General features: G+C 38.9%; 52 protein-coding genes, 1 tRNA gene and 1 pseudogene (1 of these 54 running past the window's edge). 27 read left to right on the top strand and 27 right to left on the bottom strand.

What is annotated here, in order from left to right:
• Window positions 1–7, bottom strand: partial view of a sensor histidine kinase gene (locus tag AC00Y6_RS07810; RefSeq protein WP_474490058.1) — the start only. The gene continues 1,508 nt to the left of window position 1, outside the view; 7 of the gene's 1,515 nt are visible here — the first part of the coding sequence; it begins with the start codon at window positions 5–7; its stop codon lies beyond the left edge, outside the window.
• Window positions 8–431: 424 nt separating this feature from the next.
• Between AC00Y6_RS07810 and AC00Y6_RS07805 the strand changes: the two genes are divergently transcribed.
• Window positions 432–1,268 carry a hypothetical protein gene (locus tag AC00Y6_RS07805; protein ID WP_474490057.1) on the top strand — a complete coding sequence of 279 codons (837 nt, stop codon included), beginning with the start codon at window positions 432–434 and terminating at the stop codon, window positions 1,266–1,268.
• Between the two features lie 107 nt (window positions 1,269–1,375).
• On the opposite strand, the gene AC00Y6_RS07800 is transcribed toward AC00Y6_RS07805, so the two are convergent.
• On the bottom strand, window positions 1,376–2,572 hold the full coding sequence (locus AC00Y6_RS07800; protein ID WP_474490056.1) for a lycopene cyclase family protein: 1,197 nt from the start codon (window positions 2,570–2,572) through the stop codon (window positions 1,376–1,378).
• A gap of 613 nt (window positions 2,573–3,185) precedes the next feature.
• Here AC00Y6_RS07800 and AC00Y6_RS07795 point away from each other — a divergent pair.
• Window positions 3,186–3,419: pseudogene (locus tag AC00Y6_RS07795) on the top strand (IS3 family transposase); the annotation flags it as partial.
• Window positions 3,420–3,736: 317 nt separating this feature from the next.
• Entirely contained in the window at window positions 3,737–3,871 is a 135-nt protein-coding gene (locus AC00Y6_RS07790; RefSeq protein ID WP_474490118.1) for an integrase core domain-containing protein, read from the top strand.
• Between the two features lie 300 nt (window positions 3,872–4,171).
• Here AC00Y6_RS07790 and AC00Y6_RS07785 read toward each other — a convergent pair.
• From AC00Y6_RS07785 to AC00Y6_RS07755, 7 genes are all read right to left on the bottom strand, one after another.
• Window positions 4,172–4,245 (bottom strand) — tRNA-Ile (locus tag AC00Y6_RS07785).
• Window positions 4,246–4,308: 63 nt separating this feature from the next.
• Window positions 4,309–4,707, bottom strand: a complete 399-nt coding sequence (mce, locus tag AC00Y6_RS07780; protein WP_474490055.1) for a methylmalonyl-CoA epimerase — start codon at window positions 4,705–4,707, stop codon at window positions 4,309–4,311.
• A 254-nt stretch (window positions 4,708–4,961) separates the two neighbouring features.
• Entirely contained in the window at window positions 4,962–5,723 is a 762-nt protein-coding gene (gene tpiA / locus AC00Y6_RS07775) for a triose-phosphate isomerase (protein WP_474490054.1), read from the bottom strand.
• Between the two features lie 7 nt (window positions 5,724–5,730).
• Window positions 5,731–6,081 (bottom strand): tellurite resistance TerB family protein, encoded by a 351-nt coding sequence (locus AC00Y6_RS07770; RefSeq protein ID WP_474490053.1) that lies wholly within the window; start codon window positions 6,079–6,081, stop codon window positions 5,731–5,733.
• A gap of 8 nt (window positions 6,082–6,089) precedes the next feature.
• A complete protein-coding gene (locus AC00Y6_RS07765) occupies window positions 6,090–7,166 on the bottom strand; it encodes a BT_3928 family protein (RefSeq protein ID WP_474490052.1) in 1,077 nt (358 codons plus the stop codon).
• A 57-nt stretch (window positions 7,167–7,223) separates the two neighbouring features.
• Complete coding sequence (locus AC00Y6_RS07760; RefSeq protein ID WP_474490051.1) at window positions 7,224–7,580, bottom strand: four helix bundle protein; 357 nt, start codon at window positions 7,578–7,580, stop codon at window positions 7,224–7,226.
• A 28-nt stretch (window positions 7,581–7,608) separates the two neighbouring features.
• The gene (locus AC00Y6_RS07755) at window positions 7,609–8,166 is read right to left on the bottom strand and encodes a DUF1599 domain-containing protein (protein WP_474490050.1); all 558 of its coding nucleotides are present in this window, start codon (window positions 8,164–8,166) and stop codon (window positions 7,609–7,611) included.
• Window positions 8,167–8,266: 100 nt separating this feature from the next.
• Here AC00Y6_RS07755 and AC00Y6_RS07750 point away from each other — a divergent pair, with 100 nt between their 5' ends.
• From AC00Y6_RS07750 to rplI, 5 genes are all read left to right on the top strand, one after another.
• Complete coding sequence (locus AC00Y6_RS07750) at window positions 8,267–9,331, top strand: DUF2891 domain-containing protein (protein WP_474490049.1); 1,065 nt, start codon at window positions 8,267–8,269, stop codon at window positions 9,329–9,331.
• 20 nt (window positions 9,332–9,351) lie between these two features.
• On the top strand, window positions 9,352–10,182 hold the full coding sequence (gene folP, locus AC00Y6_RS07745; protein WP_474490048.1) for a dihydropteroate synthase: 831 nt from the start codon (window positions 9,352–9,354) through the stop codon (window positions 10,180–10,182).
• Between the two features lie 102 nt (window positions 10,183–10,284).
• Window positions 10,285–10,626, top strand: a complete 342-nt coding sequence (rpsF, locus tag AC00Y6_RS07740; protein ID WP_027382073.1) for a 30S ribosomal protein S6 — start codon at window positions 10,285–10,287, stop codon at window positions 10,624–10,626.
• 25 nt (window positions 10,627–10,651) lie between these two features.
• Entirely contained in the window at window positions 10,652–10,954 is a 303-nt protein-coding gene (rpsR, locus tag AC00Y6_RS07735) for a 30S ribosomal protein S18 (RefSeq protein WP_027382072.1), read from the top strand.
• A 162-nt stretch (window positions 10,955–11,116) separates the two neighbouring features.
• The gene (gene rplI, locus AC00Y6_RS07730; RefSeq protein WP_474490047.1) at window positions 11,117–11,617 is read left to right on the top strand and encodes a 50S ribosomal protein L9; all 501 of its coding nucleotides are present in this window, start codon (window positions 11,117–11,119) and stop codon (window positions 11,615–11,617) included.
• A gap of 203 nt (window positions 11,618–11,820) precedes the next feature.
• Here the strand turns inward: rplI and AC00Y6_RS07725 are convergent, their stop codons facing one another.
• From AC00Y6_RS07725 to AC00Y6_RS07705, 5 genes are all read right to left on the bottom strand, one after another.
• Window positions 11,821–12,828 carry a vWA domain-containing protein gene (locus tag AC00Y6_RS07725; RefSeq protein WP_474490046.1) on the bottom strand — a complete coding sequence of 336 codons (1,008 nt, stop codon included), beginning with the start codon at window positions 12,826–12,828 and terminating at the stop codon, window positions 11,821–11,823.
• Window positions 12,829–12,832: 4 nt separating this feature from the next.
• The gene (locus tag AC00Y6_RS07720) at window positions 12,833–13,822 is read right to left on the bottom strand and encodes a VWA domain-containing protein (RefSeq protein ID WP_474490045.1); all 990 of its coding nucleotides are present in this window, start codon (window positions 13,820–13,822) and stop codon (window positions 12,833–12,835) included.
• A 37-nt stretch (window positions 13,823–13,859) separates the two neighbouring features.
• Window positions 13,860–14,798, bottom strand: coding sequence for a BatD family protein (locus AC00Y6_RS07715; protein WP_474490044.1), 939 nt, complete (start codon window positions 14,796–14,798; stop codon window positions 13,860–13,862).
• Between the two features lie 58 nt (window positions 14,799–14,856).
• Entirely contained in the window at window positions 14,857–15,717 is an 861-nt protein-coding gene (locus AC00Y6_RS07710; protein ID WP_474490043.1) for a DUF58 domain-containing protein, read from the bottom strand.
• 148 nt (window positions 15,718–15,865) lie between these two features.
• Window positions 15,866–16,870: an AAA family ATPase gene (locus AC00Y6_RS07705; RefSeq protein WP_474490042.1), complete on the bottom strand. Its 1,005-nt coding sequence runs from the start codon at window positions 16,868–16,870 to the stop codon at window positions 15,866–15,868.
• 214 nt (window positions 16,871–17,084) lie between these two features.
• On the opposite strand from AC00Y6_RS07705, the gene AC00Y6_RS07700 reads away from it, so the two are divergent.
• The 5 genes from AC00Y6_RS07700 (at window position 17,085) to AC00Y6_RS07680 (ending at window position 22,990) form a co-directional block, all read left to right on the top strand.
• Window positions 17,085–17,561 carry a DinB family protein gene (locus AC00Y6_RS07700; protein ID WP_474490041.1) on the top strand — a complete coding sequence of 159 codons (477 nt, stop codon included), beginning with the start codon at window positions 17,085–17,087 and terminating at the stop codon, window positions 17,559–17,561.
• Window positions 17,562–17,966: 405 nt separating this feature from the next.
• Window positions 17,967–18,713, top strand: a complete 747-nt coding sequence (gene rlmB, locus AC00Y6_RS07695; RefSeq protein ID WP_474490040.1) for a 23S rRNA (guanosine(2251)-2'-O)-methyltransferase RlmB — start codon at window positions 17,967–17,969, stop codon at window positions 18,711–18,713.
• A 315-nt stretch (window positions 18,714–19,028) separates the two neighbouring features.
• Entirely contained in the window at window positions 19,029–20,069 is a 1,041-nt protein-coding gene (locus AC00Y6_RS07690) for a DUF6263 family protein (RefSeq protein ID WP_474490039.1), read from the top strand.
• 8 nt (window positions 20,070–20,077) lie between these two features.
• Entirely contained in the window at window positions 20,078–20,302 is a 225-nt protein-coding gene (locus AC00Y6_RS07685) for a hypothetical protein (protein WP_474490038.1), read from the top strand.
• Between the two features lie 150 nt (window positions 20,303–20,452).
• Window positions 20,453–22,990: a YfhO family protein gene (locus tag AC00Y6_RS07680; protein ID WP_474490037.1), complete on the top strand. Its 2,538-nt coding sequence runs from the start codon at window positions 20,453–20,455 to the stop codon at window positions 22,988–22,990.
• 127 nt (window positions 22,991–23,117) lie between these two features.
• Here AC00Y6_RS07680 and AC00Y6_RS07675 read toward each other — a convergent pair whose 3' ends face one another.
• Together AC00Y6_RS07675 and AC00Y6_RS07670 are read right to left on the bottom strand one after the other, a co-directional pair.
• Window positions 23,118–23,729, bottom strand: a complete 612-nt coding sequence (locus tag AC00Y6_RS07675) for an alpha-ketoglutarate-dependent dioxygenase AlkB family protein (RefSeq protein ID WP_474490036.1) — start codon at window positions 23,727–23,729, stop codon at window positions 23,118–23,120.
• A gap of 41 nt (window positions 23,730–23,770) precedes the next feature.
• Window positions 23,771–24,553, bottom strand: coding sequence for an XRE family transcriptional regulator (locus AC00Y6_RS07670; RefSeq protein ID WP_474490035.1), 783 nt, complete (start codon window positions 24,551–24,553; stop codon window positions 23,771–23,773).
• Between the two features lie 61 nt (window positions 24,554–24,614).
• Here AC00Y6_RS07670 and dinB point away from each other — a divergent pair, with 61 nt between their 5' ends.
• The gene (gene dinB, locus AC00Y6_RS07665; protein WP_474490034.1) at window positions 24,615–25,766 is read left to right on the top strand and encodes a DNA polymerase IV; all 1,152 of its coding nucleotides are present in this window, start codon (window positions 24,615–24,617) and stop codon (window positions 25,764–25,766) included.
• 22 nt (window positions 25,767–25,788) lie between these two features.
• Window positions 25,789–28,854, top strand: coding sequence for a DNA polymerase III subunit alpha (locus AC00Y6_RS07660; protein ID WP_474490117.1), 3,066 nt, complete (start codon window positions 25,789–25,791; stop codon window positions 28,852–28,854).
• 19 nt (window positions 28,855–28,873) lie between these two features.
• Here AC00Y6_RS07660 and AC00Y6_RS07655 read toward each other — a convergent pair whose 3' ends face one another.
• Together AC00Y6_RS07655 and AC00Y6_RS07650 are read right to left on the bottom strand one after the other, a co-directional pair.
• The gene (locus AC00Y6_RS07655; RefSeq protein WP_474490033.1) at window positions 28,874–29,749 is read right to left on the bottom strand and encodes a DMT family transporter; all 876 of its coding nucleotides are present in this window, start codon (window positions 29,747–29,749) and stop codon (window positions 28,874–28,876) included.
• 168 nt (window positions 29,750–29,917) lie between these two features.
• The gene (locus AC00Y6_RS07650; RefSeq protein ID WP_474490032.1) at window positions 29,918–30,466 is read right to left on the bottom strand and encodes a type 1 glutamine amidotransferase domain-containing protein; all 549 of its coding nucleotides are present in this window, start codon (window positions 30,464–30,466) and stop codon (window positions 29,918–29,920) included.
• 226 nt (window positions 30,467–30,692) lie between these two features.
• On the opposite strand from AC00Y6_RS07650, the gene AC00Y6_RS07645 reads away from it, so the two are divergent.
• The 3 genes from AC00Y6_RS07645 to AC00Y6_RS07635 are packed head-to-tail and all read left to right on the top strand — an operon-like array spanning window position 30,693 to window position 33,586.
• Entirely contained in the window at window positions 30,693–31,046 is a 354-nt protein-coding gene (locus AC00Y6_RS07645) for a hypothetical protein (protein ID WP_474490031.1), read from the top strand.
• Window positions 31,047–31,069: 23 nt separating this feature from the next.
• Window positions 31,070–32,665, top strand: coding sequence for an oleate hydratase (locus AC00Y6_RS07640; RefSeq protein WP_474490030.1), 1,596 nt, complete (start codon window positions 31,070–31,072; stop codon window positions 32,663–32,665).
• A 24-nt stretch (window positions 32,666–32,689) separates the two neighbouring features.
• Window positions 32,690–33,586, top strand: coding sequence for a 3-hydroxyacyl-CoA dehydrogenase (locus tag AC00Y6_RS07635; protein ID WP_474490029.1), 897 nt, complete (start codon window positions 32,690–32,692; stop codon window positions 33,584–33,586).
• Between the two features lie 81 nt (window positions 33,587–33,667).
• On the opposite strand, the gene AC00Y6_RS07630 is transcribed toward AC00Y6_RS07635, so the two are convergent.
• Together AC00Y6_RS07630 and AC00Y6_RS07625 are read right to left on the bottom strand one after the other, a co-directional pair.
• Window positions 33,668–36,580 (bottom strand): M16 family metallopeptidase, encoded by a 2,913-nt coding sequence (locus AC00Y6_RS07630; RefSeq protein WP_474490028.1) that lies wholly within the window; start codon window positions 36,578–36,580, stop codon window positions 33,668–33,670.
• 67 nt (window positions 36,581–36,647) lie between these two features.
• Window positions 36,648–37,682, bottom strand: a complete 1,035-nt coding sequence (locus AC00Y6_RS07625) for an acyl-CoA reductase (RefSeq protein ID WP_474490027.1) — start codon at window positions 37,680–37,682, stop codon at window positions 36,648–36,650.
• Between the two features lie 50 nt (window positions 37,683–37,732).
• Between AC00Y6_RS07625 and AC00Y6_RS07620 the strand changes: the two genes are divergently transcribed.
• The 7 genes from AC00Y6_RS07620 to AC00Y6_RS07590 all read left to right on the top strand — a co-directional run bounded on the left by AC00Y6_RS07620 (window position 37,733) and on the right by AC00Y6_RS07590 (window position 45,871).
• Complete coding sequence (locus AC00Y6_RS07620; protein WP_474490026.1) at window positions 37,733–38,083, top strand: 4Fe-4S dicluster domain-containing protein; 351 nt, start codon at window positions 37,733–37,735, stop codon at window positions 38,081–38,083.
• Between the two features lie 47 nt (window positions 38,084–38,130).
• Window positions 38,131–39,186, top strand: coding sequence for a 3-phosphoserine/phosphohydroxythreonine transaminase (gene serC / locus AC00Y6_RS07615; protein ID WP_474490025.1), 1,056 nt, complete (start codon window positions 38,131–38,133; stop codon window positions 39,184–39,186).
• Window positions 39,187–39,342: 156 nt separating this feature from the next.
• Window positions 39,343–40,299 carry a D-2-hydroxyacid dehydrogenase gene (locus AC00Y6_RS07610; RefSeq protein WP_474490024.1) on the top strand — a complete coding sequence of 319 codons (957 nt, stop codon included), beginning with the start codon at window positions 39,343–39,345 and terminating at the stop codon, window positions 40,297–40,299.
• Between the two features lie 6 nt (window positions 40,300–40,305).
• Entirely contained in the window at window positions 40,306–41,547 is a 1,242-nt protein-coding gene (locus tag AC00Y6_RS07605; RefSeq protein ID WP_474490023.1) for a DUF1015 domain-containing protein, read from the top strand.
• A 129-nt stretch (window positions 41,548–41,676) separates the two neighbouring features.
• A complete protein-coding gene (locus AC00Y6_RS07600; RefSeq protein WP_474490022.1) occupies window positions 41,677–43,875 on the top strand; it encodes an ATP-binding protein in 2,199 nt (732 codons plus the stop codon).
• Window positions 43,856–44,392 (top strand): biliverdin-producing heme oxygenase, encoded by a 537-nt coding sequence (locus AC00Y6_RS07595; RefSeq protein WP_474490021.1) that lies wholly within the window; start codon window positions 43,856–43,858, stop codon window positions 44,390–44,392. Before AC00Y6_RS07600 ends, AC00Y6_RS07595 begins: the two co-directional genes overlap by 20 nt.
• Before the next feature lie 135 nt (window positions 44,393–44,527).
• A complete protein-coding gene (locus tag AC00Y6_RS07590; protein ID WP_474490020.1) occupies window positions 44,528–45,871 on the top strand; it encodes an alpha-amylase family glycosyl hydrolase in 1,344 nt (447 codons plus the stop codon).
• Between the two features lie 222 nt (window positions 45,872–46,093).
• Here AC00Y6_RS07590 and AC00Y6_RS07585 read toward each other — a convergent pair whose 3' ends face one another.
• From AC00Y6_RS07585 to AC00Y6_RS07560, 6 genes are all read right to left on the bottom strand, one after another.
• A complete protein-coding gene (locus AC00Y6_RS07585; RefSeq protein ID WP_474490019.1) occupies window positions 46,094–46,744 on the bottom strand; it encodes an NAD(P)-dependent oxidoreductase in 651 nt (216 codons plus the stop codon).
• Window positions 46,745–46,795: 51 nt separating this feature from the next.
• A complete protein-coding gene (locus tag AC00Y6_RS07580; RefSeq protein WP_474490018.1) occupies window positions 46,796–47,206 on the bottom strand; it encodes an Rrf2 family transcriptional regulator in 411 nt (136 codons plus the stop codon).
• An 86-nt stretch (window positions 47,207–47,292) separates the two neighbouring features.
• Window positions 47,293–48,762, bottom strand: coding sequence for a serine hydrolase (locus AC00Y6_RS07575; RefSeq protein WP_474490017.1), 1,470 nt, complete (start codon window positions 48,760–48,762; stop codon window positions 47,293–47,295).
• Window positions 48,763–48,848: 86 nt separating this feature from the next.
• On the bottom strand, window positions 48,849–49,433 hold the full coding sequence (locus AC00Y6_RS07570; protein ID WP_474490016.1) for a helix-turn-helix domain-containing protein: 585 nt from the start codon (window positions 49,431–49,433) through the stop codon (window positions 48,849–48,851).
• A 131-nt stretch (window positions 49,434–49,564) separates the two neighbouring features.
• Window positions 49,565–49,930, bottom strand: a complete 366-nt coding sequence (locus tag AC00Y6_RS07565; protein ID WP_474490015.1) for a hypothetical protein — start codon at window positions 49,928–49,930, stop codon at window positions 49,565–49,567.
• A gap of 26 nt (window positions 49,931–49,956) precedes the next feature.
• Window positions 49,957–51,099 (bottom strand): acyl-CoA dehydrogenase family protein, encoded by a 1,143-nt coding sequence (locus tag AC00Y6_RS07560; RefSeq protein ID WP_474490014.1) that lies wholly within the window; start codon window positions 51,097–51,099, stop codon window positions 49,957–49,959.
• Window positions 51,100–51,248: 149 nt separating this feature from the next.
• On the opposite strand from AC00Y6_RS07560, the gene AC00Y6_RS07555 reads away from it, so the two are divergent.
• Together AC00Y6_RS07555 and AC00Y6_RS07550 are read left to right on the top strand one after the other, a co-directional pair.
• Window positions 51,249–53,018, top strand: a complete 1,770-nt coding sequence (locus AC00Y6_RS07555) for an AMP-dependent synthetase/ligase (RefSeq protein ID WP_474490013.1) — start codon at window positions 51,249–51,251, stop codon at window positions 53,016–53,018.
• Window positions 53,019–53,125: 107 nt separating this feature from the next.
• Window positions 53,126–54,886, top strand: a complete 1,761-nt coding sequence (locus AC00Y6_RS07550; protein ID WP_474490012.1) for an AMP-dependent synthetase/ligase — start codon at window positions 53,126–53,128, stop codon at window positions 54,884–54,886.
• A gap of 120 nt (window positions 54,887–55,006) precedes the next feature.
• Here the strand turns inward: AC00Y6_RS07550 and AC00Y6_RS07545 are convergent, their stop codons facing one another.
• Window positions 55,007–57,196 carry a TonB-dependent receptor plug domain-containing protein gene (locus AC00Y6_RS07545; RefSeq protein ID WP_474490116.1) on the bottom strand — a complete coding sequence of 730 codons (2,190 nt, stop codon included), beginning with the start codon at window positions 57,194–57,196 and terminating at the stop codon, window positions 55,007–55,009.
• Window positions 57,197–57,671: the final 475 nt, after the last annotated feature.

Genomic DNA, 57,671 nt, shown 5'->3' with positions numbered 1-57,671 from the left:
TGTTCATATAGGTCTCCTTCGTTTCTATTGGTATTTAAATTTCTTCTAACTAATATTATGCCCAAAATAAAGCAAATCAGGTTTTATTAATGATGTTAAATCATTTCTGACGTTTAGAAAAGCTAACGATTGCCAACCAAAATTGACTAGAAAAAGCCTATATTCAAATGGAAAGGATAAAAATCTGGTATGAAGGTTTTCTCCAATGAAAGACGGAAAGTATCAGGATCATCTACTCTATGCTGCGGTAAATTGAAAAAACAAATTATCTATCAATTGCGTTCCCTACTTATAATCATGTAACCTACTGTAAAACAGTATTATTAATGTAAAATTAATGTGATTATTTTTTTTAACATGTCGATTCTTTTATATTTGTTAAAAGTAACAATACAAAAAAATTTTCCGCAGTTATCTCTAAAACAAATTTTATGAAAAAAGTAATTTTTACAGTGGCTATGCTGCTTGGCTCCGCAGGATGTCTGATGGAAGCCCAGCTCCTTGAAAGGATTAAAAATAAAATTAACCAAAAAGCCAACGAGACAGTTGACAACAGTATCAATAAGGTACTGAATGGTAAACCGAAAAAAGATGTTGCAGCAAACGAGGATGCGGCTTCTTCGGGATACATTTTTGAGGAAGCTTCAAAGAATTACAAATTTGTACCGGGAAGCAAAACAATATTTGACGAAAACTTTGCTAAATACAGCGTGGGCAGTATGCCTGGAAGTTTTAAAACCTCGGGGTCTGGTGAGGTGATTCGTTTTACCAATAATACAGGAAACTGGCTGCTGCTAAAGGAGTTTACAACCTATAAGTTAAAATCAGACGTTTCTTTACCCGAAAATTTCACTATTGAATTTGATATCGCTACCAACGCCAGAGAAGCAAAAGATCTTACAAGCTTTAGTTTTGGTTTTGCGCATGATAATAGCATCAGCAATTACATTGGCGGCGCCTATGGAAATAATGCAATCACGGACACGCAAATCCATTACTGGAACAAAAATGTAACAAATAACAGCAGTGATACCAGTTTGAATAACACCATTAATTTTCCCTTGGCACAGTACGCTGTAGCTACAATGCATGTTGCCATAGCGGTGCAGGGTACCAATATGCAGGTTTATTTGGACAAAGTAAAAGTGTTAGATACGGAAATGTTTTTACCACAATCCAAAAAGAAATATTTTTACTGCAGCACTTCCACTCAGATCTCCCACAATGGGCAGATTGGCATTAGTAATTTCAAAATTAGAGGCTTATAAATAATCAATCTTAGGTGATAGATGGTTTTTTAATTGCCCAAAATCATTATAGCACATTCTAATAGGATGTGCTTTTCTATTTTTGACCGATAGTGTAAAACAATCAGTTATTTTTTTGAGGAAAAACGATATTGTTTCCGAAAGGATTGAATGCACACATTTACAAGTTGACGAATAAATGGCATGTAGCGCAAACTCAGCATGATGCTGATCTCATCTAAAAAGGTAGATTCAGAATTCAAAAATCTAAAAACGCGAAAGGCGGATGCTCTTGCAAAAAGATCAGAAAATAACTGATGGCCTTTGTAGGATTCTCGGGCGAGAACGTTTAGCAAAATGGCATCATAAAACTGATGTCTGGCAGAGATTGGAGGTTTAAAATTATTTATTAAAGATTTATAGCTTTTTGCAGCAACAATCTGGTCTATGACTTTTTGTGTATTTAGAAACATATATCCAGTAGAACTTCTGATATCACCTCCCGCGCCGCCCAAAGTAAAGATTCTATTCTTATAGCGCATTAGTTTAACATTAGACATAGGAATTTGCCCACTTTCTTCGCTGATTATTTTATAATTGGAAATTCCCAACACATTTTTCAGGTATGTATTGATGGCGGTATTATACGCTTCATCTGTCAAAAGAGTTTTGGAAAAAACAGTATATTCTACAAAAAGGTTTCTGCTGGAAAATGGCAGGCAATAGAAAAAGCATGTTCCGTATTCTTGTGAAGTCCGAAAATCCATAATGGTAGCTTTTTGTGCATCAATATCTTCTTCCTGCCGGATCATATAACCTTTGAAATGCTGGATAAAATTTTGGTCTGCTATATCGGCTTTTGCATCTGCTATGACAGTATTGAAAATAATACCTCCCGTAAATAAGCCCTTGTCGGTAAGAACTTCTGTCCTATTTTCATCAGATTTGAGTTGCTTGATATCAGCATTCAAGAACTTTACCTGATTGCAGGATTGGATATATGCCCGCATTTTTTTCACCATCAGATAAGCATCAATAGATTTATAAGCAAATGCTCTACGGTCCAGTTGTATAGTTTGATCTGCAGCCGAAACAACATTAAGGCTGGTCCACTCTTTTACTACAAATTCATCAAACCAAGCGCTCTTATCATTCCAGAAAGAGATCAGTTTATGTGGAACAGATGAAAAATCGCGGTCGATAAAAAGAATGCGCTGACTATCATAGGCGTTCGTCTTTAGAAGACGGTAAAGCAGGCTGCTTCCAGCAATACCTCCGCCAAGAACAATAATATCGTAATGGTGACTATGGGAGTTTTGTGGCATTGTGCAATGTTAATAAAAATCTCTTAGAATTATGAAGTTTTCAAAACTATAATTCAAAAAAGGAATTAATGATCAATCAAAAAAATAAGATTAGTATCATTGAAATATCTAATTGTTTGCTAAAAACAATTGTTAAACCAAACTTTTGGAAATAACTCGTTGTGGATATTAAAGTGATTACCGATGATTTTTTATTGGTCTTCTGAATTGTTTGTACATGTAATTTTGTAAGACTCCCTAAAAACTGAATAAATTATAGCCCTAAGATTAACGATAAAAACAATTAATTTTAGGATATGAGAATAAGCGAATTAACAGACAACCGAATATTGGCAATTTTAAAAGAGTTTGAGTCGAGAAAGACTGCAAAAGAATTGTCCCGAAAATATGGTTTTCACTACCAAAACTTACATGATTGAAAAAAGAAATTTGGAGGAATATCATCAACAGGAGAACTACAAAAAATCAAGGAGTTAGAATCTGGAAACAATCGTTTGAAGAAGTTGTTTGCCAATTTGATTCTGAAACATGAAGCATTGAGAAATGGTCTGTCAAAAAAGTGGTAAAGCCTGCTACAAAGCGATAAGTTGTAAATTACCCTGTATCAGAATATATGATAAACATCCGGCATGCGTGTAAATCTCTGAATTTGAAAAGGAGTAGTTATTATTATCAGCGCCAAAGAAAGGAAGATACAGAACTAATTGATTGTCTAAATGACCTTTATATAAAACATCCAAGCTATGGATTTAAGAAAATGTTTCACAGTCTGAGAAATCAAGATTTCTCGTGGAATCAAAAGAAGGTGTATTGTGTTTACAAGAAGCTTGGGTTAAATCTTTTAAGAAAACGTAGAAGGAGATTAGTTTCAAAAGAAAGGCTGAATCTGGAAGTTCCTAGTAAATACAACGAAGTTTGGAGCATGGATTTTATGAGTGGCTCCGTATTCCATTCGAGAGGATTCCGGACTTTGAATATCACTTATGATTACAACCTAGAAGCAATCTGGATAGAGATAAATCTTTCTATCGAAGCGAGGCATATGATCGATTTATTGGAATGGTTTATAAAAGGGAGTGGAAAACCCAGAGCCATTAGAACAGCTAAGGTCCTGAATTTACAAGTTCTGTATTTACCAAATGGTGACACAAACACAGACTTGAAATTCGATATATCCAACCTGAGAAACCAACACAAAATACTTTTATTGAAAGATTCAATCATAGATACCGAACCGAAGTTTTGGATGCAGTAATTTTCAATAACCTCATTGAAGTTCGAGAAATCACTGCAAAATAGATGGAATATTACAACACCAACAAACCTCACGAAAGTTTACAAAACATCTCTACAATGCAGTATTTGTGAAAAAAACTTGTCAGCGCAGGATCCCATAACCTAATTTTTTCCTTTTCAACAAATCTTTCCAACACCCAAAATACCTAAATCAAATATTTTATAGTCTTGCAAAACAAAATGACGGTTTAATTCTGTCAAACAAATAGTGTGACTTACACATAGAATATTGCAAAAAGCTCCATAGCGACTAGTTTACAAAAAATAAACCCTTGAATATCAGCGTATTCAAGGGTTGTATTGTGGTCCCACCTGGGCTCGAACCAGGGACAACCTGATTATGAGTCAGGGACTCTAACCAACTGAGCTATAGGACCTCATAAAATTGGTTAAATTTTGTGTGTGCAAAAATAACAAATTTTATCTATCCACAAAACATTTTATGCTTTTTCTTGGCATAATTCTACCAAAACACCATTGGTGGATTTGGGATGAACGAAGACAACTAATTTGTTATCAGCACCTTCTTTCGGTTCTTCGGAGATAAAAATAAAACCTTCTTTTTTCAATCTTTCTATTTCGGAAAAGATATTATCTACGCCAAAAGCGATGTGATGGATACCTGGTCCTTTTTTGTCCAGAAATTTAGCAATAGGACTATCCGGATTCTTAGCTTCCAAAAGCTCAATCTTACTCTCACCCAACTGGTAAAAAGAGGTGGTAACGCCTTCCCTTTCTACTGACTCGTGCTTGTAATTGGTTTTCCCCAGTAATCGGGCAAACAGGTTATCGGATTCTTCCAGAGACTGGATGGCAATGCCTAGATGTTCTATTTTCATTATGATCAATTCAGGATAGGGACAAAATTTTCTATGATTCCAAAGTATGATCTATGGCCACGCGTGAGGGCGAAGGGCATTGTTGGAGCTCTTTTTTTGAGTTTTATGCTTTGAGAATACCGTGATGGCAAAACTCAAAAAAAAGCGACTGCCCGAAGACCGGCCCGCTTGTTTGGGCGTTGGGTAAACCTCATAGGTTTTTATAACCTATGAGGTTTGAGACTTGGGAAACAAAGGGACACGCCTCAATCATTTTATGCGTTGAAACCTTCTATGATTTTTGCAAAATCTTCGATCTTAAGTGCCGCACCGCCAATCAAACCGCCGTCTACATCGGGTTGGGAGAAGATTTCTTTGGCATTATCCGGTTTTACGCTGCCTCCGTAAAGAATAGAAATTTCATCTGCCACTTCTTTGCCATATTTGTCCGCAATCAGGCTTCTGATGTAAGCGTGAACTTCCTGAGCCTGCTCTGCAGTTGCAGTTTCGCCGGTGCCGATAGCCCAAACCGGTTCGTAAGCAATGACTACTTTTTTGATTTCGTCGGCAGATAGGGTGAAAAGCGCTGTTTCGGTTTGGTTTTTCACCACTTCAAAATGTCTTCCGGATTTTCTTTCTTCCAATTTCTCACCATTGCAATAGATTGGCGTAAGCCCTTTATCCAAAAGTGCTTTCACTTTTCTGTTGGCGTGGCTGTCGGTTTCGCCGTGGTAAGTCCTTCTCTCGGAATGCGACACTAGGCTACCGTCTGCGCCTACCGAAGCCAGCATATCCACAGAGATCTCGCCCGTATAAGCGCCACTGGCATATTCGGAAACGTCTTGCGCAAAAACGCCTATTTCGCCATTTTTGAAAACCTCTTTTGCCGTTGTAAGGTACAAAGCCGGCGGTGCGATGTAAACCTCGCAATTGGTCTTATTATTCTTTTTGTACTCTAAAAGCTGAACCATCAGTTCCTGAGCTTCAGCATAAGTTTTGTTCATTTTCCAGTTGCCTGCAACAATGTTCTTTCTCATTATAATCTTAGTTTAATTTCCAAATATTTTTTAGTAGTTTGTAAAATTTGTGTTCATCATCGCTCACCTTGTTATCTGCTTTGATCAATGATTTGGCGAACTGGATAAAATCCTTTCTCTCCTGCTCTGTAGAGTCTTCCTCAAAACATTGGGCGTGGAACTCAAAATGGCTCTGCCAGTCATCTGCCTTAAGCTGTAGAATGGTTTCCAGCTCATTATCAAGGTTTAAACGGAAAGGAAATTCCTCTGCCATATATTCCTGAATTTTGAGTCCTTCCTCAGGCTTTATAATACCGTCTACAGCAGACAAAATCATTAATAAATGATAACCTGCGATGGGTTTATTTGATTTTCTCATTATTATAATTAATCTTTTTCTAAATAATCTTTTGCTCCTAATTTTTCAACAATTTTTCCTTTTTCCAAAACCAGGACAAACGGGTTGCTCCGGGCAATAGTTTTAATCGCCACTTCATCCATCAGGTAGTTCGGGATTTGCTTATAAAAACTAGGCTGTGTGCTTACGCCATAGACCTTAGCCTTTTCCGTTAGAGCCTTGGTTTCGGTTTTTGCAACAAGTTCCGGTTCTGCCTCTTTGGGTTTGTAGGTAAAAATCAACACAACTCTTGGCTCCTGAAGGATGGCATCCGTAAAATTATTACCGTTGACATCTTCAATTTTAAATTTGGAGATTTCGGATTCATAACCTTTTTTGACAATTTCGGAGGTTGTTTTCCCTTCCTCAATCTGCCAATTAGCATCTTTCCAGTATTCTTTATTAATATAATCGTCCTGATTGACTTTTTTCACCTCGCCGGTTTTCAAGTTTTTAAGCGAATAAAAGCTTTTGTACTGAGACGGGTTTTTATCAATTTTCTGTTTTTCGGAGGCCAGATCTGTACCAATAGCATATGCCCGGAAGTCGATCATCGGCTCATGCACCAGACCGCGGTACATTACAAAAATCATTATCAAAACAAAAACACCTAACAAAGGAAGTTTACCAAACCTCACCACACTGCTCTCTTCTCTTTTCCTATAAATTATTGCCAATATAATTAACAATACCAGAAGAGCAACGTCTTTCCAAAAAGATTGCCAAGGCGTTAGCTTAACTGCATCGCCAAAACAGCCGCAATCTGTCACCACATCATAATATGCGGAGTAAAATGTGAGAAAACCGAAGAAAATACAGAGTAAAATCAAAGCATAGATGGTCTGTTTCAGTTTGATTTTCATTAGCAGCATAAATCCCAGTACCAGTTCCAAAACCACAACAATAACCGAAAAAGCCAACGCATATTTTTCTAAAAATGGCAGATTGAAAACGACTGGCGAAAAATATTCTTCCAGCTTGAAAGAAAAGCCTTTCAAGTCAACCGCTTTTACAAATCCTGATGCGATAAATATGATGGAGACGATATAGCGTATAATTGTTTTCATAATTCAGAGATTGAAGTTGGAGGATGGAAGATGGATGTTGATAGCATTAGCCATATATTAATCTTTTAGTTGGTTTCTAAAACCTATTATTTGATTCATTAACTGATATGATTCGCTATACAATTCTTTGAATTTTTCTTCTAAAATATAATTTCTATTTTTTGCTTTATACAAGCACGTTACAACTTCTGCGAGAGAACGAATTGAAAAACCTAAAAATCTTTTAAATTCCCGTGTGGATTGTAAAATTGAGCCTTCAGAAATATTTAATGCAATAGAATCTACAGCTCTTTTTATTTGAGAAACTAAATTAAACATTTCATCTTTTGGAAAATCCTTGGAAATTTGGAATATCTTCTCTCCAAAATCCATAGATTTTTGCCAGATAATTAATTTTTCAAATTTAAAACTCATCTCAATAAATTACTTTTCCACAGAATCTTTAATCTTCCCTCTTCCGACTTCCATCTTCCATCTTTATAAGACAAAAAACAGCATAATTCAGCATATCAAAATAGTTGGCATCCAAGCCTTCGGAAACCAAAGTTTGTCCTTTGTTGTCTTCAATCTGTTTGGTCCGCAACACTTTTTGATAAATCAAATCTGTAATAGAGGAGATTCTCATATCTCGCCAAGCCTCGCCATAGTCGTGATTTTTGCGCAGCATCAGCTCTTTGGCTTCGTTGGCGTAGAAATCGTATAGCCTGATAATCTCCTGCGGATCGGCGCTTAGCTCATCAGAAAAACCTTTTTCCAGCTGTATTAATCCAATGATCGAATAATTGACAATGGCCACAAACTCTCCTTCTTCACTCTCGTCAACCATCTGTACATCAGTCATCTGCAAAGTGCGGATGCGGTTAACTTTAATATAAATCTGATCGGTAATAGAACTTGGCCGCAACACGCGCCATGCCGTACCGTAATCTTTCATTTTTTTCTCAAAAAGCGCTCTGCAGGCAGCTATAACGCTGTCAAACTGTGCGGATGTATCGTGCATAAATCTGTCTAATTGGTCAAAGATACAAATTTAGTTGTTTTCAAAATTTGATTGTCAACGGGAAAAATTCTCTATTTTTATGTTTCAAAATTAATCCTGAATGAAAATTGCCACTTCCATTCTTCTGGCTGCCTCCTGTTTTTGCCAAGCCCAACAATCCCAGCTAACAACAGATATGGCTAATAAATTGGCAACGATGCCGCTGAAATGTATCAACCAGCCTTACCCTAACAAAACGGCGCATGTTATCAATAATGAAAAAGATGCCGTCCTGACTCCGCAAGAGCTACATCCGAGTTTCTACGGTTGTTTTGACTGGCACAGCTCTGTTCACGGACACTGGATGCTGTTAAGGTTACTCAGGACAGTTCCGGACTTAGCCAATCGGGAGCTCATCATTACAATTCTTGACCAGTCTTTTTCTCCCGAAAAAATCAAAGCAGAAGCAGCTTATTTTACCAAGTACCAAGTGGCAAACAGCTTCGAAAGAACTTATGGCTGGGCATGGATCCTGAAACTGGATGAAGAATTGGCAAAATGGGATCATCCAAAGGCTAAAGTATGGCATCAGAATTTAAAACCTTTGACTGACGAAATCCTGAGACTTTGGAAGGCTTACCTGCCCAAACAAACCTACCCCAACAGAACCGGCGTGCATCCGAACACGGCATTCGCTTTGTGTTTTGCTATAGACTGGGCAAGACAAGTGGATGACACAACGTTTGAGAAAGAATTGTCTGACAAGGCCAAAGTTTTTTACCTGAACAATACCAAAACACCCGCTTACCTGGAACCGGACGGCAGCGACTTTTTCTCGCCAAGCCTAGAGATTGCCGAACTGATGAGCAGAGTGCTTCCAAAAGATGAATTCAAAAAATGGATTAACCACTTCTATGAAAAACGCAGCCTGGAAAATATTGAACAGATACCGGTCATCAGCGATATTAACGATTACCAGACTGTGCATTTGGTAGGTTTATCCTTTTCCAAAGCTTGGGCCATGCAGCGCATATCTGAAGCTCTACCAAATCATCATCCGTTGGGAAAGAAATTTAAATTAATCCAGGAAAAATTTATTACCAATGCTTTACCTATTATTTTCCAAGGGAATTATGGTGGCGATCATTGGCTGGCTAGTTTTGCCGTATATGCCATGACCAAATAATTTTTATTCAAAGCAAAACAATGGATTTCACTATAACCAACTCTAACTCTTCTAGATTTTTTTCTATCAATTGCAATGGCAAACTCGTGGATCTGTCCCAACCAAAACTGATGGGCATCTTGAATCTTACCCCGGATTCTTTCTCTGACGGTGGGCAATTTAACAATGAAAAACCTGCTCTCCAGCAGGCAGAACAATTGTTAAAAAACGGTGCCACTTTTATTGATATCGGTGCGCAATCTACCCGCCCCAATGCCACCTTTCTGAAAGCGGATGAAGAGATCCGAAGGATAGGCAAAGTCATTTCCCTCATCAAAAAAGAATTCCCGAAAAGTCTGATTTCTTTGGATACATTCTACTCAGATGTGGTGCAGTTTGGTTATAATGAAGGGATTGATTTGGTCAACGATATCTCTGCAGGACAATTTGATACACAGTTATTGGCCACGGTCGCCCAAACAGGTTTACCTTATATATTAATGCATATCAACCCGAATTATAGCAGCATGCATCATAAAATTAAATACGATGATATTATCTTGTCTCTCAACCGTTTTTTTTCGGAAAAAATTAATCTATTGAGAAAAAAAGGAATTAAGGATATTATCCTGGATCCAGGATTTGGCTTTGGAAAAACAGTAGAAGATCAATACAAGATGATAGAAGATTTCCAATATATCGGTTTTGGAAGATTGCCACTTCTAGCCGGGATTTCCAAAAAATCATTTATCTACAACCCTCTGGGAAAACAAGCGAATGAAGTTGGGAAAGAAACGAGGGAACTGCACCAGAAACTATTGGAAAAAGGTGCTAAAATTATTCGATTGCATGATCCTGAAACATTAATTTAAATATTTGAAATTAGACTAATAATGTTTTGAAAATAAATACTGTATTTCAGAAAAAAGTTGTACTTTTGCAACTCGAATTTTTAATTAAAATTAATTAACATTATGAACAATTACGAAACTGTTTTCATTTTAACTCCCGTTCTATCTGACGCTCAGGTGGAGGAAGCAGTGAAAAAATTTGAAGATCTATTAACTTCAAACAATTGCGAAATCGTTGCCAAAGAAAATTGGGGACTTAAGAAATTGGCTTATCCTATCCAATTGAAAAAGAATGGTTTTTATACCCTTATCGAATTCAAAGGAGAAGGTACTGTAGTGGCAGATCTTGAAACTGCTTTCAAACGTGATGAGAGAGTAATCCGTTACCTAACGACTAAACTTGACAAACACGCTGTAGATTATGCAGTAACAAGAAGAAGCAAACTAAAATCTGCTAAAGCTTAATTATTAACCTTTAAAATTTAAAACAATGGCAATAGACGATATGGCAAAACAAGCCTCTGCCGGAGGCGAATCGGAAGTAAAATTTCTTACTCCACTTGACATCAATACAAAATCTGAAAAGAAATATTGTAGATTCAAAAAATTCGGAATTAAGCATGTTGATTACAAAGATGCAGACTTCCTTTTACAATTCGTAAACGAACAAGGTAAAATCTTACCAAGAAGATACACAGGAACTTCTCTTAAATATCAGAGAAAAGTATCTGCAGCTATCAAAAGAGCAAGACACCTTGCTTTGATGCCTTACGTAGCGGATCTTTTGAAATAAAAAATTGCAAATAGCCATTAGCGCCTCGCTTTTGGCTTTTTGTTGCTGAATAAATCATTAATTCTAACTGTTTTAGATATTAGATATTAGATTTCAGATATTAGATTTTCTAACTTCTCATTTCTAACCTCTAACTTCTAGAATCTAAACAAGACAACAACAATGGAAATTATCCTTAAAAAAGACGTAGAAAACTTAGGACTTGAGTTTGATACAGTGAATGTAAAACCAGGTTACGCACGTAACTTTTTACTACCTCAGGGTTTTGCTCTTTTGGCAACACCTAAAAACAAAGCAGCGCTTGAAGCTACTTTGGAATCTAGAAAAGAAGAAGAAGCTAAATTGGTTGCTGCTGCTAACGCAATAGTAGAACAATTGAAAAAAACATCTATCTCTATCCCTGCAAAAGTAGGTTCTGGTGATAAATTGTTTGGTTCTATCAACAATGCTGACCTTGCTGCTGCTTTGGCAAAAGCTGGTGTTGTAGTTGATAAAAAATATATCAAAATCCCTGGTAATACGATCAAGAGAACTGGTAATGTAACAGCATTAATCAGACTTCACAGAAATGTTGAATACAACTTTGATTTTGCCATCGTATCTGATGCACCGGTAGAAGCGCCTGCTAAAAAAGAAGAAGCGCCTAAAACTGAAGAAGCTTAATACAACTTAGGTTTTTATAATATTAATAGACTGTCTCATGAGACGGTCTTTTTTTTTTTTGACAATGACAAGAATGGATCTATTAATCTGCTTGGATATATACTCCGCCAACTCCCAATTTCACTCAACCCAATAATCTTGATATTACAAATGCTGCAGATTATCAAAGATCCAAATACTTCCTAAAGAACCTTTTTTAGCGATTAAATATTAAAATCCTTCTTAGGGTTAAACAAATAGATCAACAAGAAAAAGAAAACCGAAGCGGCTAAAAAATATTGGTAATAATGAACCGCAGATTGCGAACTGATACTAGTGGTACTAGATCCCGATGATTTATGAAGTTCTTTTATAAGCTGCCCTATAACTTCTTCCAGATGATTACCATCCAAATAATCGCCGCCTGTAGATGAGGCGATGTTCTTAAGCGCTTTGGTCTGAAGCTTAGACACCACAGTTTCGCCATACATGTCGGTTTTATAACCCATCAACTGCCCAAAATAATATTCGGGGATTGGTGCGCCCTGCTCAGTTCCTACACCTATGGTCGTAATCCTGAACCCTTCTTTTTTGGCAAGGCTTATGGCTTCCTCTTCGTGACCTTCGTTATCTTCGCCATCACTTATCAATACGATGTTTCTTGCTCCTTTGGAAATATTCTTGAATTTCTGTGCTGCAATCTGTATAGGCTTAAGAAAATCAGTTCCTTGGTTGGGGACTACGCTGGTTTCAATACCAAACAGATAATTTTCCGCCGCAGAATAATCGCTGGACAGTGGCATGACAGATGTTGCATCTCCGGCAAAAACGATAATCCCAACGCGGTCGTTGGTCAGTTTTTGAAGTGAGTTGATGATGATATTTTTAGCTTCTTCCAACCTACTTGGCTGTATATCCTGCGCATTCATAGAGTTGGAGACATCCAAAACAAAGATCGTATTGCTCACGTTCTGCTGAACATTAATTTCCTCTTTCCCTCCCAGCAAATCAATGATAGAAAATATCAAAAACAAAAATCCCAGAAGATAAAGCAGCGGAAAAAACTTAGCAAACGTAGATGTTTTCTCAAACAATATATCCTGAAACCGACTCTCGGCAAATAGGTTTCTTTTCCTGCTTTTCCAGCGGATATAGTGGATGATAAAGTAACCTGTAACAGGCAACAGCAGTAACAGTAATAGATACCAGTAATTTCCTAAATACCAATTCATCAGCTTAATTCAAAATTTTAAAAATTACCCATCGCAACATTGCGTCTATAACCAGAATCGCTAAAGCTATCCAAAGAAAAATCCTGAAATATTCTTCATAATTATACAATTTGGAAGTTTTCACGTCTGATTTTTCCAACTGGTTGATCTCATCATAGACATTTTGTAGGCCACTGTTAGACGTTGCCCGGAAATATTTACCCCCCGTAAGTTGCGCAATATCGATAAGTGTATTTTCATCTATCTCAGTTTTTTGTTCGGTAAAAACAATATCACCAAATATATTGGTTCCGGTAGGAAATGCGGCAAACCCATTGCTTCCAATCCCCACTGTATAAACTTTGATGCCGTTATTTTTAGCCAATTCTGCGGCAATCTGTGGCGGCATGGCATTCAGCACCGTATTAACGCCGTCGGTCATCAGGATAATAATTTTGCTCTTGGCTTTACTTTTTTTGAGGTGGTTTACCGCTACCGACAAACCTTCACCTATAGCTGTCCCGGCCTGCAACTCCAAAGGGTTCAATTGGTTCAGTTCATCAATGACCACCTGATGGTCGGTTGTTAATGGGACTTTGGTATAAGCTTCGCCAGAATAGGCGACCAGCCCAATCCTATCGTTTTCCCTTTTCTTTACAAAATCGATGGCAATCTTTTTAAGTGCTTCTAGACGATCAGGATCCAGGTCTTTGGCCAACATGCTGAGCGAAACATCCACAGAAAGCATAATATCTATACCTTTGGTCTCATCCCGATCTTGTGAAATCGTATAAGTCCTAGGCCTTGCCAATCCGATAATAAGTGCGGAAAGAATGAGATACTTTGACAGTTTCAGGAAGGTCATCACCGCAGAAATGCTGCCGTTGCCCTGCATATGATTGACCGTTGGCACAGCAATCCCCCTACTCTTCTTCTTGCCGGCATCCCTAATTAACAAAGGAATGAAAACTATAAAAAGCAATAAAAACCACGGACTGTAAAACTCGAAATTCACGCGAATATTTTAAGTGATAAATAATTAATTTGATGATTTACATCTTGCGCAGATTACCTTCTTCTGCAGCATTCATGCTTCTGAGATTCTCTACTTCCACATCTTTTGTAGACCGCTTTACAAACGCTCTAATATCTTCGAAATCCTTGCCCATCAACTCTCTTGTAGGGATGGTTTTGGCAAATTTCACCAGGTCACCACGCAAAAATATATCTTCTACAATACGCTCGTTCTCTTGAGAGATCGCATTGGTATTTTTCATGTAATCAATTAGGTCGTCCGTCAACAGAACATCTGCCGGAATCCGATATTGTTGGGTTATAAATTTCCTGGTAATATCAATCAATTCTACATAAAAAGCACGGAAATTATCATTCTCAATATAATTTTTCTTCCGCAGTTTTTCCAGATCTTTAAGTGTTTGGTTAGTAGTGACCACAGGACTGGTTTTGCGCTTTCTTCCCCATTTGATAATACCAATGATGAGTACTATGATAGCAATAATAAGCAAAGCCAGCAAGACATAGAATTTGTAGAGATCCCAATAATCTTTAACATTCAGTTCTACTTCTTTGTTTTTCATAATATCATTAATCTGATCGCCTTTTTTGGCCGTATTAATGACTTCTACTTCATACGGAATCGTTTTGAAAACCTTGCCGCCCACCTTCACTTCGATTTCGGGAATCTTAAATTTACCTTCCTGAAAAATCGCAAATTTCACAGACCTAAGGTAGATATCTTTCTGCTTGGCAATACTGTCATTCACCATCTCAAAATGAAAAGGCAGCAGCTCATTTTTGGGCGCAATCTGAACGTCCTTTCCCCCAAGATCCAGAATCTGAATTTTGAAAACAGCCACCTCGCCCAATGCCAAAGTGGTTTTATCAAGATTGGAGGATAAGGTTTGTGAAAATCCTAAAGAAAAAAAGAATATAAAAAACGAAAAAAATATTTTAAATAATCTGTACGGCATTGATTTAATTATCAGTTAAGAGTCTTTATTCTGGATTATTTGTTCTTGGCTGTTCTATTTACTTTTTAAAATATTGATACAAGGATTTGCTATAATCATCAGAAGTCTTAATGTCTAGTAAATGGGCAGAAGAAGTCTCAAATTCTTCTTTCACCCTTCGCATTTTTTGTTTCTGCTGCTCTGCAAATTCATAGCGCCAGCGCGAACTGGAAGTATTGGCCCAGACTTGTTCACCAGTCTCGGAATCTCGGAACAGCGCATAGCCGATATCCGGGATTTCCATATCTTTTTCATCGTAAATACGAAGTCCCAAAAGCTGATGTTTACGAGCGGTGACGTTGAGTATTTTTTGATCAAAATCATCCTCAAAATCAGACAATACAAAAACCAGGGATTTCCTTTTAAAAACACTCATCATATAATTAAAAGCCACATCTACATTGGATTTAGCAGGTATATAATCTGCGGTCAGGATATGGCTGATGATAGACAGTATATGCTTTCTTCCCTTTTGTGGCGGCACCACTTTCAGCACCTTATCCGCATACAGTATCAGTCCTACTTTATCATTATTCGCCGCAGCGGAAAAACCAAGGGACGCACATACCTCTGCCACATATTCGCGTTTCAGCTGTGTTTTGGTGCCATAGTTCATCGAAGCGGAAATGTCCACCAGCAGCATCATGGTGAGCTCCCGCTCCTCTTCCATCACTTTCACAAATGGCTCGCGGAAACGCGCCGTTTTGTTCCAGTCCATCCTTCGGGTGTCATCGCCAATCTGGTACTGCCGCACTTCGGCAAAGGTCATCCCCTGTCCTTTGAAAGTACTGTGGTACTGCCCCATAAGCGATGCCTCCGTTTTCTTTCGGGTGCGGATTTCGATTTGCTTTACTTTTTTGACAATGTCTTGGATTTCCATATCTAAGTCTTGGCCAGTATCAGCTTGTTTTCATAGAATTTACACTGAAATAGCCCAAGTTTATTATAATGATGTTGTCGGTTGTCTGTTGATAGTTTTCAGGCATCTCTTGATGGGACAGCTGACAACCATCAACTAACAACCAAATTTAAGGCGCTTGTATTTTGCCTAAGATTTTATTTACGATGTCGTCTTGGGATACATTCTCTGCCTCTGCTTCGAAACTTAATCCAATCCTGTGTCTCAACACATCTTTAGCTATCTCCTTTACATCTTCTGGGATTACAAAAGCACGACCTTTGATAAAGGCATAAGCTCTGGACGCAATGGCCAAATTGATACTGGCTCGCGGCGAAGCACCGAAACTGATGTAATTCTTAAGATCAGACAACCCATATTTTTCTGGATAGCGGGTAGCAAAAACCATGTCCAGAATATATTTCTCTATTTTCTCATCCAGATAAATCTGATTGATCAGCTTTTTGGCCTCCACAATCTGCTCCAGATTCACCACCTGCCTGATTTCTGGGAAATCTTGAGTAGATACCATTCGCATCACTTTTCTTTCATCTTCAAACTCGGGATAATCAATTTTGCATTTAAGCATAAAACGGTCGGTTTGAGCTTCCGGCAAAAGGTAAGTCCCTTCCTGATCAATAGGGTTTTGCGTGGCCAATACGAGGAATGGCTTAGGAAGAGGCATTGTCTCGTCACCAATAGTTACCTGCTTCTCCTGCATAACTTCCAGTAACGCAGACTGCACCTTGGCAGGTGCCCGGTTGATCTCATCCGCCAAAACAAAATTAGCGAACACCGGTCCTTTTTTTATGGAAAAATCGTTGTCTTTGACATTATAGACCATTGTCCCCACAACATCGGCGGGTAAAAGATCCGGGGTAAACTGGATACGCGAAAACTGACCATGCACTGCATCTGCCAAAGTTTTTATAGCCAGCGTCTTGGCCAGGCCGGGAACACCTTCCAAAAGAACGTGACCGTTACCCAAAAGCCCGATCAACAGGCGGTCTATCATATACTCTTGACCGATGATAACCCGGTTGATCTCTTGTTTTAAAATAGAAAAAAAGTAATTCTGTTCTTTTACCTTCTCTGTAAGTTGTTTGATATCTTCTGCTTGATTCAATTCTGACATGGTGATATTAAAAATAATTGGTAAATTTCATATAAAAACCAGTAATACCCAACAAAACAACTGCTAATCTTGCGTTAAATATTTGTTAAAAGGAAATTCATAATATACAAAGGCAATAATATTGATTCCCAATAACAGAATTCTGTTAATCATTCCTACTTATCATCGACAGATAAAAGAAATAGCATAAATTTGAATAAATTTTCTCATTATAATGAATTATCATTTTGCCAATCATAGACAGATTAGAAAAAATCTGTTGGAAATTTTACAAAACACTTCTGAAAAAGACCTGCTCACCATCCCGGATGGGTTCAACAATAATATTTACTGGAATATTGCCCACTGTATTGCCCAGCAGCAACTGCTTTGTTATTACCTGAGTGGCAACCAGTTCCGTATTGATAAATATTGGATAGAAACCTATAAAAAAGGGACTTTTGCCAATGTAGATGTTAAACCTAGCGAGATGGAAGACTTGGCATTTTTACTCATAGAAACGTCTAAAATACTAATGAAGGATTATGACTCGGATTTTTTTGCGGATTATACGCCCTATTCCACCAGCTTTGGGATAGACCTCAAAAACATTCAGGATGCGATCATTTTCAATAATATGCACGAATGCATCCACTACGGTTACATCCTTTCCCAAAAACGAGCGTTGATAGGTGAAGGTCTAAGTTTGTAAAGGAAGAAATTAAAATTATCCCAAGCAGATCAGTCTTTAAAAACAATTTAAAGACGCACAACCCATTAAGTTATTCATAAAAATAACAGCTTTTTTCAATCGGATCTCTTGTATAGATAAGCTATGGATACTTCATGGCTAAGCCATAAACAAGTCATAGATAGTTCATGAAAAGATATTTATTAAAGATTCTGTGATAACATCAGTAATTTTACGAAATTCTTAAAGCATTCAAACATTCAAAATCACTAACATTTTAATTTCTTCAAAGCAAAATCAACCGCCTGATCTTTCTGATTTTTAACTTTGATTTGATGAAAAATTGGGCAGATTATTAGAATTTACCATTTTATTAAGAGAAAAGCATTTGTAAAAGCCTTATTTTTGCCAATCAAATTCTTATTAATGAACGATCAGAAAAAAGACGATTTTATATTTGGACTTCGCCCCGTGATGGAAGCGCTGGAAGCCGGAAAAACGGTGGACAAAATATTTGTTCAGAATGCCTTGCAAGGCGAAATCTATATTGAGCTGAAACAACTTTTGGCAAAACACAAGATTCGCCCGAATTATGTGCCGGTGGAAAAACTGAATCGCTTTACAAGAAAAAACCATCAGGGTGTGGTGGCTTTTATCTCTGATGTTCCTTTCCATAAGATTGAAGACATCCTGCCTCAGCTTTTCGAAGCCGGGAAAACACCTTTTATCCTGGTTCTTGACAGATTGACAGATGTAAGGAACTTTGGTGCCATTTGCAGAACAGCCGAATGTACCGGCGTAGATGCTGTGGTTATCCCGGAAAAAGGTGGAGCTCCTATTAATTCTGACGCCATCAAAACGTCGGCCGGCGCCATTTACAATATCAAAATTTGCAAAGAGAAAAACCTGGCACATACAGTAGATTTTCTTCAGCAAAGTGGTGTTTCTGTTTTTGCGGCAACAGAAAAGGCGCAGAAATTGATATATGATGTCGATTTTAAAGAACCCTGCGCCATTGTGATGGGAAATGAGGAAACAGGCATCTCCAAAGAAGTGTTGCACCACGCTGATGAAAAAATAAAACTTCCGATAGAAGGTAAAACACAATCCCTGAACGTCTCTGTAGCTTGCGGTGCCATCCTTTATGAAGCGGTGAGACAGAAGTTGGGTTAGAGATTCTGAGAGTCTGAGAGTTGGAGTGTTTCTGGGGAATGTGATATTAAGTCATGGGAAACAATTTAGGATAAAACAGTTAACTGTAAGTGTTTTATCACGTTTCTTTCATCTATTTAGACACCAAACTGGAAATGCGATAGGGATAGAAGCGATTATCCTTTTTGTGAAGCGGTGGGAATGCCTTGGCTCAACAAAAAGATAGTAGTGGATAGCCCGACCCGAGCTCGGGGAAATGCGGTGGCGAGGGAATTGCCAAAATAATTATTATAAGTAAAACAGAATGATGGAACGATCATTCATCAAATATCATTTATGAAAAAAATAACTGCGCTTGCGCTTCTTGCAATAACATTAACGGCTTGTAAAAAGGAAACAAAAACGGTAACCCGTGTGGATCCTAAAACCGGAAAAACCGAAACCGTAACGGTAGAAGTGACGCCAGAAGAGGCTGCTAAACCAAAAGCAATCTCCGATAGCAGCGGCGTTTACAAACAAAAATTCATCCTAGAAAAAGGGCAAACTTACCCGCTTGTATCTTACCAGAGAGAGATTCAAACCCTGACTTCGCCAGATGGAAAAACGATGACTGGCACCAACGAAACAACGGATGAGATGTCTGTAACCGTGAATGATTTCAAAAACAACATCTACGACCTTACCCTGAATATGGTGGGCAAAAGGATGTCCAGCACAGCCAATGGTAAAACGGTTTCTATAGACACCAAACAGGCTGCCCCAAAAGAAGAAGGCCTGAAAATGGACTATCTTGTAAGCAAAGGCTTAGCTGGTAATAAATTGGATGTGAAAATGGATGCATCCGGAGACATCAAGTCGGTTACAGGTTTTGATGCTGTGTACACCAACCTTAGAAAAGCAATTGCAGGGACCGTAAAAGACAAAAAACAGCAGGATGCTATTATAGAAAGCTTTAAAGCAGGCTTTAACGAGGCTATGATGAAGGAGCAACTAAGCAAAAACCTGAAACTGATCCCTTCCAAAGGGGCAAAAATTGGAGAGAAATGGACGGAGTCTGAAGATGTTGTACCAGGTAAACTGAAACAAACGCAAACCTTCAGCCTTGTAAAGGTAGAAAACGGCAAAGCTGAAATCTCGGTGAGCGGCGTGATCCCGTCTAAGTCTGACAAACAGACTAAAAACGGCATGACCCACTCTATGAGTATGAGCGGTTCGCAGAGCGGTAAAATCATCATTGATGAAAATACAGGCTGGGTGCTGAACCAGAACCTGTCTGTAAAAACCAATCAGAAAGAGAGCTTGTCTGATGGTAAACAAACGCAAAGCATGAGCAAAAATTCAACCACATCTATTGTTATCAATCCATCCTATAAATAAGAAAAGGAATGAAATATATTTTTGAATTCATTTTAGCAACCATCATTATATTCTTTGTATGGAATATCCTGAAACGGTTATTCTTCAATGCATTTTATAAAAATTTCCCGGCACTTAACCCCAAAAACCAACAGCAGACCACTAAAACCAACACCACAAAGGCCCCGAAAAAGAAGGTCAACTGGGATGCGGAAACAGTGGACTATGAGGAAGTGAAAGAGGATAAACATTAGAATTGTTTATTACAAACGCTTGAAATAAATAAAACCTTTCAGATTATTAAGTCTGAAAGGTTTTTTAATATTAAATTTGGATTTTTAAAAATAATAAGTTGAAAGAAACTTCTTACAAACTTATTAACCATTGATAACTAATCATTTATTATGTTCAAAAACAAAAAAAACCTCCTTTATATTGCAGCAAGCCTCATTATATTTATTGTATTGGCAATGCTTTATGCCAACCCTGTGATTTCAGGAAAGCGGCTAATGCAGCATGATATTGTATTTTACAAAGGCGGTGCGGAGGAGCTTTTGCAATACCGCGCAAATAATGATAAGGAAACTTACTGGAGTGATGCCATGTTTGGCGGCATGCCAACTTACCAAACAGGCGCACAGTTTCGTGGTGATGTTATCAAGAAGATAGATGATATCTTTATGTTCCTGCCAAAACCTGCCAACTATCTGTTTTTATTGTTTGCAGGGTTTTTCTTTCTGGGAATGGTAGCTGTCCGAAACTGGAAATACGCTTTGTTGGGCGCTACATTTTTTGGCTTGTCAACGTATTTTTATATTATAATTGCAGCCGGGCATAATGGTAAGGTACACACCATCGCTTATTTCGCCCCTTTATTGGCCGGTATTCTTTTGGTTTATATCCGTAAAAAATATATTCTCGGGTTCATTGTCACCACGTTGTTTGCAGGCCTGCAGATCTGCGCCAATCACCCACAGATGACTTATTACCTGTTCCTTGGATTAGGGTTCTTATTCCTTTCGGAACTGGTGCGCGCGATAAAAGGCAGGATCGAATGGAAGCATTTCCTTATTTCGTCAGGGATTGTTGGCTTGGGAGTTATCCTAGGCGTTGGAATGAATTCCCAAAGAATCATGGCAAATGCCGAATATGTTAAAGAAACTGTACGCGGAAAGCAAATATTGAATAACGAATCGCACACAGCTGGCAAATCGGGGATGGATCATGCCAGCATCACCATGTGGAGCTATGGAAAGCTGGAAACACTGAATCTCTTTATCCCAAGACTAATGGGCGGCGGAAGCCAAGAAGAAGGCTCAGACAAAATTATGGAGCATATCCAGGAACTGGCGCAGGAAAACATCAAATCCCAGCAGGAATATGACATGATGATAAAAGGTTTTGGCAGTGCCACTTACTGGGGCGATCAGCCAAGTACGTCAGGTCCGGCTTATCAGGGTGCCGTGGTGTGTTTCTTAGCGGTTTTAGGGTTTTTCTTTGCCGGGAAAAAGTACCGGTATTGGATTTTAGGCTCTTCTGTATTAACGGTTTTATTAGCCTGGGGCAGCAACTTCCCTGCTTTGACAGATTTCTTCATCGATTATGTTCCGATGTATAACAAGTTCCGCGCACCATCTTCAATCTTGGTGGTGGTAGAATTCCTCTTCCCTTTTATCGCTATTCTTGGGCTGTATCAATTCTTTACCAACAACCATTTATCCGAAGAAAAAAAGAAAAAAACATTACTCTACGTTTCGGGGTCTGTTTTGGGCGTTACATTATTATTAACACTTTTTGGAAAAGGAATTTTAGGCTTCTATACAGCGAATGAAAAAACCTACCTTCCGCCTTATATCCTGGATTATTTGGTGGATGAACGTTACAAAATGTTTCAGGCAGATGCCCTGAAAGCCATCGTTTATGTACTGATAACAGCTGCCGCACTATTCTTGGTCCTTAAGAAAAAACTGAAAGTCAACATCGCACTCATCATCATCGGCTTTGTAAGTTTGTTTGATCTTTGGACGGTTAACAGGCGCTATTTGAACGATGATAATTTTGTTGATAAAACATTTGCGGACAATCCTTTCCAGACAGAAAATTCGGAATACCTGATGAGCAAAGCCGGCAATGATTCTTTTGTCCAAAGCCTTTTGCAGCAGACCGAAGTGAATAAAGCCTTGCAAACCATCTCGGATAAAGACAAGGATCATTACAGGATTTTCAATAATGTTTTGGGGACTTTCAGCGAGACCAATACATCTTATTTCAAATCATCCATAGGCGGTTATCATGCGGTGAAACTGAGACGTTATGACGATCTTATCAATCAGTATTTTTCAACCACAGATCAGGTCAAAACCATACGGATACTGAACATGCTGAATACCAAATACTTCCTAGTTGGGAACCTCCAAAAACCTCAGATTACGCCAAATCCTGAAGCCAATGGTAACGCCTGGTTTGTTTCTGACATCAAATTTGTGAATAACCCTAATCAAGAACTGAACGAGACCGGGAATGTTGATACAAAACAAATTGCTGTCATTTCCAAGGATGACAAATCGTATTTCAACGGAAAAAATCTAGCAAAGGATTCAACCGCGTTTTTAAATTTGAAAACTTACCAACCGAACGAATTATCATTTGAATCCTCTTCCAAAACACCTCAGTTAGCAGTTTTTTCAGAAATTTACTATCCGCATGGCTGGAATGTTTATTTGGACGGAAACAAAGTAGATTACATTAAAGCGAATTACCTTTTAAGAGCGCTTTACGTCCCGGCAGGGCAACATAAAATCGAAATGAAATTTGAACCCGCTGTTATCGAAAAAGGGAAACTGTTTTCTCTGATAAGCTTTGGATTATTTATTTTATTGAGTTTGGTTGGTGGTTATTTTCTGTTTAAAGTTTTTCGTAAGTCTGAAACAGCTCAAGCCTAAGATTTAAAACATTTATATCATTAAAGCAACTCAATTTGAGTTGCTTTAATTTTTTGCTTGAGCTTGGGATTACTTTCTGATTCCCAATTCAGCGATGATTTTTCTTTTAAATTATTATTAAGAATAATCATTTTTTATCCAATAGTAACCGAAAAGTAAGATTAATACGTTCAGACATTGGGACTGCAGACTTGGCAATCCTATGCTCCCAATGCTCCTGTAAATCTCCCTTCATTATGAGCAGCGAGCCATGCGGCAACGGCAAGCTATATTTACTCTTATGGTGATCCTTTTTTCTAAAATCAAAATTGCGGGTTTGTCCCAAGGTTAATGATGCAATAACCGGCCTATCACCATAGCGGCTTTGCTTATCCCGGTGCCAGGCTACCGAATCATTATTGTTACGGTAGAGATTAAGCAAAACCCCATTGAAACGATAACCAAAGGCTGCTTCTATACGCTGCTTCAGAAGCAAGAGTTCCGGTATCCATGTTTTTACAGGTGTTTTACGATCTGCTGACTCATAATATTGCGCATCGCCATACCAGGCAGTTAGCCGCGGCGTAACCACCATTTTATCATACATCTTTTGATTGTGCTGCTCCCAAGGAACAGTAGTTAAAAGATGGTCTTTCAAATAATCGGCTTCATCACGGTTCAGAAAATGTTCCCTGTACTCCAAGAGATTCTCCGGAAATTCGTAAAATGCTTCTGTATCAAATAAACTTAACTTCTGCATTGTAATTTTTTTTATAATTCAACTTTGCTTAATGGGATAACTCAGTCCTTTTTTACACCAAGCATAATGCTTTCCAGATAACCAATACTGCGCTTGGCATCATCCAAGATACTTCTTATATTGGCCTGATCCGGCAAATAATGAGGTCGGTAATCTTTGGGTAAAATCCCCTGTACAAAAAGCCACATCTCAGAAATATCTTCTAGGTCAATGTCATAGGCTGCGTAGAAAAGATTGTCAGCGCATACCGTGATAGATTTGTCATTTTTCCTGACAAAAGTTTTATAAGTAATCCCTTCTTTGGTAACAAAAATGTAAGACTTATCCGGTTTGAGATCCTCCAATTTCTCCACATATTGACCAATAATCACAGACTGGTCTACAAAAGGCGGCATAGAATCGCCATCTGCCAAAAAGGCTCTGTACTTTCCGTTTCGCAGAAAAGGCAAATACATTTTCTGAAGGTTTTCTATATACTCGGGATCACTAAAACCTTGTAAATATCCCATTGAAGCTTTTTGAGGAACAATTTCTATATAATTATGACCATCTGCATCTACAACAATAGGCAAGAGAATCTTGTTACTAGGCAGGTTTAGGATATCATCCAAAGGATACTTACTGATATCTAAAGTCAATAAAAGATCTATACTAATGTTGAAATATTTTGATATTCTAATTAAAACCTCATAGGGTGCTTCGGATCTTCCACTTTCATATTTTGAATAACGTACCCTAGTTAACATAATTTCATCTGCCAACTCCTGCTGTGAAAGGTTTTTACGGTTTCTTAAAAACCTGATGTTATTTGAAAAAATCGACATTGATACAATTTATATCAGCAAATATAATAAAATAGATACAAATTGTATCTATTTTTGTCACATGGATAGAACAATTGCACATATGGATTTGGATACATTTTTTGTCTCATGCGAAAGATTAAAAAATGCTGAACTGAACGGAATCCCGGTTATCATAGGTGGTGGCGACCGTGGTGTAGTAGCATCTTGCTCCTACGAAGCCAGAAAATTTGGTGTCCGCAGTGCCATGCCCCTCAAGATGGCCTTCAGATTGTGTCCCGACGCCAAACTTGTGAAAGGTGATATGGCTTATTATTCTGATATGTCCCACTTGGTAACAGATATTATCCGGGAAAAAGTGCCAGTTTTGGAAAAAGCCAGCATAGACGAGTTTTATATGGATCTCTCTGGGATGGATCAGTTTTTTGGATGCTTCAGGTGGACAAGTGATATTGCCGCTGCCGTAAAAAAACAGACCGGGCTCCCTATCAGTTTTGCGCTTTCTACCAACAAGACTGTATCCAAAATTGCTACGGGAGAAGCAAAACCTATCGGCAAGCTAGAAATTAAACCGAAGGACATACGGTCTTTCCTCAATCCTTTATCTGTAAAAAAAATCCCTATGGTGGGACCCGAAACTTATCAGTTATTTTCTAGACTGGGTATCAGAACTATCCGAACCCTTGCAGAGATGCCAGTGGATGTTTTACAGGAATTGACGGGTAAAAACGGCATCACGCTTTGGAAAAAAGCAAACGGCATAGATGATTCTCCGGTAGTACCCTATTCAGAAAGAAAATCTATTTCTACAGAAAACACTTTTACCGAAGACAGTATTGACATCCCCAATATCCGGAATATACTGGCCGGAATGGTGGAACAACTCTGCTATCAGTTAAGGAAAGAAAAATGGTTGACCTCAACCGTAGCGGTAAAAATAAGATATGCCAACTTTGATACTGAAACCAAACAGTCAAAAGTTTGCTACACCTCAGCAGACCATATTTTACTAAGGCTTGTACTGGAACTTTTCAAGAAAACCTATACAAGGCGTATGAGGATTCGGTTGATTGGCGTGAGATTCACGGGCTTGGTACATGGCTGCCATCAAATGGATCTTTTTGAAGATACAGAAGAGCTCATTTCGCTTTACCAAGCGATGGATCATATCAAAAATAGGTTTGGGACGGCCAGCGTGGGGCGTGCATCGGGATTTGAACCTACCAAGATATAAGATTATAAAAGATACTAAGATTATGTTTCTCAATTGTCATACATATCACAGTTTGCGCTACGGGACAATCTCTGTAGAAGAGCTTGTACAACAGGCATCTCAACATCGGTTAAAAACATTGGCACTCACAGATATTAATACCGTTACCGGAATCTACACCTTTTACAAATTATGTCTTGAAAATAATATCAAACCAATTGTAGGTGTGGAGATAAGGGTTAAAAATGAGCTCTACTATATCTGCCTTGCAAAAAATGCAAAAGGCATTGCAGAAGTTAACGCAATGCTTACCAGCCATAACTGCGAAGGAACTGAGATCCCGAAAAAAAATCCCTCTCTAGAAAATACATGGGTGATCTATCCTATTCAAAATATCCCGGAAAAATTAAACGATTATGAGTTTGTGGGAATTCGGGAGAATGAACTAAATCTGCTGATACAGCCAACGCTAAAATCCTTAATTACTAAAATGGTTATCCTGCACCCGGTCACCTATAACTATGATGACAAAAATGAAAACTACGAGCTCCATAAACTGCTGAGAGCTATAGACAGCAACAGTCTTATCTCCCAATTAAATGAGCATGATTATTGCCAAGATAACGAATTTTTCGTCCACAAAAAACAACTGCTCTACCGTTACAGACATTATCCCCAAATTATTACAAATACAGCATGGATAGTGGAACAATGTAACTTTGAGTTTGATGCAAAGGCACCAAAAAACAAAAAGTATTATACAAAAAGCAAAGAAGAAGATTTCTTATTTTTGAAAAAACTGGCTTATGAAGGACTTAGCCGCCGATACCCAAATGATGACGGTCGCGCCAAGGCCCGTGTAGACAAAGAACTTGCAGTTGTAGACCTTTTGAATTTTTCGGCCTATTTCCTTATCACATGGGATATTGTGCAGTATAGCAACAGCATTGGCTTTATGCATGTAGGCCGTGGTAGCGGCGCTAATTCTATTGTTAGCTATTGTATAGGCATTACCGATATATGTCCGCTGGAGCTTGACTTGTATTTTGAGCGATTTCTTAACCTTAACCGAAAGACTCCACCAGATTTTGACCTAGACTGGAGTTGGAAAAATCGGGATACTATTTTAAAATATATTTTTGATAAATATGGCAAAGACCATGTCGCTTTTTGTGGCACCAATGTGGAGTTCAAAAGCAGATCCAGATTTCGGGAACTGGGAAAAGCTTTTGGACTTCCCAAGGACGAGCTTGATATGCTCGCTAAAAAGCCAAAAGATGATGATGACGACAGTGTGATAAAAAAAATTCATCATTTCGAGGCCATGCTGAAAAATTTTCCTAATCAAAGAAGTATGCATTCCTGCGGCATCTTGATCTCCGAAGAACCTATTACCACCTATTCTGCCTTGGAAATGCCACCAAAAGGTTTCCCAATCGTTCAGTTTGATATGAATGTGGCCGAAAGCATTGGCCTGGAAAAGCTTGACATCCTCTCCCAAAGAGGTCTAGGCACCATAAAGGATACCGTGCAGCTTATTGAAGAAAAAAGAGGTATCAAGATCGATATACAGGATACATCCCTCTCAAAAAATGAGGCCTTGTGCAACCAATACCTAAGTATTGGCAAAACCATTGGATGTTTTTATATAGAAAGCCCTGCCATGCGTGGCCTGCTGAGGCGGTTAAAGTGTGATAATTATAAAGTTTTGGTAGCAGCATCCTCTATCATCCGCCCCGGTGTTGCACAAAGTGGCATGATGCGCGAGTATATCTTCCGGCATAATCATCCAGATCAATTTGAGTATTTCCATGATGTTTTCAAAAAGGAACTAGGCGAGACTTATGGCATTATGGTCTATCAGGAAGATGTGATAAAAATTGCCTTACATTTTGGAGGTGTTTCTGCAGAAAACGGTGACTTTTTAAGAAGAGCCATGAGTGGCAAAGGCAGATCCCTGGATTCTTTACAAAAGCTTAAAAATGATTTTTTTGACTCTTGCAAAGAAAAAGGTCATCCAGAACCGCTCACCAAAGAAGTCTATCGGCAAATTGAATCCTTTGCAGGTTATTCTTTTTGCAAGGCACATTCGGCCTCTTACGCTGTAGAAAGCTATCAGAGCCTTTATCTCAAGGCCTACTACCCTATAGAGTTTATGGTTTCGGCGATCAACAACGGTGGTGGTTTTTACCGGACAGAGGTTTACATCCACGAAGCTAAAATGTCTGGTGCTACAATACATCTCCCCTGCGTCAACCTGAGCGATTATGAGACTACAGTTTACGGAAAAGCAGTTTACCTGGGTTTTATGCACATAGAAAAACTCGAAATAACCTTAAAACAATTGATTCCCGAAGAAAGAAAACACAATGGCAATTACAGATCCTTGGAAGATTTTTTCAAAAGAATCAATATTGGTACAGAAGGGCTGCAAACTCTAATATTAACGGGAGCTTTCCGATTTACAGGAAAACAGAAACATGAACTTTTGATAGAAGCCATGTTCCTATTGAACAAAAACCACCAACGTATCAAAACACAGTGTTTGTTTGACGAGCCTCAAAAAGATTACCAACTGCCTGTTATCCAAAGAAACGTTTTTGAAGATGCCTTTGATGAAATTGAAATATTGGGTTTCCCCGTAAGTCACTCGATATTTGATTTGTTAAAAACAAAATATCGAGGGAACGTTATGGTGAGAGACCTTGTCAGTTATCACAAAAAAGAGGTGAAAATGCTGGCTTACCTTATCTCCAGAAAACATGTCCCTATAGAAAGTGGCAGCATGTATTTTGGGACCTGGATTGATGCCGAAGGGCAATATTTTGATACAGCTCATTTTCCCAGTAGCCTGGCACGGTTTCCCTTTAGGGAAGGTGGAATCTACCTTCTTCTTGGTACTGTGGAGGTAGATTATCATTTCCCAACTGTTACCATTACAAAAATGGCCAAGATGCCACTGATAGCCGATCCTAGATATGCGATGGATGAGGAAAAATCTCAGGAAATATCAAACAGCCTAAGGGAAGATGTCAGTCTTACCTTCAGAAAACCTTATCCGCAGGAGCATCAGATTGGGTTACCACGAAATAAAATGGCACGACGCTGACCAGAATTAAAATTAAAATCTAATAATGAACCCTTCTGCTGTCCGCAATAATATTGATAATAACACCCGTTAATATTAATATAATACCACAAATTAATACCGGCGATAATTTCTCACTAAATAGCAATACACTGATTGAAACAGCTACAACAGGCTCCAGCGCTCCCATAATGGAGGTAGGCGTAGAACCAATTAGCTTGATGGCATAAACCAATGCCGTTACGGAAATTACAGACGTTATCAACCCAAACAACGTAATATCATACAATAGATCTATATTAGGCAACAGTAAAGATTCGCCGGAGAATAAAGTTTTGAAAAAGTAAAACACCGCCGAAAAAAACAGGGAGTAAAAAGTAGTCTTGAGCCCCGAACCGGTGAGTTTAGCCTTATTAACAATAACAATGTAAGCAGCATAAGACAGGGCACTCAGCATAGAGATTGACAAGCCGGTAAAATTAATTTTAAGCAAAGAACCATTGGTACTCAACAGATAAATGCCTGCCAAGCTTATCATAAGTGATAATGCTGTAATACGCGTAATTTTTTCACGGAAAAAGAGTGCCATCAGCATAGCAACAATTACTGGATAAATAAACAGTATGCTAGATGCAATGCCCGCAGATAAGTAGTCATAGGCTATGAACAGCAGATCCGAGCTTAGTGCGAACAGGACTCCAATTACTATATAAATCATGAGTTCGCGCCAATTGATAAGAAGACTTTCTTTCTTATAAAAAAGAATAGCCAAAATAAAAACAGCCGAAATAAAAAACCTGTAAAAAAGGGTAACATCCATAGAAAAATGGGCCGCTTTTATGGGTAAAATAAACAGAGGAATTACCCCATAGGTAACAGCTGCCACAACAGCCAACAAATAACCTTTAGCTTTCATCAGATGACAATTCAATCAATCAACTTTAATAACTACCTTCCAGATATTACGCTCCGGAAAAACGCTGCAAATTTACGAAATTAACCTTCAATCACGCCAATAAAATCTATCATTCTTGCACAAAAAAAGCCCGAAAAAACGGGCTTTAAAAATATTTATGATTTGGGGTTAGAGATTTTGGTCTTCGTGTTTCCCCTCCTTGATCTCCTCAACCATTTTGGCATTAAAAGCCGGCAAATCTTTTGGAGTCCTACTGGTTACCAAACCATTATCTGTAACCACTTCACTATCTTCCCAGATGGCACCCGCATTTTTAAGGTCAATACTTATAGAATTAACCGAAGTCAACTTTCTACCTTCTACTGCGCCTGCATTGATGAGGATTTGTGGACCGTGGCAAATTGCCGCAACAGGTTTATGTTGTTTAAAAAAATCCTGAACAAAAGCTATCGCCTTATCATTGGTTCTCAGCTGATCTGGATTGATAACGCCACCAGGTAACACCAGCGCATCATAATCCGACGCAGAAGCATTATCAAGCACCTTATCTACAGGATATTCTTTTCCCCAATCTTTCTCTGCCCATGCCTTAATAGAACCACTTTCAGGGCTTACAATGTCGGCTGTCCAGCCTTGTTGTTCTAAGTATTCTTTAGGGGATTTCAATTCACTTTCTTCAAAACCATTGGTTGCAAGAATTGCAATTTTCTTTGACATAACATTTATTTTTTGGTGTTAATATGCCAATGACTAAGAAAATATAATGCCGATGAAATCTTTTTCAATGCTAAAAATATGTTAAACCGGTTTTTAATTATTTTCAAAATAAAGAAACTGTCACACATTTTCTTGATATGATATGCATTGTATTTATTAATAAAATACCGCTCCAAACCCAACAAACTAAATCTTAACCTCTAAATTTGTATAGGAAAAAGAATCAATGAAAGCAGAAGATCTCGTAGGAAATTACATGGTAGAAGGCACCAATCAGGATGACAGTGGCGTGACTTACCACGCTATACTCAATTTAAAAACAGATCAAAACAATCGCATCCTTGCCCGCTGGACAATAGGCAACCATGTACAGACTGGCAATGGATTTTTCCGGGATGATATTTTAGTCATCAACTTCCGCTATGTAGGAGAAGATCAGCTGGTTTACAAAGGCGTGGCCGTTTACAGATGCCTGGCCGATGATTTGCTGGATGGTTTCTGGTCCGAGAAACATGGCAACCCATTGTATTTGGGCAGCGAATATTGCCGAAAAATAAAGGATAAAGAATTACTTAATTGAACACATCACTTAAAAATATTAATATGAGTTTAGACAATCAGAACAGACATGCCTACTTTGTAGGAGGCGGATTAGCCAGTTTAGCAGGAGCCGTTTATTTGGTGGAAGACGGCGGCTTCAAAGGAGAAAACATCCACATTATCGAAGCTTTACCAATTTTGGGAGGAAGCAACGATGGCGCGGGAAGCAAGGAAAAAGGCTTCATTTGCCGTGGTGGCAGGATGCTGAATGAAGAAACCTATGAGAACTTTTGGGATTTAACCTCCAGAATACCTTCGCTAGAAGTGCCGAATATTTCCGTAAAAGATGAAATCCTGGCTTTCGACCACGCCAATCCAACCCATGCCAATGCTAGATTGATTGACAAAGAAGGAACAAGACTTCCGGTGACGGATATGGGATTTGATACCAAAGACCGTATGAAAATGGTCAAACTCTTCTTTGCCGATGAGAACGATCTGGATAACGTGACGATTCGAGATTGGTTTGACGATCATTTCTTCACCACCAATTTCTGGTATATGTGGCAAACGACTTTCGCTTGGCAGGAATGGAGCAGTATTTTTGAATTCCAGCGTTATATGAAACGGATGTTGTTGGAGTTTTCCCGTATCGAAACACTGGAAGGCGTTACCAGAACACCTTACAACCAATACGAATCGGTGATTTTACCTCTGAAAAAATTTCTGGACAAATACAATGTCGATTTTTCATTGCGTAAAACCGTGACCGACCTCAACTTTAAAGATAATGATGGTATTACTGTATCGGAAATCGAATGCGAGAATGCAGAAGGCCATACCGAAATCATCAAAGTAAACGAAGACGATCTGGTATTTTTCACCAATGGATGCATCACCGATAATTCTAACAACGGCGATTATAAAACACCGGCAAAATATCTACCTGGAAATCCGCCAAGTTTTGCCCTTTGGCGAAAAATTTCCGACAAAAAACCGGGCAAATTAGGAAATCCCGATCCGTTTTTTACCAAGCCGGATGAAACCAAATGGTATTCTTTCACGCCCACTTTCAAAGGTCATAAAATGCTGCAATTGATCGAAGAATACAGCAGCAATAAGCCTGGAAGCGGTGCATTAATGACCTTTAAAGATTCTTCCTGGCGGATGTCCATCGTTGTAGCAGCGCAACCGCATTTCAAAGCACAAGGCGATGACACCACGATTCTTTGGGGTTATGGATTGTACCCTGACAAAATCGGGGATTTTGTAAAAAAACCGATGATCGACTGTACCGGTGAAGAAATACTGACCGAACTCATCCATCATTTACATTTTGAAAAACACGAACAGGAAATAAAAGACAGCGTAATCAATGTGATCCCTTGTATGATGCCGTATATCGATGCATTGTTCCAGCCACGGGCCAAAGCCGACCGTCCTGCTGTTGTGCCGGAAGGTAGTACCAACTTGGCACTCATTAGCCAGTTTGTGGAAATTGCAGAAGACATGGTTTTCACCGAAGAATATTCTGTACGTGCTGCCAGAACCGCTGTGTACACATTATTGAATCTGGATAAAAAAGTTGCTCCTGTAACCGAATACTGGAAACGCCCAGATGTACTGGCGAAAGCAGTCCACACCTCTTATAGAAGTTAAATTATCAACCTAAAAATCAATACAATGAATTTTAATAATATAACCGTCGCTGGTAGTGGCGTATTGGGATACCAAATTGCTTTTCAAACCGCATTTCATGGTTTTAATGTTACTGTTTACGACATCAGCAATGAGGTTTTGGAAAAAGCCAAAGCCAAATTTGATATTCTGGCAGAGGCTTACAGGCAAGACCTCAAAGCTACTGATGAGCAGCTGCAAGCGACAAAAGCCAAGCTGCATTATAACACCAACTTGGCTGAAGCGGTAAAAGATGCGGATCTTGTGATAGAAGCCGTTCCGGAAAATCCTCAAATTAAAATCGGTTTTTATGAACAACTGGCAAAAGTTGCCCCCGAGAAAACAATTTTTGCAACCAACTCATCTACCATGCTACCCAGCCAGTTTGCGGATGTTACGGGGCGACCGGCTCAGTTCTTGGCACTCCATTTCGCCAACGAAATCTGGAAACACAATACTGCCGAGATTATGGGTCACCCAGGAACAAACCCCGAAGTATTTGACAGCGTGGTGGCGTTTGCAAAAGCAATCGGGATGGTGGCTTTACCTTTGCACAAAGAGCAACCTGGCTATATTGTCAATTCATTGTTGGTTCCCCTATTAAGTGCTGCCACCAATCTTTTGGTAAATGAAGTTGCCGATGTGCGAACCATAGATAAAACCTGGATGGTAGCCACAGGAGCACCGCTAGGACCTTTTGGTATTTTGGATGTTGTGGGAATTACAACTGCTTATAACATCAACAAAATGGCAGCTGATGCCACCAAAGATTCACTAAAAATCAAAACTGTTGAATACCTGAAAGAAAATTTTATCGACAAAAATAAACTGGGCGTGGCTACAGGGGAAGGTTTTTATAAATATCCGAATCCAGCTTTTCAGGATAAGGATTTCCTGAAATAATTTTGCTTAAATCAAATAGCTTATAACAAAAAAGGGTGAAACTTTAAAGTTTCACCCTTTTCTTATCTGAAAATTACAGCATTAGTACCCGAAAATATCTTCCAGGCTTAGCTCTGTAAAAGTTCCCATCTTGCTTACCGAATCCATATTCAGGTTTTCTTTTTTCCCGATAATGGCGGTGTTGTACTTCAACGGTTTTACATCAGAATTGTAAAAACTGGTCAACTGTGGCAATGTCAAAGTCTGGATCTCTGCATACACATCTTTTCTTACATCGTGATCAAGACCTAATTTTTTAAGTGCCATCTGGTTGTAAAAAATATTGGTTCTGTTGATCCTGTTAGATGCAATCTGTTTAAGCGCAGAACCTTTTGCATTTTCAAACTGAGCCGGAATCTGAGGAAAATCTGCCATCAGATCACTCATTGCCGCTACTGCCAAAGGCAATTTGTTGGCCTGAGTCCCAATATAGTTGGTGACATAATTCGGGTGGTTTTTCTCTGTAGCGTTGGCATAGGAAACATAAGCCGAATAAGCCAAAGACTTACTTTCGCGGATCTCCTGAAAAACGATGGAAGACAATCCACGTCCAAAATATTCATTAAAAACACTAGCTTTACCAAAGTTAGCAACATTCACATCGTCAGCTTTGGCAACCTTAGACATTTCCATCTGCACCATATCGTAATTGGTAAAATACACTTTGCCTTCCGTAGCCGGTTCTGCATATTCCTTAGCTTTTGCGGGCTGAAGTTTTGTATTCACGATGTAAGGTTTAACTGCTTTTTCCAATCCTTTCTGATCTTCTCCGTAAAGGAAAACTTCGTATGGATATTGGTTCAGTGTTTTGATTTTTGACATCAGTTGATTCACATCAATGTTTTTCAAACGGTCTTTGGAAATCACATCAGTCAATCGAGAATCTTTTCCATATTTGGCATAATTGGAAAGTGCCGCCATAATTCGGTTTTTGTCTTTCTTGGCCACTTCCCTGGATTCCAAAATTGTTTTTACCGTCTGGTCATAGATGGCTTTGTCGGCTTTCACATTATTGATCCAATGGTTCATTAGCTCCACACCTTTTGACATGTTGCTTTCCAGACCGCTAAGGGAGATAATCATCTGATCATTGGATGTACGGAAACTGTTGGAAATCCCTAACTTGAAAAATTCTTCCTTCAGCTGCTCCGGCGTGTATTTATCGGTACCCAAATATTGCAAAACGGTAACGCCCAGTGCCAGCTCTTTATCATTATCTGTCCCGAATGGGAAAATATAATTTACCTGTGCTACTTCGTTATATTTATTTTTAACAAAGCTTACCGTTTTGTCCTTAATTTTAGACGTATTGATAGCTTTTTTGAAATCGATAAACTGAGGTTTGATATCACCAACTTTGGTATTGATAATATCTTTCAGGAAAGGTGATTGCGCCTCTCTGTTCAGTTTAATCGGTGTAATCCCCGGGTTCTCCACACGAACCAGTTTGTCATTAACCCCTTTTTCTTTATAAACCACCACATAATTATCTTTAAAGAAATCATTGGCAAATTTCACCACATCGGCTTTGGTAATGGCTTCGTATTGGTTGATCTCATCCAGCTCCTGTTCCCAGGTTCTGTCACCAATATAGGTAGAATACAGCGTGGTAGCCAGCCCGTCTGCCGTTTCCCAACGTTTCATCCTCTGAACTTTCAAATCGTTCACGATGGCACCCAGCATCCAATCCGGGAATTGCCCTTTTTTAACCAGATCAATCTGCTCCAGCAACAGTTTTTTGGCGTCGTCAAAGCTTTGCCCTTCTTTTGGAACAACACTCAATACAAATGCACCATAAGCCTTGTATGGCGACTCGTAAGCACCTGCGCCCAAGGTTTTTTGTTTTTGATTGATGTTAAGGTCAATTAATCCGGCATCACCGCTGTTGCTCAATATCTCTGCTACCACATCTGCCAGCCTGGCTTCCTGCGTCCCGTTGGAATCTGTTCTCCAGGCCATTGTCATCCTCGGTGTAGACGGACTTTTTACCGTTCTGGAAACAATGCTCGTCATCGGCTCTTCGGTCACCATTTTTTTCTTTGGCAATTCTTTGTATTGGAACGAACCAAAATATTGATCTACCAGTTTGATGGTTTTGTCATAATCCAAATCGCCCACCAAAACTACGGCCATATTATTAGGCACATAATAGGTATCAAAATATTTGTGAATAGCTTCCATAGACGGGCTTTTCAAATGTTCGGATGTCCCGATGGTGGTCTGTTGGCCGTTCGGATGTTTTGGGAACAAGGCTTCCATCATCGCATAATTAACTAATCTTCCGTCATTATCCTGAGCACGGTTGTATTCTTCGTAAACCGCTTCCAACTCTGTATGGAATAACCTGAGAACCAGTTCCGAAAAACGTTCGTGTTCTACTTTCAGCCATTTTTCCAACTCGTTGGATGGGATATTGTTTTTGTAAACGGTTTCATCCAGCCAGGTATGGGCATTGGTTCCCGTAGCACCAAGGGAAGAGATCGCCTTGTCATACTCGTTGGCAATTGCATATTTTGAAGCTTCCTGGGATACTTCGTCAATTTTTTTATACAATGCTTTTTTCTTGGCAGGGTCTTTTTCTGCTTTGTGTTGCTCGTAAAGGTCGGAGATCTGCTTTAGCAAGGCTTTTTCTTTCTCCCAATCCTGAGTCCCCAGATGTGAAGTCCCTTTGAAAACCATATGTTCCAGATAATGCGCCAAACCTGTATTATCGCTTGGGTCATTATTAGAACCCGTTCTTACCGGAATGTAAGTCTGGATTCTGGGTGCATCGTCATTTTTGGCGAGATATACCTTTAATCCGTTTTTGAGGGTATAAAGCCTAACGCCGGATTGGTCGTTTTTTACAGTTTCGTAGGAGTAACCCTGTTGGTCTTTGTTGGTTTGTGTTTCAAATTTCTGTGCCATTGCATTCATCATAAATAGAAGTGAAATCGAAATGAGAATTTTCTTCATATTAATCTTTTATTTTTTTATAAGTGTTAACCTTATTATTTGTCCTTATTATGACTGATTTGTTACATTAGATGACACTCAAAAAAACCATCGTATCCACATTATCGGCATATGTGTCCAAAGACGGATTCTGGGCTTCGCCAAAACCAATGGATTCCAGCCCCAGTTCCGAATGGGCAACAACAGCCTGGATGTCATTTTTATTGTCGTCCAAAAACCTCTTAACCTCATCCAAATTTTTATACCTGGAAAAATTAATCACGGACAAAGGACTGAACAGCTTATCATCTTCCTTAAGCATTACAAAATTATTATCCCAGAACAAATCCTGGTTCAGAAGGTAAACCGCCCTGTTATAATCATAATTATTAGCATATTTATTATGATTGATAATATCCTGGTAGGGGACAAAATTTTCAAATAACCTGTCCAGTTTAAAATCTTCGGGAATAAAAATCCGTGTGACGTTTCTGCAGCCTAAGCCAAAATAACGGAAAATATCATCCGCCAGGAGTTTCAGTTCTTCATCGGTCTCGTTACCTTTCAATACTGCAACTGATGTTCTGTTTTTTCGGATAATATTGAGGCTATTTTTGAAATAATATTCCAAGTACCTTGCTGTATTATTGCTTCCGGTAGCAATCACTGCGTCGTAATTTTCCAGTTTTTCTACGATATGATATTCAACTTCCTGATTAGAAAAATCTTTCCATAATTGCAGTAAAAATGGCAAAACCAAGCGGTCCTTGGATGACAGCTTTATAACAGGGATATGATTGCTCAATATGACAGAAATCACGTCATGCAATCCAACCAATGGGATGTTACCGGCAAGAATCAGCCCTACCCTTTTTGGCGTGTTAGAAAGTTGATACTTTGTCAACCATTTTTCGATATTTTCCTGTGTAAAAAGACCCGACCATTGTGCCAAATTATAGCGTTGATTCTCTATTGTAAACCAAGGATTCTCAAGTTCGGACCGTCTGATAACCGCTGCCAGTTTTCCCTCATTGTCATTATAATCTTTCGCCTCTTTTTGCAGGAATCCACTTATAAATTCACCCAATTTTACAAGTCCCAAAATTTTATTTTCGTTCAGCATAGCTGGCTTTTTTTTTGTAATTTTGCACAAAAATATAAATAATAATAGCAATGGCTATCAAGATAACAGACGAATGTATAAATTGTGGCGCATGTGAACCAGAATGCCCCAACAATGCGATCTATGAAGGCGCAGTAGACTGGAAAGCCTCGGAAGGTACCACATTGAAAGGCCACGTGGTATTGTCATCTGGGTTATCTATAGATGCAGATGCTCCGCAGGAGCCGGTAGAAGATGATTATTACTTCATCGTTACCGATAAATGTACCGAATGTAAAGGCTTTCATGAGGAGCCACAATGTGCGGCGGTATGCCCAGTAGATTGCTGTATACCTGACGAAGACCATGTAGAGTCCGAAGATCAGCTGCTTGCCAAAAAAGCGTTCTTACACAACGAGTAATTTCACCAAATCACCAAAATCAACTATTACCCAATATTAATATTCCCATGAAAAAACATAATTTTAGCGCAGGCCCGAGTATTCTTCCTCAGGAAGTGTTTCAAAAAGCAGCAGAAGCCATTTTGGATTTTAATGGTATGGGACTTTCCCTTCTGGAGATTTCCCACAGAAGTAAAGAATTTGTAGCTGTGATGGACGAAGCGCGCGCTATCGTAAAAAGACTGATGAATCTTGGTGACGATTACGAGGTTCTTTACCTTCAAGGCGGTGCAAGCCTCCAGTTCCTGATGGTTCCGATGAACCTACTTACCGAAAACGGCAAAGCAGCCTACCTTGATACCGGCACATGGGCAGCAGGCGCCATCAAAGAAGCTAAAAAAATAGGGAATGTAGATGTGGTGGCGTCTTCCAAGGATGCCAACTATACATTCATCCCAAAATTTTATACCGTAGGATCGGAATATGATTATTTCCACTGTACCTCCAACAACACCATTTTTGGAACTCAAATCAAAAAATTCCCGGAAGTAGATACTCTTCTAGCTTGCGATATGTCATCCGACATCTTCAGCAGACAGTTGGATTTTTCTAAATTTGACTTAATCTATGCCGGTGCCCAAAAAAACATGGGTCCTGCAGGAACCACGCTTGTAGTTGTGAAAAAAGATATCCTTGGCAAAACAGGAAGAAACATCCCGACTTACTTGGATTATGCCGTGCATATTGCCAAAGAATCAATGGCTAATACGCCGCCGGTCTTTGCAGTTTATACCTCCTACCTTACACTTAAACATCTTGAAGAAAGCGGTGGAATTGCGGCGGCTGAAGAGAAAAACAATGCCAAAGCCAAATTGCTGTATGATGAGATCGACAGAAACCCAAATTTCCAGGGTGTGGCAGCTGTTGAAGACCGTTCTTTTATGAATGTGACCTTTACACTCACCGATGAGTCCAAAAAAGAAGCCTTTGACCAAGCTTGGAAAGCGGCAGGAATCAGCGGACTAAACGGCCACCGAAGTGTTGGCGGGTACAGAGCCAGCATCTATAACGCCATGCCGATAGAGAGCGTGCAAGTTTTGGTGGATGTGATGAAAAGCATATAGAACCCAAAAACATATTAAAAAACGCCTTCAATACCCTTGAAGGCGTTTTTTGTTAAACTAATGTTAATTAATAGAAAATTTGTATCTTAGCAAACCTTGAAAAACAGCTCAAACGGATCAGGGAAACTCAATAACAAAAGGATTTTTGAATTAAACATGATTGTATTAGCCAATGATGGAATGTCCCAAAACGGGATCCGCCTCCTGAAAGATGCAAATATTACGGTTCTGGAAGCCCGGGTTTCTGCTGAACACCTTGGTAAGTTCATCAATGATAATCTGGTGGATGTGCTCCTGGTGAGAAGCGCTACACAAGTCACCAAAAAACTCATAGACGAGTGCCCTAACCTCAAAATCATCGGGCGAGGTGGCATTGGTATGGATAATATTGATGTAGAATATGCCATCGATAAAGGACTGTACATTATCAATACACCAAAAGCCTCTTGCAAATCTGTTGCAGAACTGGTTTTTGCACACTTTTTTTCTTTAGCCAGATTCTTACACGAAAGCAACAGACTAATGCCTCTAGAAGGTGATACCAAATTTGAAACCCTCAAGAAAAGTTTTCAGGATGCTGCAGAACTCTCCGGGAAAACGTTGGGCGTTATAGGTATGGGAAATATTGGAAAAGAAGTCATCAAAATCGCTATTTCTTTGGGAATGAAAATATTAGCCTATAACAGAACCCCCAAAACCGAAACGGTGGAGATTAGTTTTTTCGATGGTCAGTCTTTGAATTTTGAAATTAAATCTGTAAATTTATATGAAGTTTTAAAAAATGCAGATTTTATTTCTATCAATACCGGTAAAACCGATGGTTACCTTATAGACTACAAAGAACTGGAAATGATGAAAGAAGGTGTTTTTATCGCCAATACAGCCCGCGGCGGTGTAATCAACGAGGTGGCACTTATAGATGCGATAGAGCATGGCAAAGTAGCCGGTGCGGCACTGGATGTTTTTGAAAAAGAACCAAAACCCGAATTAGAAATCCTTATGAACCCTGCCCTTTCGCTTTCTCCTCATGTTGGTGGCAATACAAAAGATGCCCAAAATAGGATCAGCGAAAAATTGGCGCAGCAAATAATCAATATAAAAGCTCAATTATAATAATATATGCCAGTATTTAAACCATTCAAAGGAATCAGACCTAATCCTGATTTTATAGATGTTTTCCCGACTTATTCTCTGGATAATTTTACGCAGGAAGAGATCAATAAAAAAGCACAACAGGATCATTCTTATATCCAGATGATAAAGCCTGCTGTTGTAAGCAAGTCCAAAGATGTTGACAGAAATTTGAGAAAAATACGGTCTAATTTTGAGGAATTGCTGGATGAGAAAAAACTAACACAGGATGATTCTTCATACTACCTTTATGAGCAGACAATGCCCGATAAAACCTCATTCCGGGGACTGTTGGGGCTTGTAAGCGTAGACGATTTTTGGGACGGTAAAATCAAAAAACATGAATCTACCATTACAGAGCGCCGTATGAAGATGGCGCATTATCTAGAAAAAGTCAATGTGCAGGCAGAGCCGGTTTTGCTGACTTATCATTCCAACTCCAAGGTAGAATTATTGATGAACCATGAGCAAAAAAATGTGCCCATCATTAATTATACTGATGACAAAGGCGTGCGCCATAAAATTTGGAGGATTGATAACCGTCTGAAACTTCAGCAGTTTAAAGAAGTTTTGGATCCTATTGATTCTTTTTATATTGCAGATGGACATCACAGGATTGGCTCTGTTGCAGAGTACGCCAAAAAACAACGTGATAAATATAAACGGTCTCACGGTACCGAGCATTACAACTTTGTGTATAGCTTTATCGTATCCAACCAGTCTATAAAAATCAATGATTATAACCGCCTACTCCAAGATCTCAACGGTTTATCAGAAGAGGACTTTATTGAAAGGCTGAAAGAGGATTTCCAAATTCACGAAAAAGGTGAAGCACCTTATTTTCCTTCGCAAAAGTTTCACATCAGCATGTATCTTAATGGTAAATTCTACAGTTTACACGTTAAACACAACATTAGAGAGGAAAATAAAGACGGTAATGACCTAGATCATCATCTGGTAGATCAGTACATTTTTGAAAACATACTGGGGATAGAAAATGCAAAACATACCGATAAAATCACCTATCTAAAGGGAACATCTGACATCAACGGCATTATTGAACTTAAAGAAAAGGTAGATAGTGGAGAATATAAAGTAGGCTTTGGGATCTACCCCATCAGTTTTACAGATCTGCTTAAAATATCAGATAAGGAGATTAAGATGCCTCCTAAATGTACATTAATAGAACCTAAACTGATTACCGCTCTGGTAATGTATGACATGAAATAACTATTAAGCGGCTTTCCAGCCGCTTTTTTGTTCTTATTGAATTTTAAAAAAAAATGATGATAATTAATATTAATGCTTACATTTACTTTCTAAAAACACAGACGATATATTAAAACTAATAATAAGATTATGTATCCAAAAGAATATATCAATTGTGATCAAGAACCTATTCACATTTGTGGAGAAGTTCAGGAATATGGCTTCCTTATTGGTACTCAGGATTCCAAAATTACATTTTACAGTCAAAACACATTACAACTTTTTCCCCTTGATACAATTTTAGGTATAGATATTCACGCATTTTTTGAGCAGCTAGGCATTGATATCAATTGGGATAATTATTCCAATAGTTCAGAACTTGCTATCCAGCATATTACTTATAATAATGAGGAATATACATTAAGCATACACAGCAACCAAGGGTTTACATTTTTCGAGATTGAGAAAGTGTTTCCGGCTCATAAAATAAACAAAGAATATTTTGCCATCCAGAATATCCTGAGAAATATGAATGACAAGGAGATCTGGAAGCTTCTGCTGAAAGAAATCCAAGACATCATCGGTTTTGACCGCGTGATGATTTACCAGTTCCTTTATGACGGCAGCGGACAAGTTGTGGATGAGCTGGTAAAACCGCATCTGGATAGCTACCTTGACCTGCATTACCCCGAATCTGACATTCCTGCTCAGGCAAGAGCTTTGTATCTTAAAAACCCGGTGAGGATTACCTCGCATGTCTCAGGAACTACATCGCCAATTGTTGGGATCATACCCAGAGAGCAGATTGACCTCAGTTATAGCGTTACGAGGTCATCATCCCCGGTACATCGGGAGTATCTCAAAAATGCCCATGTAGAATCCAGCTTCAGTACATCAATCATTGTAAACGGTGAGCTCTGGGGCTTGGTGGCTTGCCAAAACTCTACGCCCAAGCATTTGGACCTTCAATCTAGGCTTCTCGCAGAAACACTTACCCGGGCTTCTGCCAATGCTTATGCATCTTACACATCTTTGCAAACGCTGAGAGAATATCAGAGGATTAACCTCAGTAATATCTCCTTACGGCAAAACCTGCTGAGCGAAGAAGACTTTGGAAAATCTTTGAAAAAGAACATCAAAGATATCAAAGAAAGTTGCGATGCGGACGGCATGATTATCAAAATCAATAATGAAATCCTAACCTCCGGAAAAGTACCGAGTGACCTTGACATCGAAAAGATTATCGATTGGAGCAAGCAGCACAACGCCGATTTTGAGGAAAACACATTTGTCTCCAATTCTTTTTGCCAAACCATCGATCTGGAGCTGAATCATCCCGAAAAAAGCTGCGGCATTATCATCAGCATATTGGGAAACAACACTTCGGACATGCTGATATGGCTGCGGAAAGAGCAGGGTCAAAAAATTAAATGGGCCGGAAAACCGGAAAAATCATCGGTATCCGAAATTAAAAACGGTGTCGAAATTATAAAATTCTCGCCAAGAAAATCCTTTGAAGTTTGGAAAGAATATGTCAAAGGCACTTCTATGCCGTGGAAGATTAAAGAAATTGAATCTGCCAAATGGATCACTTCTGTTATCCTGAAGGCATCACATACCAAGTCTTCCCAGATACTTGACCTAAACAACCAGTTGAAAGAACTTAACCAGGAGTTGGATTCTTTCTCGCACAGCATTTCGCACGATCTCAGCACACCTCTGACAGTCATCAAACTGAATGCGCAGCTTGCCAAAAGGCTACCAGATCCCGAGAAAGTACAAACTACGCTGGACAACATTATCACTCAGGTAGATACGATGAGCGAAATGATTCGCAATGTGTTGGAACTCAGCAGAATCAAAAAATCTGAAATTGAGCTGAAAAATATCGAAGTAGATGCTCTCATAGGCACACTTGCAGAGGATTCCAAAATCAGTTTTAATTCTCCCCAAACCGAAATTATCATAGAAAATACGCCTGATGTGATGGGCGATAAAACAATGGTTTACCAGGTTTTTGTGAATGTGATTGGCAATGCTGTTAAGTATTCTTCCAAGTCTAAAAAACCGAGGGTAAAGATTGTGGGCAAAGTCTATGATGACGCGGTTACCTACAGTATTACAGACAACGGGATTGGCATAGATCAGAAAGAATCGGGGAAAATGTTCAAGATTTTTAGCCGGATGAATAATGCCAAAGAATTCAAAGGGAATGGTGTGGGACTTAGTATTGTACATCATCTGATGGAGAAAATGGGAGGCCAAATCAGTTACGAAAGCGAAAGTGGAAAAGGCACCACCTTTATTTTAAAATTCCAGAAACCCAATTATGATTTCAGTATTTCTTAAAGAACAAACCAAACAACAGCACGACGAAACCGAAGCCAAATTACAGTCGCAAAAAATCTTTGACAAATCCTATACGCTGGATGACTATAAAAAACTTTTAACTCATAACTATCAGCTCATCAGCAGATATGAACCTCAGATTGGGGAAAAACTAAAGAAGTTCCCTGGCCTTAAACTGGATCTAAGACGTAAAAGCGATGCACTGCAAAAAGACCTTAATAATCTCGGGATTAACCCAGAATATGAATCCCCAACAAACAATCTTGAGAATCAAGCAGAGGCTTTTGGAGCGCTGTATGTGATAGAAGGTTCTACACTTGGCGGGAATGTGATTGCCAAACAGCTTAAGAAAAACCCGGCGTTTGCAGATATTGATTTCACTTACTTTGGCATTTATGGCGAAAATACGGGAACACTTTGGCAGGAGTTTAAGCAAATCCTGGATGACTCTATTCCCGAAGATCAATTTCAGGATTGTGTTAACGGGGCAAAAAAGGCTTATCAACTATTGTCGTGACAGCGAATTGCTGATTCAGAATAGCTTTTCTTTTATTAAAATATTAACAGGCCCGGATTTTTCGGGCTTTTTTATTTTCAGTACATTTACAGAACAGACAGTCCAATTTCACATTAATTCTTAAGATAATTTAGAATGAAAAAACTGATGCTTTTGCCCGCCCTTGCGGTGCTGTTATTATCCTGTAAAACCAAGAACATCGCTATGGAACAACCACAAGAATGGAAACATACCACCAATATCTATGAAGTAAACGTAAGGCAATATACACCGGAAGGTACTTTTAACGCTTTTGAAAAAGAATTGCCAAGACTCAAAAAAATGGGCGTGAAAACCCTATGGTTTATGCCCATCACTCCCATTGCTCAACTTAACAAAAAGGGCAGCCTGGGAAGCCCTTACGCCGCATCAGATTACACCAGCATCAATCCAGAGTTTGGTACGCTGGACACGTTCAAACATCTCGTAAACGAAGCCCACAAAATGGGTTTTAAGGTGATTATCGATTGGGTAGCCAACCATACAGGCTGGGATCATGTGTGGACAAAATCCCATCCCGACTGGTATCTGAAAGATCCTGATGGCAGTTTTCACAAAGCCAGTGGCATGGATGATATTATTGAACTCGATTATTCTAACAAAGACATGAGGCTAGCGATGATAGATGCCATGAAATATTGGGTTAAAGAAACCAATATTGATGGTTTCCGCTGTGATCTTGCCAGCTGGGTAGAAGTTGATTTTTGGCAACAGGCGCGGCCGGAAGTGGAGAAACTAAAACCGCTTTTTTTCCTAGGTGAGTTTGACGAACTTGAAAACCCCGAATACGGAAAAGTGTTTGATGCCAGCTATAGCTGGAAGTGGATGCACCTTTCCAAGGATTTTTATCAAAAACATCTTCCGCTTTCTGACCTCAAAAACCTGCTGGAGCAATATTCTAAGATTGGCGATAACTCAATGCGTGCGTGGTTTACGAGCAACCATGACGAAAACTCCTGGAACGGCACCGAATATGAAAAATATGGTGATTTCGCGCCGGCGTTGGCGGTTTTTTCCGCAACGTGGAATGGCGTGCCTCTACTCTACTCCGGCCAGGAACTTCCTGTAAAAGCCAAACGCCTGGAGTTTTTTGAGAAAGACCCCATCCCGTGGACAGGAAAATACGCGCTAGAAGATTTTTATAAAACACTCCTCAACCTGAAATCTGATAATCCTGCTTTGCGAGGTGGCGATCCTGCGGTTACAACCTACTGGATCAATACTTCTGCCAATGACAAGGTATTGGCTTACCTTAGAAAAAATGGCGATAGCGAAGTTTTGGTATTGATCAACACCAGCAAGGATCCGCTCAATTTTAAATTGGAAGATGAGAAAGCATTGGGAAGTTTCAGTGATGTTTTTACGGGTAAAAAATCAGAACTAATCAAGGGTTCCGATGTTCACCTGGGATCTTTTGGATATCTTGTTTACCAGAAATAGTTTTTAGACTTTTAGAGAATAGACGAAAAGATGATAGACATTTAAATTACAAAAAAACCTTTCAGTTTGGCTGAAAGGTTTTCTTTTTTCCAATAATTTAAACGTCATATTTGACAATTGAATTGCAAGCAGCCCGACTTGAGTGGAGCTCTTTTTTTGCGTTGGCAATAGTGTTGGCAAAAAAAGCGGGAACGGAAGGCGGATTAAGCTGCCCAAAAAATATTAATAAGCTGCTGTAAAACGTTGTTTCACAAATTTGTTTTGTTCCAACTCGTCTACCAATGCCACCGCAACATCTTCTACAGATAAAATGCTTCTGCCATTGGCATCAAAAACCGGATTATCTAATGATGTTCTGTATTTTCCAGTTCTGGTTCCGGCATTGTGAGGATTCATTTCAATGGCTGGTGAGAAGAATGTCCAGTCAAGCGTTTTGTTATTTTTGATTTCATTCAGATAATCCCTAGCAGCCAAAGCCCCGGGTTTAAAATCTGCAGGAAAATCTGGAGAATCTACCAGCTGATGCCCGTCTACGAAAAGACTGCCTGCACCACCCACGGTTATAAACCTTTTAACTCCGGATTCTTCCACCGCTTTTTCTATATCCCTGGATCCTTTAAGAAAATCATTATACAGATTTGGATTTGTCCATCCTGCATTGAAGGTACTGATTACTGCATCATCACCTTTCAGCAGGCTGGCCAACTGCTCTACATTGTTGACGTCTGCATCCACTGGATTAACGTGATCTGCTTTCTCCACCTTTGAACTGTTCCTTGCAATGGCATCTACCTCATAACCCCTGCTGGCTAATTCTTTCACTACCTGTTTGCCCACAAATCCTGTGGCGCCTATTACTGCTACTTTTTTCATAATAATTGTTTTAATTGTAATATGTATTGTTACATTTATATTTAAATTTTTTTAATTGAATTGCTTTACAAAATTCGATAATGTTTGTTGGCTCAGAAAATCAATGACAAGCTGGTCTGTTTGGGTAAAAAGCACATCCAAATTTTTATTAATGTCTTTTCCCACTGCGCATTTGGGATTGGGGTTTTGATTCATCTTGCCAAGAACTTCCGTGTTTTTGACCACTTGATAGATATCTCCAATTTTGATCTCTCGGACATCTTTTGCAATTCTTGTGCCTCCTTCTTTCCCTTGGCGGCTCTCTGCCAAACCAAATTTTTTCAGATGGCTAAGTTCCTTCCTTACAACAACTGGGTTGACATTCAGGCTGCCGGCAATCCAATCAGATGTCAGCCAATCTTCTGGCGACTTGGCCAAAAGTGTCATAATATGGATAGCGGTTGCAAATCTTGTATTATTCATTACAAGTGCAAAGTTAAGTTATTTTTTTTAATTGTAACAAAATTTATTACATTTAATAAATATTTATAATCTGATTGGATTATTTACTACTCTTTTGTTTCAATACCGATGATTTTTTCGCCTTTATCCCCAAGATATTTTTTGATAAGCGGACTATAAATTTTATATCCATCATCCACATTTGTGAAAATAATTAGGCCTTGTTTAGTTTTGGGCAAAATAAAAACAATAGTGTTGACTCCTTTATCAGCACCACCATGCGACAAAGCTATTTGGCCATTTCCTAAATCATAAATTTCAAAACCAAGACCAAAATATTTATTCTTTTTGGTTTCAACCTGTTTGGTTGTCATCGCTTCAAAAACTTCTGGAGAAAGCAATTCATTACCCATAACAGCCGTTAAGAATTTCCCATAATCTTCTACAGTAGTTGTCAAATCATCCGCTGCATTAGGCGTCTTATTCTTTACAATATCATAAGGTTTTCCGTTATTATCAAAACCAATAACAATTCTGCCAGCATCTTTTTTCTCATTCCAAATGTAACTGGTGTCATTCATGCACAAAGGTTGAAAAATAAATTCCCTAGCCAGTTTTTCCAGATCTTTACCAAATTTTTTCTCGATGGCTTTTCTCAGATATTCAAAACCTTCGCCGGAATATTGATATTTTGTTCCGGGTTCAAATTCAAAATTGAGTTTGTTGTCTTTATTCATCCAACGCCAATTGGGGAAACCTGTTTGATGGCTTAATATCAATCTTGTTGTCAGCTTTTTGTGACGAAAATCTTTCGCAATATCTGGGTCTATCCAATATTTATCAAGCGGTTCATCAAGATTCAATTTCCCAAGACTTACCAAACGTAAAACTGTCATTGCAGTAACTGGTTTCGTTAAAGATGCAACATTGAAAAGACTGTTGTAAGCCGCCGAAGTTTTCTCATCAAGCTTCCCGTAAACATTTATTTTTGTCAATTTTCCATTTTCAATCAAACCCAATCCCAAAGTCGGAATATTATTGTCTTTCAACAATTGCTCAATGCTGTTATCCTTTTCGTCTAGCTTAGCATCGCCGTGGTCATAACTCAAAATATCACTCATCATCCAGTTCCCGTCTTTCTTCGTCCAAACGGTTGTGAATTTTGCCTGACCGCCTAAAGCGTCCTGCTTTCCTTTTTCACGAATATAAAACCGATGTTCACCGGATTGTATGGCACCATACAATTCGCCATTATTGTACAAAGGAAAACCCTCTAAACTGTTTTCAATGACTTTCCTTATTGGTTTTTGATTTGGGTTTCCGCAGATGTTTTGTCTCGTCCTTTCCAAGAATAATTTCTTATCCTGGAAACCACCGTTATCATGATAGAATTTCAGGTTATCATCAACCTTTTTCTCAAGATAAGTCATATCACAGTTATTAAACCCTCGCTCAAAAAAAATACTATCCTGCTTTTTCAGTTCGAGAAACAAAGGCGAATTTTTATCAATCTGAGCTTTCAGATTTCCAATAGAAAGGAATAGGAAAAGGAAGATAATTCCGAATTGTTTTGTCATTGTCTTATTTTTGACAAAGGTTCAGAATTAATTGATTTCAATTCAAAAATTTAGCCCGACAATAACCTGACAAATTACTGACAGGATTATAAAACACTGAAATTCAATTTATAATAGAGGCTTTGTTTTTTATCTAATTGATAAGCGTTTCTAAGAATGATGTAAATATCAACCAAAATCAAAGCAACAATTGTTATCATTACAGACTCTTTTCCGAGCTTTAAAATAACAACTAACATAAAAATAACTGGAGCAATAACGGCTAGAATGATTTGAAGCGAAATGATTTGTTTAACCAATTGAGATTTTTGTTTTGAAATCAACATAATCAATAAAGGCGGTAGAAAATTGGCAATCGGAAACCAACATAACGGAAGCGAAGAAAGATTGATGATTTTAATTAAAGTAAGGTTTTCAACAGGGATATTTTCTCTTATCGGAAGTTCTGAAACCACAGAATTTTCTGCAATCGGTTCTTCTGTTGGAATAACTGTAGCCAATAAATCATTTTCAGAAACATCAAGACTCGAAGCTAAAGTTTTCAAAGTATAACCTTTCGGCTCCGTTCCAGCTTCGATACGTTGAATTGTTCTTACGGAAAGTCCCGACTTTTCAGCCAATTCTTCCTGAGTAAGATTTTGTTTTTCCCTGATTTTCTTTAATTCAGACATCTGATTATAAATGATGAGCGATAAATGATCATTGATTTTAGAAACAAATTTACAGATTCCGAAGTTTTAATTCTTAGTCCAATAAAAAAAACCTTTCAAAAATGAAAGGTTTTATACTTATTTAAAAGTCATTATTTCATACTCAAAACTTTGTCGACAACGTAGACTGTATTTCCGCGCCAAGGCAAAGTCCCGTGATATTCTTTGTAATGCAAATCGAAATATTTTCCGCTGTTCATTTCGAGCTGTTTGAAAACTTCTTCATTCTCGATAGAAAATTCAAATTGGTTGCTACCGATTGGTGCGCCTGGTTTTGCTGCCCCAAAGCCCTCCTGAATCAGCTTGCCCTCATAAGTCTTGAAAACATTGCCCTTGTTCACTGCATAATTGAGGTAGCCGGATTTAACACCTTCCCCAAAGACAAAGTAATATTTCCACCAAACAAACACGCCCAGAAAAAGTAAAATAACCGCCAGCGAAATCCAAAGATATTTCATAATTTAAATGTTTTGACCAAAGTTAACTATTTTTTTGAAATAGCCCTTGAAATCACAATTTTCTGGATCTCGGACGTGCCTTCATAGATTTGGGTGATTTTGGCATCACGCATCATCCTTTCCACATGATATTCTTTTACATAACCATAACCACCGTGGATCTGCACAGCTTCCACAGTGGTGTCCATCGCCACCTGAGAGGCATACAATTTCGCCATAGCACCACTTTCCGATATATCTTTGCCTTCGTCTTTTTCTGCGGCAGCTTTGTAGATGAGCATTCTTGCAGCCATAATCTGGGTATGCATATCGGCTAATTTAAAAGCAATTGCCTGATGGTTAATAATCTCGGTACCGAAGGATTTTCTTTCCTTGGCATATTTAAGGGACAATTCGTAGGCACCCGCCGCAATGCCCAATGCTTGTGACGCAATACCAATCCTGCCGCCATTCAGCACAGCCATGGCAAAATTAAACCCAAAACCATCTTCGCCAATCCGGTTTTCTTTGGGAACTTTAACATCCGTAAACATCAGCGAGTGTGTATCGCTACCACGGATGCCCAGTTTATCTTCTTTTTTTCCAACTGCAAAACCTCCCCAACTTCTTTCTACTATAAAAGCATTGATTCCTTTATGTTTTTTTTCAGGATGCGTTTGTGCTATCACCACATAATAAGTAGCGTTACCTCCATTGGTAATCCAGTTTTTGGTCCCATTTAGTAAATAATAATCACCTTTGTCTTCGGCTGTAGTTTTTTGAGAAGTGGCATCGGATCCCGCTTCCGGCTCAGAAAGGGCAAAAGCACCAATTACTTCACCGCTAGCCAATGGTTTTAGATATTTCATCTTCTGCTCCTCATTACAGAACTTCTCCAATCCGGCACAAACCAGTGAATTGTTAACCGACATCACCACAGCCGCCGATGCGTCTATCTTGGCAATCTCTTCCATTGCCAAAACATAAGAAATACTGTCGAGACCTGCACCGCCATATTTTGGATCTACCATCATCCCCAAAAATCCCATCTCGCCCATTTTTTTTACGGCCTCATAAGGAAATTTTTGCTCATTGTCTCTTTCTATCACGCCATCCAAAAGTTCAGCATGGGCAAAGTCACGGGCTGCCTGCTGTATCATCTGCTGCTCCTCGGTTAAATTGAAATCCATATCTTTTTTTGTTTATTTTAATGTGTCGTAAAATTAAACTTTTTGGTAAAAAATCAAATAGGTTTCGAAGTTTTTGTTATTTCGGGAAAAAAAATTATATTTACGATAATGTAAATTAAATTTTAATCAAATATTAATAAGGATATTTTATGAACGTTAAAAGAACATTTGACTTTTTTGCTCTGGCCATTGAGAAATTTCCGAAGGATGACTGTCTGGCAACTAAAAAGAGCGGAAGCTGGATCAAAACTTCGACGCTGGAGCTGATTAACCAGGGTGATAAAATATCCCGCGGACTTTTAAAGCTCGGCATTAAGCCGGGTGATAAAATAGGCCTTATCTCCACCAATAATAGGACAGAATGGGCTGTTATGGATCTTGGAATATCGCAGATTGGTGTGGTAACTGTCCCGGTTTATCCAACCATTTCAGAAGAGGATTATATCTACATTTTCAATAATTCTGAAATCAAATATTGTTTTGTTTCGGATGCAGAGTTGTATAAAAAGCTGACCAATGCTAAGGCAAAAATCCCTTCTTTAGTTGGTGTTTTTACGTTTGATGACATTGACGGCGCTCCCAACTGGAATGAGATCCTGGATCTGGGTGAGAATGAATCTACTCAAATAGAAGTGGATGACCTCGCAAGATCAATCAATCCTGAAGATGTGGCAACAATCATCTATACATCGGGAACTACCGGAAGGCCAAAAGGCGTTCAGCTAACACACAACAATCTAGTTTCTAATGTTTTGGCAAGTACACCAAGAATCCCAAAAGAACGAGGATTGGATTACAAAGAAACGAGGGCACTCAGCTTCTTACCAATTTGTCACGTTTTTGAGAGGATGATTTTTTACCTTTATATTAATAATGGCGTATCGATCTATTTTGCAGAAAGCATCGAGAAAATTGGTGACAATGTAAAGGAAGTTAAGCCACATTATATGACCGTGGTTCCAAGACTGGTAGAGAAAGTGTACGACTCTATCTACAACAAGGGAACTGCAGCCGGCGGGCTAAAATCCAAAATCTTTCTATGGTCCCTTGGCATTGCCGAAAAATATAAAATTGGTGAAACAAAATCCTTTTCACACAGGATTGCCGATAAACTGGTTTTCAAAAAATGGAGGGAAGGCCTTGGAGGTAACCTGATTACTTTGGTTTCTGGTTCTGCGGCATTATCTAAGCGGTTGAACACTATGTTCCATGCAGCCGGCATACCTATTTTGGAAGGTTATGGTTTGACGGAAACATCACCGGTGATTTCGGTTAACAGTTTTGGTAAAATTAAAATTGGTTCTGTGGGCATTCCATTGGATAACGTCACGGTAAAAATAGAATCTGACGGTGAGATTGTTGTAAAAGGCCCATCAGTATTTGAAGGCTATTACGGAGACGAGGAAAAAACCAAAGAAGCTTTTACCGAAGACGGCTATTTCCGAACGGGCGACATTGGCCATTTGGATGATGATAATTTCCTTTTTATAACGGACAGGAAGAAGGAAATGTTCAAGACATCCGGCGGAAAATTCGTAGCGCCTCAGGTGATTGAGAACCTTGCAAAATCCTCTAAGTTTATAGAACAGATTATGGTAGTTGGTGACGGCGAAAAGATGCCTTGTGCACTTGTACAACCGGACTTTGCCTTTGCCAAAAGCTGGGCAGACCTACATCATGTAAAAGTTACAGAGTCGCCAAAAGAAATTGCTGCCAACCCGGCCATCAAATCCAGAATCGAAAAAGAAATCGAGAAAGTAAATGCCGGGCTGGGGAAATGGGAACAGATAAAAAAAATTGAACTGACGCCCAAGGTTTGGACTATTGATGACGGTCTTTTGACGCCTACGCTCAAACTCAAACGAAAAGCAATAAAAGAAGCATTTCAGGACTTGTATGACAACATGTACCGAAACTAAGACAAAGCTATCCTCTGGATAGCTTTTTTTATGCAATTATTAACATTCCGAACGTGCATAATTAATTATATTTGCGCTGAACGAGAGTTTACAAAAATTTAACATCAATGGAAGTAAAAAGGATTTTCGATATTCCTTACTATTCGAGAGAACATTTCGATAAAAATGATTATATCTGTGATAAGAGAAACGGGAAATGGGAGAAAGTATCTACAGATAATTACATCAAAATTACCAATCAGTTATCTAGGGCATTATTAAAATACGGGCTTAAAAAAGGCGATAAAATAGGCTTAATCTCATCCAACAACCGTGCAGAATGGTGCTTTTTTGACCAGGCGGCTTTGCAGGTTGGGATAATTACTGTTCCTATTTACCCTTCTATCTCAAAAGAAGACTGTATCTACAATTTAGAAAATTCTGACTCAAAAATTTGTATTGTTTCTGACGAAAAGCTATTCAGTAAAATTAATTCAATCAAAAATGAATTGTCCGTTTTGCAGGAGATTTTCACCTTTGATGATGTAGAAAATGCAAAAAGCTGGAAAGAACTTTTCAACCTTGGCGAAGATGCAGGAAATCAGGACGAAGTTGACCAGATAAAAGCAGAAATATCAGAAGATGATCTTGCATCAATCATCTATACATCGGGGACTACAGGCAGGCCAAAAGGTGTGATGCTGACTCACAAAAATATCGTTTCTGATGTTTTGGGCTGTGAAGACCGGGTTCCTTATAAAAATTCCAAAAACAGAGGGCTCAGCTTTTTGCCACTTTGCCACGTTTATGAGAGAATGGTGCTTTACCTTTTCATGACCAATGGTATTTCTATGTATTTTGCAGAAAGCAACGAAAAACTGAGCGAAAACCTGAAGGAAGTAAAACCTCAGTACATGACCGTAGTGCCAAGAATGATAGAAAAAGTGTACGATGCCATCTATAAACGCGGGACAGAAGCGGGTGGTATCAAATCAAAAATATTCCTTTGGTCTTTAAAGGTTGCGGAAAAGTATAAAATTGGAGACTCAAAATCGCTATCGCACATCATTGCAGAAAAGCTCGTTTTCAGCAAGTGGCGGGATGGCCTTGGCGGTAATATCATCACTTTGGTTTCCGGTTCTGCAGCATTATCAAAGCGGCTGAATACCATGTTCCATGCAGCGGGAATCCCGATCCTGGAAGGTTATGGCTTGACGGAGACTTCTCCTGTGATTGCCGTAAATAGTTTTGGTTTTACCAAAATAGGTTCCGTAGGCAGACCTATTAAAAACATCGATGTGAAAATCCAGCAGGATGGCGAGATCACGGTGAAAGGTCCAACTGTAACGCAAGGCTACTATAAAGACGAAGAAAAAACCAAAGAAGCGTTTACCGAAGACGGCTATTTCAAAACCGGTGATATTGGGAATCTTGATGAGGATAATTTCCTCTTTATCACAGATCGAAAAAAGGAAATGTTCAAAACTTCCGGAGGGAAATATGTTGCACCTCAGGTGATCGAAAACTTAGCGAAAGCATCAAAATTCATTGAACAAATCATGGTAGTGGGCGAAGGTGAAAAAATGCCGGCAGCACTTGTACAGCCTGACTTTGAATTTGTAAAATCCTGGGCCGATAAAAACAACATCAACATTGGAACCACCAATCAGGAAATAGCGGCATCCAAAGAATTGAAAATCGAAATAGAAAAAGAGCTTGCCGGTATCAATGAGCATTTGGGAAAATGGGAACAGGTGAAAACCATAGAGCTGACGCCAGAAATCTGGTCGGAAGATAATGGACTGCTGACACCTACACTCAAGCTGAAAAGAAAAGCTGTAAAAGAATACTATAAAGACCTATACGAGAAGCTTTACGGGAGAGCTTAGAAAAAAAGTCACAAATAATATTTGTGACTTTTTTTATATCCCGTTTTTTAGAAAATTATTTTACGACTATTCATATAATTTTTTCTTCACTATCTTTTTATAGTGAAAACATCAATCGTGTTAAAGTTTAAACCCTAATGTGACATTGAAAAACCGCCCTGTCAACCTTACCGGAACCGGATAATAGATATGTGGCGTAGAATTGACATCGCTAACCCATTGGTTGGCAATTGTATTATTGATATTAAATGCATTGAAAATCTGTACACCCAAAGTCAATTCCTTGAAGTTTCTCCAGAATGTTCCACTGGCCCTGTTATCCTTCTGGTCAATAAAAACTTTAGTCAGCCCAATATCTACCCGTTTGTAAGCAGGCAATGTTTTCTGGTAACGGTAAGCAGCCAGGTAGTCCGCTAATCCGTTGGCATCAAATAACACGGGCGTTCCTGTTGGCAATCCACTGCCGTAAGTCAAGGTCAAATTAACCCGCATGCTTGGGAATTTCGGCATGTAATCCTGATAAAACATAGTAAACCTAAAACGCTGATCTGTTGGTCTTGGGATATAGCCCATCCCTTCTATATTCTGATAGACGCGGGCATAGCTCGCAGAGATCCAGGAATCCACGCCGGGAACAAATTGGCCAAACAAACGGGCATCGATACCGTAAGCATAGCCTTCTGCATTATTTTTTCCAGAATAACGTGTCCTCACATTATCTACATAATATGGGATCAAGTTTTCCATTTTTTTGTAATAAGCCTCAGTGGTGAGCTTAAATGGTTTGCGCTGGGAATCTCCAATCTGAAATTCGTAATCATTGGCAATGATAATCTGATAAGACTTTTGCGCCTTGATATCAGGATTAAAGGCACCCGTCAGATCCTTAATTTCTTTGTAGAATGGTGCCTGGTAATATACACCACCTGCAATACGGAAAAGCATGTCCATGTCCCAGTTTGGCTTGATGGCAATTTGCGCTCTAGGGCTGAAAAGTGTTTGCTTATTGTAACTCCAGTTCTGTACCCTGGCTCCGCCATTGACAAAAATACGGTTATCGCCCCAATAGAATTTTTTCGAAAACTGGGCATAAGCTGATATTCTTGTAGGTGTAATATTGTTTTGCCCGGCAATATAATAATTGAGATTAAGCGAAGACGTATCCAACTGTCCCGGGATCACAAAATCCCTTGGATTGCTGTAACCAATAGAATCTACAAACTGCCATTCATTTGTAAAATCCTTGATGGTTTCCCTTTCAAACTTGACACCTACTTCTATGTCGGTATTAACATCCGGGGAAAATTTAGTGCGGAGCTGCGAGCCAACCACCCTTACTAATAAATCATTCCTGGCATGATCAATCTGTCCGCCGGCATCGTAACCTGCTGTAGGATTGCCATCTTCATCAAAAGCTTCGAGAATATAACCCGAAGCGATGGAATAATATTCTCTTTCCCTGTTTTGATAAGCAAAATTGTCCAGCGTCAATTGCCATTTTTTGTTCGGTTTGAAGTTGACACTTACCGTTCCCATCATATTTTTGTACTGGTCATCCTCCTGGCCATTGTAAAAAACTGTCAGACGAAGTGGTTGCAAAAGGGAACCAAAATCCACTTCTTTCTTTTTAGGAACCATCTCGTAATCGTTCTTGGCCAAATATCCGAGGAATGACAAAGACCATTTATCATTAAATTGATAATTAAGGTGTGACTGAAGGTCAAAATATCTTGGATTAAAATCGGTATCCTCATTCAATGTGTTAAGAACAAGATTGGTGTTTCTATAACGCCCGGAGATAAGTCCCGTGAACTTTTTATCTTTAGAAGCAAATCCCGTGGACAAACGCCCGCCAATCAAACTAGCCTCACCCGAAAGTTCAAATTTCTCCGGCTGGCGGTAATAGATATTAAGGGCAGAAGACATTTTGTCGCCATAACGTGGTTCAAAACCTCCCGCAGAAAAATTAATTGTGGAAACCATATCGGGATTAATTATACTCATCCCTTCCTGCAAAGAGTTGCGCACCAGAAATGGCCTATAAAGCTCTATATCATTGATATAAATTAAATTTTCATCATAACTGCCACCGCGCACCATGTATTGTGAACTGAGTTCTGCATTGGAATTAACCGACGGCAGACTCTTTAGCAATGTTTCTACACCACCACCAAGCGACGCCACAGCCTGCGCTTCTTTTGGGGAAATCTCTACGGATGTAATATCATTGGTTTTGAATTTTGCCCTCTTCTGGAAAACCACCTCTTTGATCTCATTTTCTTTAACTGTCGGTAAAAAAAGTACATTCACAGATTGTGATTTTGGGCTGGTTTTGATGACTTTTGAGAAACCTTTGTAGTTCTCTTTTTGCACTTTCAGCTCCTGCTCCACATCAGCCAATGGGATTTTAATAAAACCATTTTTATCGGTTTGATAAGTTTGGCTGTTATAAGTCACCTCTGCTTGGGAAACCGGTTTCCCGTCTTCGTCCAAGACTTTTAGATTAATTTGAGAAAAAGCCGCAACCGGCAAAAGAAGAAGAAATAAAAGAATATAGTTTTTCAATGTTGTATTTTTTTTTCGACGTTGATTATAAAATAGCTTGGTAAGCAAAAATAACAATTAATCTAAAGAACGGAAGAATAAAGTAATTCTTGTGTAGAAAATCATTTTGTTTACCCACTATTTTTCAAATAAAAGATAGTTTTCAAGAAAAAAGTCCGGCAAAACCTAGTCATGGTCGGAAGATTTTTTCTTCCGATTTTTTTTGTTTTTTTTAGAAAAA

It is taken from the genome of Epilithonimonas sp., from assembly GCF_056329745.1.
Note: the sequence above shows the minus strand (reverse complement) of the source record. Positions and strands in the feature narration are given on the sequence as shown.

What these genes read in the sequence shown, in the direction of transcription:
- AC00Y6_RS07680 (WP_474490037.1), top strand. Translation starts at nt 20,453, where the DNA reads ATGTTCAAAAACAAAAAAAACCTCCTTTATATTGCAGCAAGCCTCATT.
- AC00Y6_RS07765 (WP_474490052.1), bottom strand. Translation starts at nt 7,166, where the DNA reads ATGAAAACAATTATACGCTATATCGTCTCCATCATATTTATCGCATCA.
- AC00Y6_RS07630 (WP_474490028.1), bottom strand. Translation starts at nt 36,580, where the DNA reads ATGAAGAAAATTCTCATTTCGATTTCACTTCTATTTATGATGAATGCA.
- folP (WP_474490048.1), top strand. Translation starts at nt 9,352, where the DNA reads ATGGATTTCACTATAACCAACTCTAACTCTTCTAGATTTTTTTCTATC.
- serC (WP_474490025.1), top strand. Translation starts at nt 38,131, where the DNA reads ATGAAAAAACATAATTTTAGCGCAGGCCCGAGTATTCTTCCTCAGGAA.
- AC00Y6_RS07760 (WP_474490051.1), bottom strand. Translation starts at nt 7,580, where the DNA reads ATGAGTTTTAAATTTGAAAAATTAATTATCTGGCAAAAATCTATGGAT.
- AC00Y6_RS07725 (WP_474490046.1), bottom strand. Translation starts at nt 12,828, where the DNA reads ATGAATTGGTATTTAGGAAATTACTGGTATCTATTACTGTTACTGCTG.
- AC00Y6_RS07565 (WP_474490015.1), bottom strand. Translation starts at nt 49,930, where the DNA reads ATGAAATATCTTTGGATTTCGCTGGCGGTTATTTTACTTTTTCTGGGC.
- AC00Y6_RS07585 (WP_474490019.1), bottom strand. Translation starts at nt 46,744, where the DNA reads ATGAAAAAAGTAGCAGTAATAGGCGCCACAGGATTTGTGGGCAAACAG.
- AC00Y6_RS07600 (WP_474490022.1), top strand. Translation starts at nt 41,677, where the DNA reads ATGTATCCAAAAGAATATATCAATTGTGATCAAGAACCTATTCACATT.
- AC00Y6_RS07700 (WP_474490041.1), top strand. Translation starts at nt 17,085, where the DNA reads ATGAATTATCATTTTGCCAATCATAGACAGATTAGAAAAAATCTGTTG.
- AC00Y6_RS07620 (WP_474490026.1), top strand. Translation starts at nt 37,733, where the DNA reads ATGGCTATCAAGATAACAGACGAATGTATAAATTGTGGCGCATGTGAA.
- AC00Y6_RS07715 (WP_474490044.1), bottom strand. Translation starts at nt 14,798, where the DNA reads ATGCCGTACAGATTATTTAAAATATTTTTTTCGTTTTTTATATTCTTT.
- rpsF (WP_027382073.1), top strand. Translation starts at nt 10,285, where the DNA reads ATGAACAATTACGAAACTGTTTTCATTTTAACTCCCGTTCTATCTGAC.
- AC00Y6_RS07570 (WP_474490016.1), bottom strand. Translation starts at nt 49,433, where the DNA reads ATGTCTGAATTAAAGAAAATCAGGGAAAAACAAAATCTTACTCAGGAA.
- rplI (WP_474490047.1), top strand. Translation starts at nt 11,117, where the DNA reads ATGGAAATTATCCTTAAAAAAGACGTAGAAAACTTAGGACTTGAGTTT.
- AC00Y6_RS07635 (WP_474490029.1), top strand. Translation starts at nt 32,690, where the DNA reads ATGAATTTTAATAATATAACCGTCGCTGGTAGTGGCGTATTGGGATAC.
- AC00Y6_RS07625 (WP_474490027.1), bottom strand. Translation starts at nt 37,682, where the DNA reads ATGCTGAACGAAAATAAAATTTTGGGACTTGTAAAATTGGGTGAATTT.
- AC00Y6_RS07655 (WP_474490033.1), bottom strand. Translation starts at nt 29,749, where the DNA reads ATGAAAGCTAAAGGTTATTTGTTGGCTGTTGTGGCAGCTGTTACCTAT.
- AC00Y6_RS07610 (WP_474490024.1), top strand. Translation starts at nt 39,343, where the DNA reads ATGATTGTATTAGCCAATGATGGAATGTCCCAAAACGGGATCCGCCTC.
- AC00Y6_RS07560 (WP_474490014.1), bottom strand. Translation starts at nt 51,099, where the DNA reads ATGGATTTCAATTTAACCGAGGAGCAGCAGATGATACAGCAGGCAGCC.
- AC00Y6_RS07770 (WP_474490053.1), bottom strand. Translation starts at nt 6,081, where the DNA reads ATGAGAAAATCAAATAAACCCATCGCAGGTTATCATTTATTAATGATT.
- AC00Y6_RS07595 (WP_474490021.1), top strand. Translation starts at nt 43,856, where the DNA reads ATGATTTCAGTATTTCTTAAAGAACAAACCAAACAACAGCACGACGAA.
- AC00Y6_RS07580 (WP_474490018.1), bottom strand. Translation starts at nt 47,206, where the DNA reads ATGAATAATACAAGATTTGCAACCGCTATCCATATTATGACACTTTTG.
- rlmB (WP_474490040.1), top strand. Translation starts at nt 17,967, where the DNA reads ATGAACGATCAGAAAAAAGACGATTTTATATTTGGACTTCGCCCCGTG.
- AC00Y6_RS07640 (WP_474490030.1), top strand. Translation starts at nt 31,070, where the DNA reads ATGAGTTTAGACAATCAGAACAGACATGCCTACTTTGTAGGAGGCGGA.
- AC00Y6_RS07675 (WP_474490036.1), bottom strand. Translation starts at nt 23,729, where the DNA reads ATGCAGAAGTTAAGTTTATTTGATACAGAAGCATTTTACGAATTTCCG.
- AC00Y6_RS07605 (WP_474490023.1), top strand. Translation starts at nt 40,306, where the DNA reads ATGCCAGTATTTAAACCATTCAAAGGAATCAGACCTAATCCTGATTTT.
- tpiA (WP_474490054.1), bottom strand. Translation starts at nt 5,723, where the DNA reads ATGAGAAAGAACATTGTTGCAGGCAACTGGAAAATGAACAAAACTTAT.
- AC00Y6_RS07590 (WP_474490020.1), top strand. Translation starts at nt 44,528, where the DNA reads ATGAAAAAACTGATGCTTTTGCCCGCCCTTGCGGTGCTGTTATTATCC.
- AC00Y6_RS07750 (WP_474490049.1), top strand. Translation starts at nt 8,267, where the DNA reads ATGAAAATTGCCACTTCCATTCTTCTGGCTGCCTCCTGTTTTTGCCAA.
- AC00Y6_RS07755 (WP_474490050.1), bottom strand. Translation starts at nt 8,166, where the DNA reads ATGCACGATACATCCGCACAGTTTGACAGCGTTATAGCTGCCTGCAGA.
- AC00Y6_RS07710 (WP_474490043.1), bottom strand. Translation starts at nt 15,717, where the DNA reads ATGGAAATCCAAGACATTGTCAAAAAAGTAAAGCAAATCGAAATCCGC.
- dinB (WP_474490034.1), top strand. Translation starts at nt 24,615, where the DNA reads ATGGATAGAACAATTGCACATATGGATTTGGATACATTTTTTGTCTCA.
- AC00Y6_RS07705 (WP_474490042.1), bottom strand. Translation starts at nt 16,870, where the DNA reads ATGTCAGAATTGAATCAAGCAGAAGATATCAAACAACTTACAGAGAAG.
- rpsR (WP_027382072.1), top strand. Translation starts at nt 10,652, where the DNA reads ATGGCAATAGACGATATGGCAAAACAAGCCTCTGCCGGAGGCGAATCG.
- AC00Y6_RS07550 (WP_474490012.1), top strand. Translation starts at nt 53,126, where the DNA reads ATGGAAGTAAAAAGGATTTTCGATATTCCTTACTATTCGAGAGAACAT.
- AC00Y6_RS07685 (WP_474490038.1), top strand. Translation starts at nt 20,078, where the DNA reads ATGAAATATATTTTTGAATTCATTTTAGCAACCATCATTATATTCTTT.
- AC00Y6_RS07805 (WP_474490057.1), top strand. Translation starts at nt 432, where the DNA reads ATGAAAAAAGTAATTTTTACAGTGGCTATGCTGCTTGGCTCCGCAGGA.
- AC00Y6_RS07670 (WP_474490035.1), bottom strand. Translation starts at nt 24,553, where the DNA reads ATGTCGATTTTTTCAAATAACATCAGGTTTTTAAGAAACCGTAAAAAC.
- AC00Y6_RS07575 (WP_474490017.1), bottom strand. Translation starts at nt 48,762, where the DNA reads ATGACAAAACAATTCGGAATTATCTTCCTTTTCCTATTCCTTTCTATT.
- AC00Y6_RS07555 (WP_474490013.1), top strand. Translation starts at nt 51,249, where the DNA reads ATGAACGTTAAAAGAACATTTGACTTTTTTGCTCTGGCCATTGAGAAA.
- AC00Y6_RS07800 (WP_474490056.1), bottom strand. Translation starts at nt 2,572, where the DNA reads ATGCCACAAAACTCCCATAGTCACCATTACGATATTATTGTTCTTGGC.
- AC00Y6_RS07660 (WP_474490117.1), top strand. Translation starts at nt 25,789, where the DNA reads ATGTTTCTCAATTGTCATACATATCACAGTTTGCGCTACGGGACAATC.
- mce (WP_474490055.1), bottom strand. Translation starts at nt 4,707, where the DNA reads ATGAAAATAGAACATCTAGGCATTGCCATCCAGTCTCTGGAAGAATCC.
- AC00Y6_RS07645 (WP_474490031.1), top strand. Translation starts at nt 30,693, where the DNA reads ATGAAAGCAGAAGATCTCGTAGGAAATTACATGGTAGAAGGCACCAAT.
- AC00Y6_RS07690 (WP_474490039.1), top strand. Translation starts at nt 19,029, where the DNA reads ATGAAAAAAATAACTGCGCTTGCGCTTCTTGCAATAACATTAACGGCT.
- AC00Y6_RS07650 (WP_474490032.1), bottom strand. Translation starts at nt 30,466, where the DNA reads ATGTCAAAGAAAATTGCAATTCTTGCAACCAATGGTTTTGAAGAAAGT.